Raw genomic sequence first — 56,365 nt, 5'->3', positions numbered from 1 at the left:
GTCGCCGTGCCGCCCGCGCTGGCGGATGAGATCACCTACCAGCCCGGTCCGGTCGCACGGCGTACCACTGGAAGAACGGCGCCGGGACGCGCGGTGAAGGTGCATCTGATCTACCCGGAGCCGCTGTGGCGCGAGCAGGGACTGTCGGGCTGGTCGGTCAACGCGGCCGGGCCGTTGCTGTCGACGGTGGACGACTCGCCGGTCGGCGGTGGCGCGGGTGTCTTGACCGGTTTCGTCACGGGCCGTGCGGCGACCCGCTACGCCGCGCTGACACCGGAGGAGCAACGCCGCGAAGCGATCGCGCAGGCCTCGGCGATCTTCCCGGGTCTGCCCGCGCCGACCGGCTTCCACGTGACGAACTGGGTCCGCGAGACCTACAGCCGCGGCTGTTACGCGGCCCTGTTCGGGCCCGGCGACTGGCGCGTCCTCGGACCTCGTCTATCTACTCCGGACGGTCGCATCCACTGGGCCGGCGCCGAGACCAGCACCGAGTTCTTCGGCCTCATGGAGGGCGCGATCCGGTCCGGGCACCGGGCCGCCGCCCGCATCCTCGCCCACACCGAGCCGTCCCGAAACCAACAACCACCCCTGTCCTCCTGAGAGGAGACGGCAGTGCACGCCACCACCCCGATCGCGCCCCTGGCGATCCGCGAGCAGTTCATGACCGAGCCGCGGCTCGGCGCCGGAAACTTCCTCGAGTACGCCGTCACGATGAACCCCCATCGCGACGTCCCGTACGCCTACACCCACCACACCGACCACCGCGGCGAGGTCGTGCTCCGCGGCTTCAGCCTGCGTGAACTGGCCATCCTGCGCGACCGGTACGCGAAGTGGTACCACGCCAACGGGGTGCGCCCGGGTGAGCCGGTGGGCATCGTCGTCGCCGACGGCTTGGAGCCGCTGCTGCACTTCATGGCGCTCAACGCGCTCGGCGCGATCCCGGCGCTGATCAACGACGCGATGCGGCCGGACGTCATGGTGCGCTACCTGAACCACGTGGGCGTCGTGGGCGTCATCGCCGACGACACCACCCGGCTGCTGAGCGCGTACCGGGAAGACCCGCAGCGGCGGCCGCGGTTCATCGCGCTCGCCTCGGAGATCCCGGCCTTCGACGATGCCGGCGCGGCGCTGCCGGAGGTGTATCCGTACCAGCACCGCGACGACGACATCGTCGCCCTCATCCACTCGTCGGGCACCACCGGCATCCCGAAGTCGACGATGCTCGGGCACAAGTCGTTCTGGGACGGCAAGCAGCCGCGCATGGTGCGGTTCCCGGCCGAGTCCTACGACAAGCTCATGTCGCTGATGCCGCACACCCACGCCGGCGGGCTGAGCTACTTCCTCACCGCCACGCTGCTCGGCCTGCCGACCGTCATCATGGGCGACTGGCGGCGCGTCACGGTGGAGCCGGTCATGGAGGCGTTCCAGCCGACCATGCTCGCGTCGTTCCCGCGTACGTACGTCGAACTCGCCACCGGCGAGCTGCCGGTCCAGGGTGCGGCCAAGGTGCACTCCTGGTTCAACACCGCCGACGCCGCCCACTACGGGCACATCCGCCGGCTCATCACGCTCGGCGAGCGCCCGGCCGGGCTGATCAAGCCGTGGCTGCTGCCCTCCGAGGCGGCCGACGAGGAGCCGTTGCCGGGATCGCGCTACATCGACGGGCTCGGCTCGTCGGAGATGGGCATGGCGTTGTTCGGCGGGCTGTACACACCGGAGACGCCGCGCAACGACCGGTGCGTCGGCAAGCCGTCCGAGGTATGCACCGCGACCGTGCTCGACGACGACGGCAACGAAGTACCGGTCGGCACGCCCGGCTTGCTCGCCGTACGCACTCCGTCGCGTACGCCGGGCTACTGGAAGGCCGACCGGCTGACCGAGAGCTTCGAGCTCAACGGCTGGTGGCTCACCGGCGACGTGGCCCGCAAGGACGCCGACGGCAACTTCTACCACCTCGACCGGACCGTCGACGTCGTCGACACCGTCGCCGGGCCGGTCTACAGCCTGGAGCTGGAGGAGATCCTGCTCGCCGACTGCGGTGACATCGTCCGCGACGGCGTGGTCGTCGGCGTACCGGCGCGGGACGGGATCGCGCAGGAGCCGATCGCCGTCGTGCAGCTGCAGGCGGAGGCGCACGAGTGGACGGCCGAGGCGATCCTCGACCGGGCCAACAAGGAACTGGCCGACAAGGGCCTGCACTCGCTGGCCGCGGTGACCATCGCCGCGACCGCCGAGGACTATCCGCTCGGACCGACCGGGAAGGTGCTCAAGCGTCAGCTGCGCACCAAGTTCGCCGGTCTGCTGCGCGGCTGACCAGCTCCACTCCCGAAATTCCGACCGTCCGAGGAGGACCACCATGTCCAGATACGACTGGGGCGACACCCACCCCGGGATCGAGAAGCTCAAGGCCGACATCACGCCCGCGCGCGAACGCGTCGTCGGTCACCCGCTCTACGGCGCGCTGAGCAACCACGCGGCGATCGTCACGTTCATGGAGCACCATGTGTACGCCGTCTGGGACTTCATGTCGCTGTTGAAGTCGCTACAGCGCCAGCTGACCTGTGTGACGCTGCCGTGGGTGCCGACGGGCCCGACCAGCAGCCGGCGGCTCATCAACGACATCACGCTCGTCGAGGAGAGCGACGAGCTGGGTGGCGGCTTCATCAGCCACTTCGAGCTCTACCTCAACGGGATGAGCCAGGCCGGCGCGGACCGGACGGTCGTGGACTCGTTCATCGACCTCATCCGGAACGGCACCGGCGTGGACGAGGCGCTGGACGAGGCCGGCGTGCCGGCGGCGTCGGCGGCCTTTGTTACGACCACCTGGGACTTCATCCAGACCGCGCCGGTGCACTGTCAGGCCGCCGCGTTCGCCTTCGGCCGGGAGGACCTGATCCCGGACATGTTCGAACAGGTCGTGAAGGTCAACGACCAGGGTGGGCGGCTGGAGACCTTCGTGGACTACCTCGCCCGGCACATCGAGGTCGACGGCGAGCAGCACACCCCGATGGCGATGCAGATGCTGGCCGACCTCTGCGGCGACGACACCGAGAAGTGGCGTGACTGCGCCGAGACCGTCACGGCGGCACTGGACGCCCGCGTCCGGCTGTGGGACGGGATCCTCGCCGCCATCGGCTGACCATCACCCGGGCCGGTGCGGTCTGCCGCACCGGCCAGGTACTCCTCCACTCAAGGCAGGCTCACATGACCGAAACGCTGCGCAGGATGTGCTGGGTCTTCCCCGACCGGGAGTCGACCAAGGCGCTCGCGATGTGGCACCCCTTCTTCTGGGACATCTACGAGGAAGTGGCCGCCGAACTCGGCCTGATCTGGTGCCGGCACGCGCCGGACGCCGTCACCGTCGACGGCCTGGAGACCGGCAAGCCCCAGGTCTTCCACGAGGGCGAGCCGGTCACGCCCGAAGACACGCTGTTCATAACCGCGCTCTATTCGCTGCCGTATCAGGCGATGGACATCTTCAACCAGTACGCCCTCTACGCGGTGCTCGAGCAGCTCGGCTTCTATCTGCCGTTCCCGCCCGGGCTGTCGCCGATCGCCAACGACAAGCTCGCCACCCTGCTGTATTTCGCCGACGCGCCGATCCCGGCCATTCCGACGGTACGCATCGGAACCGGCCGGGATACCGGCAAGTACGGCTACGAAGTGGCCCTGGCGAACCTCACCTACCCGGCGATCGTGAAGCCGTCGGGGTGGTGCGGCGGCGGCGGAGTCAACCTGGCGCGCAGCTCCGAGGACATCCGCGGGCTGGCGACGCTGGCCCAGGGCGGGGACACCGCTTTGGTGATCCAGCCGTACCTGGGCGACGGCACGGTCGACTATCGGGTCTACGTGATCGACGGCCGGCCCTACCCGCACGTTCTTCGGCGTACGCCGGAAGCCGGTTCCCCGGTCTCCAACGCGAGCCGCGGCGGGGTGATGGACTTCCCGCCCACCCCACCGGAGCTCGTCGAAGCCGCCGAGTACTACGCCCGGAAGCTGCCGATCCCGTTCTTCTGCATCGACTTCCTCCACGACGGCGAGCGGTTCTGGTTCTCCGAACTCGAACCCGACGGCGTCATCGCCCCGGAGTTCGACGATCCGGCTCGGGCGCTGCAACGCGACATGATCCGGGCGCGCTTCTCCGCGTACCGCAAGGGACATCAGCGCTGGCTGGCCTCCGGCGGCGCACTGTCCTTCAATCCCGCCAACCTGGGACCGGTGAACCCATGACCTCCTTCTCGTTGACAGCCGCAGCGGCCGAACCGCGGCTGACCGTCGCCCAGCGCTCGCTCCAGCGGCTCAAGACGGTGCCCGGCCTGGCGCCCCGGTACGCCGATCACGACAAGCTGCTGACCCTCGACGACATCTCAGGGGTGCCGCCGCTGGTGAAGGACGACCTCAACGTCGCCCTGGCCCACCTGGAGCCGAAGGCGGCCGACAGCGCAACCTGGCTGTTCCAGAGCGGTGGCAGCACCGGGGCGCCCAAGGTCGGCTACGCGCCGACCGGGTTCTACATGCAAGGCGTGTGGGACCACTGGAAGGCGCTCGATCGTGACGACGTGTTCGTCAACGCCTGGGGAGCCGGGCGCATGTGGGGCGCGCACTTCCTCGCCGCCGCGTACGCCGACCTCGCCGGGTGCCAGGTGATCGCGCTCGGGTCGGTGACCAAGGACGAGTACGCCGACTGGCTGTCGTTCTTCGTGACCCGCCGGGTCACCGCGATCGGCGGTACGCCCAGCGTGCTGCGGTTGTGGTTCGCCAACGCCCGGGCGGCCGGCCTCACGCTGCCCGATCTACGCAAGGTGCTCTGGCTCGGCGAAGCCTGGCATGCGGCGCTCGACGAGGACATCGCCGCCGTCGCACCGAACGCCCAACGCTGGGGCATGTTCGGCAGCACCGAGACCTGGGTGGTCGGCACGAACTCGCCGCAGTGCCCGGCCGACTGCTTCCACACGCTGCCCGAGCAGCTCGTGCACGTCGGCGACGGTGATCTGCTCGACTTCACGACGCTCAACCCGGAGATGCTCAACCCGGTGCTGCGCTATCAGACCGGCGACGCGGGCGAACTCGTCGAGTGCCCGTGCGGAAACGGGCCGGTGATGCGCGTGCTGGGCCGCCGCGACAACGTCGTCCAGGTACGCGGTCTCGGCCTGCACGTCGACGACGTCCTCGCCCAGGTCGAAGGCGAACCGGGGGTCTCCCGGGCGCAGGTCGTCATCACCGAGCAACGTGGCCGGGCGTCCAGTGTGGAGGTTCTGCTGCTGACGACGGCCGGCTTCGACGCCGATGCGCCCCAGCGACTGCGGCAGGAGTTGCTGTCGTCCACGTTCACGCTCAGCACGGCGTTCCTGCACGATCCCCAGTCGTTCCAAGTGACCGCCACGTCGGCGTTGATCGCCAATGAGCGTACGGGGAAGACGGCCGGGTTCGTCGTACGGGAGCAGCCGTGACCAAGATGGTGTCCCTCGGCCGGCAGTTCAACCTGTACTGGTCCGGGCAGGCGGTCAGCAACATCGGCGACCGCATCACGATCTTCGTGGTGCCGACGGTGATGATCTTCGCGCTGCACTCCTCGGCTCTCGAAGTCGGCATCGTGGCGATGGCTCAGTACCTCGGCATACCGCTGATCGGGCCGATCGCGGGCGTACTCGTCGACCGCCTCGACAAGCGCCTGACGATGCTCGCGTGCGATCTGATCCGGCTCGTCGCCGTGCTCGTCGTCCCGGTCGCGTACTGGCTCGACGCGCTGTCCACTCCCCTGCTGTTCGCCTGTGTCGCCGTCATCAGCGGCGCGACGATCTTCTTCAACGTCGGCGCGCTGGTCGCCGTGCCCGCCGCCATGGAGTCCGACAAGCTGGTCCGCGCGTACGCCCGGCTGGAAGGCACCCGGTCGGTGTCGGAGGTGGCCGGGCCGTCGATCGCCGCCGGGCTCTACAGCGCGCTCGGGGTCGCCGCTCTGCTCGTCGACGCCGCCAGCTACCTGGTCTCGGCGGTCTGCTTCCGGACCATGCGGCCCTGGGGCGTCAAGACGATCCAGGAGGGCTCGGTCTGGTCGCGGCTGACGCTCGGATTCCGGCTCAACTGGGCCGATCCGGTGCTGCGCCGGGTCTGCGTCGCCGCGATCACCCTCAACTCCGGCGGGCCGATCTTCGTCACCGTGCTGCCGATTCTCGCGTACCGGGGTCTGGGGTTGTCGGTCGGCGTCTACGGCGCGGCGATGTCGGTCGCCGCCGTCGGCGCGGTCCTCGGCGCGATCGTCGCCCCGAAGATCGCCGAACGGCTCGGCACCGGCCGGACCATGGCCTGGGCGCTGCTGCTGCATTGCCTGGTCGGCCTCGGCGTGCTGGCCGCGCCCACGTTGCCCGCCGGACCGGTGATCGCCGCGACCATGGGCTGCTACGGCTTCTTCATGTCGTGCATCAACGTCTGCAGCGCGCCCACTCGCCAGTCTCGGATGAGCGCCGAGAACCAGGGCGTCATGCACGCCGCGTTCCGCACACTGACCTGGGGCGTCATCCCGCTCGCGGCGGTGGTCGGCGGCATCGCGGTGGACCTGCTCACCGAGCCGCTCGGCGTGCTGAACGCGGCCCGCTGGACCATGGCGGGCGGCACCATCCTCGCGGCGTTCTCATTCGTCTCGGCGATCCGCGTCCAGCCCCTGCTCGACGACGCCCGGCGCGCCACGACCACCCAGGCTCCGGTCCAGCTCGCGGAGAGTGCGACGTGAAAACCGTCCTGATCACCGGCACGTCGTCGGGCATCGGCCTCGCGACGGCGATCACCGCCGCGCAAGCCGGCTATTCGGTCGTCGCCACGCTGCGCGATCCCAGCCGCGCGCAGGACTTGCTGTCCGCGGCTGATGCGGCCGGCGTGACTTTAGATGTACGCCGAATGGACGTGACCGACGCCGGTTCAGTGGCCGACTGTGTGACCGCCGTGGCCGAGCACTACGGGCGGCTGGACGCGGTGGTCAACAACGCGGGCATCTCCAACTTCGACCCGACCATGGAGATGTCCACGATGGACAATCTGCGGGCCAACCTGGAGGTGAACTTCTTCGGCGTCATCGAGGTCAGCCGCCTCGCGATGCCGTTGCTCCGGGCCGCCGGTGGCCGTTTGGTGACGATCGGCAGCGTCCACGGCGTCGTCGGGCAGCCGTTCAACGAGGCCTACTGCGCGGCAAAGTTCGCCGTCGAAGGCTTCATGGAAAGCCTCGCCCCGGTGGCGCGCGCCCACGGCGTCGCGGTGTCCGTCGTCGTCCCCGGGTTCGTTCCCGGCACCCGGTTCGGCCATTTCCCCGACATCAACCGCAAGACCATCCAGGCCATCTCCGGCGACTACGCGCCCACCTTCGCCGCGTACTTCGACTGGGTGGTCAGTCAGGGCTGGGAGGGGGCCGGGCAGAAGACGCAGGAGGTGGCCGACGTCGTCGTGCATACGCTGACCGCCGACGACCCGCCGTTCCGCGTCGCGACCAGCGACTGGGTCGAGGACTACCTCGCCGAGAAGCTGACCGACCGCGACGGCCGCCGAGTCCAGACCTTGGCCGCTACCTGGATCGGCTCATCTCCTGAGGTCGCCGGATGAACGTCGTCGAGGATCCCGCGTGCCTCGCGCTCGGCATTGAGCTGGAAGAGGTGGCCGCCGGCCGGGCCCGCGTACGCATGCGGACCACCCCGGCGATGGCCAACCTGCACGGCATCGTGCACGGCGGTTATCTCTTCCTGCTCGCCGACGCCGCCTTCGCGTACGCGAGCAACAGCCACGGCCGGCCCGCCGTCGCGCAGAACGCGCAAGTGACGTTCCTGCGACCAGCGGCGGTCGACGACCACCTCGTCGCCCAGGCGATCGAAGTCGAGCGCTACGGCCGCAGCGGCGTCTACGACGTCACCATCACCCGCCACGACACCCTCGGCTCACTCTCCGAGATCGTCGCCGTGTTCCGCGGCACCAGCATGACCGTCGCCGCCATCCGTTGATTCACCGATTCTGGGAGTGGACATGCCCGCCAAGTCGCTCGCCGACCTCGTCGACTTCGCCCGCCGCAACTCGCCGTTCTACGCCGACCTCTACCGCGACGTGCCGCCCGTCGTCACCCACGTCACACAGCTGCCCATCGTGGACCAGAACGCCTTCTGGGCGGCCAACCGCTGGCCGGACAACCAGCTGCTGACCGGCCCGCTGACCGACGCCGGGGTCTACAAGTCCGGTGGCACGACCGGTGCGCCCAAGTTCTCGCCGTGGACGCGTACCGAGCACGCCGATTCGCTGACCGCCTTCGGCGCCGGGATGGTGCAGGCCGGGCTGCGTCCCGGGCAGAAGGTGGCCAACCTGTTCCGGGCGGGCGAACTCTACGGCGGCTTCCTCTACATCGAGGGCGCACTGCACCACGCACCGGTCGACAACGTACGCCTGCCGGTCGGCGGCGCGTCCGACGAGTACATCGTGCACCTGATCGACGACTTCGGCGTCGACGTCGTCGCGGGCGAACCCATGAAGCTCGCGTCGCTGGCGGAGCACATCGTGCGTACCGGGTATTCGGCGACGTGCATCGACCTCGTGCTCTTCGCCGGGGACATCCTCTTCAACGACCTGCGGCCGTTGCTGAGCCGCGCCTTCCCGAAGGCCGCCATCGCCTCCCTCGGCTACGCCTCGGTCGACGCCGGCCTCGTCGGCGCGCCCGTGCCCGGCGACGACGTACGCGTCCACGAAGCATTCCCCAACCGCACCCTCATCGAGATCGTCGACGACGTCACCGGCGAGCCGATCACCGAGACCGGCGTCGTCGGCCGGGTCATCGTCACGAACCTGTTCCGCACGCTGATGCCGATCATCCGGTACCCCGCCGGGGACCGCGCCGAATGGGTCGACCCCGAACTCCAGCGGTTCCGGCTGATGGGCCGATCCGGCGAAGGCGCCCGGCTCGGCGCGGTGTCGATGCCGACGGAGGACATCCGCGCGGTCCTCATCGAAGCCGACACCGACCGGGTCATCACCGGTATGCAGCTGGTGACCCGTCGCTGGGACGGCAAGAACGGCCTCATCCTGCGCCTGGCCAGCCTGGACGAACCACCGGCCGGGTTGAGCGAGCGCCTGATCGAAGCCGTGTACGCCGCCCGACCGATGTATCCGGAAGAAGTCGCGGTCGGCGCGATCCACCCGCTCGGGGTCGAATGGGTGGCACGCGACGGCCTGGTGACCAATCCGCGTACGGGCAAACTCGTGCAGGTCGTCGACGAGCGCCCGATCTCCGACTGACTTCCCTATTCGGTAGCATTTGCCACCGAATAGGGTTCTCACCCCACCCGCACAGAAGGGCGCTGCCGGAGGTACGCATGGAAGACGACAAGCAGCCGTCCGCGGTCCAACAGATGTTCGGCGACTTCGCACCCGCGTTCGTCGGCTTCACCGACGACTTGTTCGACAAGGTGTGGGGCCGCGCCGAACTGGCTCCGCGCGACCGCAGCCTCATCACCGTCGCAGCACTGGTGACCGGCGGCAACACCGAGCAGCTGCCCTTCCACCTGAAGTTCGCCGTGCAGAACGGGCTGACCGAGGCCGAACTCGTCGAGGCGATCACCCACCTCGCGTTCTACGCCGGCTGGCCGAAGGCGGTGTCCGCGATGAACGTCGCCAAGCAGGTCTTCGCCGCCCCCGACTGAGCTCGGCGGCTCGGTATTGCGCCGCCGGAGCTCGGTCTACCGCCGCGGCAGCGGGGTCGGCGGCTGGGTGCCGACGGTTCGCCGCGGAAAGCCGCTCCGGTTGTAGAACGTTCTACTCACCGCCCCAAGGAACTGGCCGGCAGGGGCAACCCTGGCGCGGACGTAGGTGGGGTCGGGGAGTGTCAGATCCTCCCAGAAGCTGTACGACCCGTACAGCACCTTAGTCAAGGCTGTCGACCAGGTCGTCGCTCCACCCACCTTGGTCTCGATCTGGAGGGTCACGGAAGCCGGCGAGGTCCCGTCCGGGCAATCCACCCGCCCCTGCATCTGCCAGAGATCGCCACCGTGATGCCAGAGATATGTGTCCTTCTCCGCGAACGCCAAGTGGTAGTACGCCTTCGCGAACTCCGCACTCGCGCTCGCTGGTTCGATGAGATAGTCGCCATCGAGATACGGTGCGAAAGACGCCTTGTAGGTTCCGTTGCCAGCGGGGACGACGAAATCGAACTTCCCGTCGTCGTCCGTCGTGGCCCTTCGGAATGACCCATAGTCGCCGAGCAGAATCGTCTGACCCGCATACGGTACCCAAGCCCCGGTGACGAGCATCTCCAGCTTTCCTACCAGGTGGATCGGGTCGCCATATTCGACCTCCGACTCAGGTGCCGCTAGCGACAGCCTGCTTTGCCTGATCGAGCTGCCGACGCTGGCGCTGCCGCTCACAAAGTTGTAGGGCCATTCGTAATAGAAGTTCAGGTCGATCCGGGCTTCGGTCGGAAACGGCTCCCGGAACTCGAAACGGCCAGCTTCGTCGGTCGTCGCCGTCGCCCGCAGAACAGGCAGATTGGTTTGGTCGCGGAACACGACGTCCATGGACACAGTGCGGCCGGGCAGCGGTGTGTGCACTCGGGTCGCCGGATCTTCCCACGCCAGGGTGGCGGCGATCAGCACTTCGCGATGGTCGAAGTCGATGATCGGAGGGGTGATCGAGAGATCGTCGAAGAAGGTGTCGGCATAGTAACCGAGCGACCTCGGACACTGGCCGACAAAGGGATCGCCACCGGTGGCGGCCACGATCTCAACGGTGACGTCGTATACGTCGAGTCTCGGCAGCGAGGCGTGATCAGCACTCTGCCACCAACTGTCGGTCGGCGTACCGGACTTCAGCCTGAAGTCCGTCAGCGTCGCCAGCACCGAGCCGTCATTGTCACGGATGTCGGCTTTGATCGAGCCGACCGGCTCCGACCCCATGACATGGAGGGACATGCGCGTCCGGTCGCCGACCACGGTGCTAACAGTCACTGTGTAGGCGGGCGCGGCCGTCGCCGACTGCTCCGAGCCCAACGCAGTCGCCACCACCACCGCACCGCCGACCGCGATCACTCGTCGCCTGTTCATCCTCATCTGCTCCCCCGTTGATCATCAAGTCTGCGGCGGAAGTATAGGGCGGCCGGACAAGCGGCGCAGTCCCGAAGACGGAAGATGCGACGATCGACGCGTGGACGTCACCATGATCAAGGTCTGGCTCAACGGCGGTCGTACGCCGTCCGAGCATTCCTGGCGTACCGGTGAGCCCAGCTCAGCTGGCCGCTGCGGCGTACGCAGCCGTGGCAGCCGGAACCGAAGCGATCTAGTCCTCGCCCGTACTCACACTATTTCTCCCGGCGGAACCGCCGGATCTTGAATCCGATTCGCACGGCGGACAGGACTGCGCCCGCCACTGCCGCGGATAGCGCGACAGGACCTTGCGGGTGCAGAACGAAGCGCACCGCGACAATGGTGAAGCCCACCAACCCGACCGTCTGGCCGAGAAGCACGTGTACCAGATACAGCTTCGTCCTTCGCGAAGGTTTCTTCCGCGACGGCGACTCCGGGACTGGTGGCGTCTGCGTCACGTCGCCTCGACCTCACTCGGTGCTCGCTCGTCGATTAGATGGTTACTGGAGCAGCGTCCTCTTCTCGAATGTCGGCTCCCGAGGGAGGCTCGGGTAGGTGACGCATCGGGCGAATCATCACCAGGGCGGCCACGATGAACAGGATTCCCGCGCAGGCGAACATCGTGTCGTAGGTACCGAACGTCACACCGAACACGTTGTGACGCATGGATCTCAACCAGCCGCTGGCCAGTACGCCCGCCATCGCCATGCCCATCAGGTTGGCCAGTTGAAGGAGCGGACTGAAGACGGCGCTGACGCGGCCTAGCATCGCCGATGGTGTGACGCGCAGGGTAATGGGTTGATCGCTGGCGTTGATCGCGCCGATCGCGATGCCTAGCACCAAACCTGCGGCCAAGGCTGGGGCAATCGCAGTGCACCGGGATAGAGCGATCACCGACGCGCCACCGACGAACAGGCCCAGCCATGGGATCCGGCGCAGACCGACCAGGCCCGCCAGCAGGCCTGTGGTGATCGAGCCGCCGATGGCGCCCACGCCGATGACCGCCGAAAAGACGCCGACCCAGCCGACAGAGACATGCAAGTTGTCGTGGATGAAGAAAACGATCATCGAATTGACCGCACCGACTCCCACCATCAGGATGACCGAACCTACCGCGATACCGACCAGAACCTTGTTGCCGGCGAAGAACCGGATGCCGGCGCGGAACTCCTCAATGACGGTCGAGCGCGCCGGCGCCTCGATCGTCGGCACCTCGACGGCGCGAACATATAGCCACGAGATGGCGAAACTCAAGGCATTGGCGACTAGTGCCCACTGCACGCCAAAGGTCACCAACAGCGGCGCGGCCAACGGCGGACCAAGCACTTGGGCCAGCGCCACCATTGCCTGCATTTGTCCCGAGGCACGGGTTTGGTCGACCTCGTCGACGACCGCGCCGACGAGGGCCAACCGAGACGGGTTGAAGAATTGGGCGAAGCAACTCGTCGCGACCAGCACCGAATAGACCATCGCCAGCTGCGCGGCGGTGGAAATCGTGTGCCGCAGCAGGGGGATCAGCAGCAGACTGGCGATGAGCAAAACGCGCGCGCCGTCGGCAACCAGCATGGTCCGTCGCCGATTCCAGCGGTCCACCCAGACGCCGGCGACGGGACCCACAACCAAGGCCGGGATGGCCGTGGCGATCAGGGCACCGCTTGCCGCGGCGGGCGCCCAAGGTCTATCGGCGGCGATTTCTGTGGCGATCCAGAGCATGATCGTCACGATGAAGATCATGTCGCCGAAGACGGAGATGGCCTCGCCTCGCCAAAGGCGTTGCCAGTTCCGATTCTGGGACAGCCCGGAGGTGGTCATCGCAGCGCACCTTTCGCTTGGGAGGTGCTGATCAATCTCTCGGTTCGATACCGGAGCTGACGAAGATTCGGGCAGCACGCGATCCTGTAGGCCGACTTGCGACGTCTGCAGTCCGATCCGCATACCGCCGCAGGATTTCCAGAAGCTCGGCCTTGACCTCGGCTAATTCCTCGACCGTGACGAAGACGGAGACGGAGCCGAGCGCGTTGGTCGCTCGCCATTGCTCCGGTTCGTCTTCGAGACGCCGAATTCGTTCCTTAGCCCGAGCCGCCTCGTGGTCGATGAATGCGCTGGCAGCCGCCAACCCCGCAGCCTGCGTCTCGGCGTCATCCGTGCGGCCGGAGAGATCCTTGCTTAGCGCGGCCGCGGCGCGCCACGGCTTCTCTCGGCCCGACGTGCCGGGGACGGCTTCGAGATAGCCATATTTGCTCAGGATTCCTAGGTGATACCAACAGCTGGCAACGCTTTCACCCAGCACCTCGGCGCACCTGGTCGCCGTGGCCGAACCTTCCCTGGCTACCACGTCGATCAGCTTCCAGCGCAACGGATGAGCTAGCGCCCGCAGGCGCATGGACTCGTAGCGGGGGTCAGCCGGCCGATCTGTCGCAGTCACTTACTCAACATATCTTGATTCAGGATCCTAAATCAAGATGTCTTGATACACGGCTCCCGAACCCCGGTCGTCATGAAGAAGTGGTAACTCGTGATCGACCGTACGGTGACCGGCGAGCGACCGGTCGAGGCCGAGGTCGCGGGACTTCTGATCTCTCGTTAGGGTGCGATAGCGCTACGAGCGTGAAGATCGTCAAGGAAAGGCGCGCAATGAAGAATCCCTCTTCCGGCCCGTCCCGGCGTCAGGTTCTCGCTGCCGCGGCAGCGGTCGCGGCGGTCCCCGTCGTCGGCGCCGCCCCGGCGTACGCCGGATCGTCGAAGACCAAGAGCTGGGACCTCACCCTGCTCGGCACGTCGGACATCCACGGCAATGTCTACAACTGGGACTACTACAAGGATAAGGAATACGACGACAGCGCGCACAACGACGTCGGCGTAGCGAAGCTGGCCACGCTGGTCAACCAGATCCGGGCCGAGCGTGGCGACAAGGCGACACTGGTGCTGGACGCCGGCGACACGATCCAGGGCACCCCGCTGGCGACGTACTACGCCAAACAGGAGCCGATCACGTCGACCGGTGAGACGCACCCGATGGCCCGGTCGATGAACGTGATCGACTACGACGCCGTCACACTCGGCAACCACGAGTTCAACTACGGTCTCCCGCTGCTGGACCTGTGGATCCGCCAGCTCGGCTTCCCGGCGCTGGCGGCCAACGCCGTCGACGCCGCTACCGGGCAGCCCGCGTACCAGCCGTATGTGATCAAGAAGGTCTCGCTCGGCGAAGACGCACCGACCCTGCGGGTCGGGATCCTCGGCCTGACCAACCCGGGTGTCGCGATCTGGGACAGGGGCAATGTCGAGGGCAAGCTGGAATTCCGCGACATGGTCGCCACGGCTCTGAAGTGGGTTCCCATCATGCGTGCGCGGGGCGCGGACATCGTGCTGGTGTCCGCCCACGGCGGTGACAGCGGGAAGTCCAGCTACGGCCCGGAGCTGCCGAACGAGAACCCGGCCGCGCTGATCGCGCAGCAGGTACCGGACATCGACGCGATCCTGTTCGGCCACGCGCACAACGAGGTCGTCCAGCGTTTCGTCACCAACGACATCACCGGCGAGGAGGTCCTGCTTTCCGAGCCGTCGAAGTGGGGCCAGCGCCTGACCCGGATGGACTTCACGCTCACCCGCGAGCGCGGCGTCTGGCGCGTCACGAGTAAGCGCTCCACCATGCTCAACACGAACACGGTCGTCGAGGACCCCGCAGTATTGGACGCGGTCCGCGCGCAGCACAACAAGACCGTGGCGTACGTCAATCAGGTCGTCGCCCAGTCGGTAGTGGAGCTGTCCGCGGCCGAGTCCCGCTACAAGGACACGCCCATTCTGGACTACATCAACAAGGTCCAGACCGACACCGTCGTGGCCGCGCTTTCCTCCACGCAGTACGCCATCCTGCCGGTCCTGTCGATCGCGGCCCCGTTCAGCCGCACCGCGGTCTTCCCGGCGGGCGACGTTAAGATCAAGGACGTCGCCGGTCTCTACATCTACGACAACACCCTTGAGGCCGTGCTGATCAGCGGAGCCGAGGTTCGTGCGTACCTCGAGTACTCGGCGAAGTACTTCCGCACCCTGGCCGCCGGCGCGCCGGTCGACCCGGAGACGATCAACGACCCAGCGGTGCCGGACTACAACTACGACACACTGTCCGGCGTCGACTACGACATCGACATCAGCAAGCCGATCGGCCAGCGCATCACCAAGCTGACCCACGCGGGCAGCGACACCCCGGTGGCCGACGGCGACCAGTTCGTCATCGCGGTGAACAACTACCGCCGCAGCGGTGGCGGCAACTTCCCCGGCATCGTGAAGACCCAGGTCTACAACGAGCAGAAGGAGATCCGCCAGCTGCTCATCGACTGGGCGCAGGCCAAGGGTTCCATCAACCCGGCCGAGTTCTTCCAGCCGAACTGGCGGCTGGTACGCGAAGGCGTACCGGTCTTCTGACCCGCTCATGGAGTGACAACGGGGCCGGGCGGTCGATGATCGCCCGGCCCTCCCCGTGCACGCACTGTTTACGAGTCATCACTGGCTCGACGCTCGCTGAGTCGGATCACGGATGCCTCGATGCGGAGGAGCAGCCCGAACAGCACGAAGGCCAGACCGACGAATCCATCCCGATATTCAGTCGTGTCGAGCGTACTGACGAAGGTCAACAAGCCGCCGACAACACTTACGGTGCCGATCAGCTTGAGCACAAACGTGTAGGCGGACATGTCATTCATGCGCCCGATCGTACGGCCGTCGCGCTCGATGGACGTCCCGCGAGGACGCCGCCGCACTAGTATGCGAGCAACGTCCGTCCTCAATGGAAGGAGATCGCATGCGCTTGTCCCGCCTGATCGCCTCAGCTTCCGTGGTCCTCGCCCTAGCCGTGAGCACGCTGGCCACCACGGGAACGCCGGCCGCGGCCGTGCCGACCGGTCTGCCCTACGGATACGACACCGCGCAGACCTTCGGCCTCGGTCCCGACGCCAGTTGCAAGCTGCACCTCAAAGGCGACTGGCACAGTTTCGTCCAGTACAAGGATCCGTTCTTCTGGGTACGCTCGATCCTCATCAGCGACGCGGTGTTCGCCGAGGGCGACTACTGCCAGATCGGCCCGTACACGCTGGAGCAGAGCGACGGTGATCTCAGGTTGCTCCGGCCGGACGGCGTCGCGCTGTGGTGCCTGTGCTACCTGCCCGGCACCTCGACCTCGAAGCCGTTCTACGCGTACTTCCAGGGCTTCGACGGCAATCTGGTCAGCTACACCTGGGCCGGCGGAGAGGCCGTACGCGCGACGAACACCTGCTGCGCGACGCGGCGGCACCTGGCGCTGCAGACGGACGGCAATCTGGTGATCTACCAGTACAACGCCGTCTACAACACCTACACCGCCGTGTGGGCGAGCAACACCGCCCAGGGTTGACCTGGGAGTATCCTCTCCGACCATGAGCACCGATGACGACGTCGCGCTCGCCCACCAGCTCTACGGGGTCGTCGCCGACCTGCTCACCTGGCTGGAGGACTACCCGGCCGAGGAGGTGGACCCGAACGCCGTGACGTCGATCCAGCGGAGCGTCGAGTGGGTGCTTGCGGGTCTGCGCACCGAACAGCGAAGCCGGCTCGCGTCCGGCGACCCTGACCCGGCGGATGTGACAACCGCCGCCGGCCTCTTCGCCGACGTGTTGTGGTGGCTGGACACCTGTGACGAGGCCGAAGTCGACCTCCATGTCGCGGTGAAACTCGAGGAAAGCTGTGTCGGCTACCTGGACGAACTGTCGGAGCCGCAGCGTCGGCGGCTGATCGAGATACTCGGCGAGATGGCCGCGGTGGAATCGCACGACGGCCGCCGGTACGAGCTGCGCGTCCTGCCGTACGCAGTCGGCCTCGTCGATGAGGAGCCCGACGCCGAGCGGCCGTCCCCGCGTACATGGGTGCCCCCCGAGGCTCGGGTCACCGGCGCGTGAACGCACCTTCGGCTGCTCCTGCGAGGACGGCGCACTGACCCCCGCAGGGCTGCTCGGGCCGACCATTCGAGGTCGGCCCGAGCAGTGCGTCGAGGCTTAGTACACAGTGCCGTCGGCGCGCTGGCCAGGTGAGCGGGGCAGCGAGCTGATGGTGTTGTGCTTGACCCAGACCCCGGTCGCGGCGCCGTCGGGGCTTCGGTTGATGGACACCCCGTCGGTGTCCGCCTGGCTCGAGGTGTAGCTCATCGACTGGACCGTCGCTCCGGCCGAATCCTGCAGGATCACCTGGTCGCCGCTGTTGGACAGGCTGAGGCCGCCGGTGCTTGCGGGCACGGCCACGATGCCACCGGGGATCCCGGCGCTCGCGCCGAACACGGTGATCGCCTTGCCTGGCTGCAGCGTCGTGCCGGCCGCGAACGTGTGTCGCACTGCGGACCCGTCGCGGAGGGTCCAACCGGCGATGCTGATCGACGTGCCGCCGATGTTCACGATCTCGATCGCCTCCCCCGCGGTGCTGCTGCCCGGTTCGTTGGCCAGTACTTCGTTGATGATCACGTTGGCGGCTCCACCGCCGCCACCACCACCGATGACGAAGTTGTAGCGAGCGAACACCGGGTAATGGTCGCTGGTCGTCGTCGCGTAGTTCGGGATGTAGGCCTGCGGCTGGAAGGCGGTTGCCGAACCGGCTACGTACTTCGCCTGCACCTCGTTGGTGATGAGCTGGTGGTCGATGAAGTCCGGGTAGCCGGCCGTCGACGGGACGCCCGCGAGCGACAAGGCCCGCGTCGGGAACGTGTAGCGCGCCGGGTCGTTCACGAAGTTGATGTAGGGCGAAGCGTTCCCGGAGGTGATGGAGGTGTCGACGTCGTCGTTCCAGTCGCCGATGACGAAGACGTTCTGGGTGGGGTAGGTCGTGTCGAGGTACGACTTGAGGGCCTGCGATGCCGGGTTACGCAGGTTCCACGCATCCTGGGTGGAGCCGGACTTCGCGTGCAGGACGATGAAGACGAGGTCACGCGTGACACCGTCGAACGTCCCGCGCAACGTGAACTCGACCGGCGGGCGGCCGGCGAAGTTGCTGTTCTGGCTGGTCAGGATGACCTTCGCGCTCACCAGGCTCGCCACGCTGGAACGCCAGACGAGGGCGACCTTCTGCTCGGTGTTGCCGAAGTCCGAGTAGTACTGCGCACCGTTCGTTACGATCGGGTCGTTGGCCACGACACCGGTGTATCCGGGCATGCCGGCGACGAGTGTGTTGAACGCCGAGGTGCTGACAACCTCGGACAGACCCCACACGTCCATGTCGGCGCCTGCCATGACGGTGCGGACGTTCTGCTGCTGAAGCGCCTCGTCCGTCGGGCCGAAGTCCGGCGAGCCGAACCACTCGACGTTCCAGTTTCCGACGTCGAGCTGCGTCGGCGACCCCTGCGAAGGAACCGCGGCGGCGGCAGGTGCCGCCGGGGTTGTGACGACCGCTGCCAGCATCATGGCGGCGGCCACGGCCACCCTTGTGAGCACGCGGAACTTGGGTTTCATCGACAAGACACCCCTCCGAGTCGGTGTGACGGATTGACCCGCACCAATTGTGTCGGCGGGCTGAGGGAAGTGTCCAGGCACGACGGTCGGCGTACATCGTGCATGCTGCGAACGCGCAGTCACGTCTGGGTGAACATTCGGTTCGTCGCCCGGGAATCTGACCGTCGGCCGCCTCCGCGATAATGCCTGCAGATCAGGGTTACGCAGCCCAAAAGCGCCCCGGGAAGCATGCATAACCCTGATCTGCAGGGAAAACTAGGCCAGCCGTTGACCTGGTCGCCGCGCGGCATGAGCCCCGAGCCGTCAGGCGGCCCGGGGCTCATGCTGGGAAATCAGGGACTGGTGCAGGTCAGCGACGGGTTCGACGGGCTGCCGTTGGCGAGGAAGCCGAAGGTCGTCGACGCGTTGGTCGCCAGCGAGCCGTTGTAGTCGACGTTCCGCATCGTCACGGCCGAGCCGGAGGAGGTAAGCGTCGCGCTCCAGACTTGGGTGATGGTCTGGCCGCTGGCCAGCGTCCACTGGACGGTCCAGCCCCTGATCGGCGCGTTGCCCGCAGTGACGGTCACTTCACCCTGGAAGCCGCCCGGCCACGAGTTGATCGTCCGATAGGTGGCGCTGCAGGCCCCGGCCGGATTCGGGCTGCTGGAGCTGCTCGGCGATGCGCTGGCTGATGCCGACGGGCTGGTCGATGCCGACGGGCTGCTCGACGGCGACGAGGTGGACGACGGCGAGCTGCTCGGTGACGGGCTGGCGGGGAACTGGGCGAGGAAGGTGTTCACCTCGGCCGACGTCCACGTACGCGTACCGCTAGTTGAAGTGCTGCCGTCCACGGGGCTGGGCGTGTGATCGCCGTCGAACGCCGCCCACTGGACCGGATAGCCGGACCGGCATCCACTGTAGGCGGTGGTGATGTGCGTGAGACTGCCCTGGGCGGGCTCGCGGGGACTCTGCGCCGTACAACCGTTGTTTCGCACGAAGGTGTCGCGTAGCGATCGTCCGTTGGAGATGTTGAGCACGCTGTCGTGAGTGCCGTGGATGCCGAAGTACGCGACCGGCTGCGTTCCGCCGCTACATCCGCTGAGGTTCGCGCCGGAGTAGACCACGACTGCACGGAAGACGGTGGGCCGGGCGCAGGCCAGGGCGTAGCTCATCGAACCGCCGTAGCTCCAGCCCATGGCGAAGACCTGGCTGGTGTCGACACACAAGTCGCCTTCGACGAGTCGGATGATGTCGTCGACGAGGGTGATGTCGCGGCCGTTCGTGTTGGCCCAGCCGTTGTCGATGCCTTGCGGGGCGACGAAGATCGTGCTGCCGTTCGACAGCTGCTTCTGACCGTAGAACGCCCAGGTCGCTCCGTCGGACCCACCGGTGGCGACGTCGTTGGCGGTCCCGTTGAGCCAGTGCAGCCCGAAGATGAGCCGGTACGCGTGGGTGTTGTTGTAGCCGCTGGGGATGCTCAGGATGTAGCTGCGGTTCTGACCGCCGCTCTGGATCGAACGGGTTCCGCTGGTGAGCGTCGGCGCCTTGCCGCAGCCGGCCGTCGGACCGGCCTGCGCCAGCCGCGGCACGAGCAGAACCACTCCGGCCAGTGCCAAGGTCAGCAGGCTGGCCAGGATCCATCGATGCCGGGCTGGTGTGCTCATTCGTCTCATGACACTTCCTCGATCGCAACAGTCTGCGGGTCGGCCCGGCCCCGACTGGATTTCCCGAGATCCGGCCCTCCCGCGTACGCGGTCGGCCTCCACTCAGGATTTATGTCAGGCAGTGTGCCTGCCGGACGCCGAACTGTCAATCGATGCTGCCGGATGCGGAGGTCGGCACCTATCATGGGCACGGCCCAAGTCGTGGGCCGATCCGTCGCAGCGCCGGAGTCGCCGTGGTCAGTCCATTCCAGATCGAGGAGATCTTTCCCGATGCGGCGACTGGGTCGCGGCTGCCCCGGCGGCAGGAGGGCAGCTCGGCGCAGGCGCTCACGGCAACTCTTGTCGCCGACTACACGCTGCCCGAACGCATCTGGCTACCGTCGGCCGCCATCGTGGCGCTGCTCGTCGAGTCGGGCGTCAGCGGCGGCGCTGCGCGCACCGCGCTCAGCCGCCTGACGCGCCGCGGCGTACTGGAGAGCACCCGCGACGGCCGGCACAGCTCTCACCGGCTGACGTCAGCGGCCGCGAGTGAGCTGATGGCCGGGGGTTCCTGGATCGCCCGCTTCGGTGATCACGACCGCGTCTGGGACGGGTCCTGGACGCTGGTGGCCTTCTCGCTGCCGGAGGAGCAGGGGGCACAGCGCCGATCATTGCGCGCAGAGCTGCGATGGCTGGGCTTCGCGCCGCTCTATGACGGTCTGTGGGTGTCGCCCGACGAGATCAACCCGACGGTCGAACGACGTCTCGGCGCTGTCGCGTTCGGTGCGCTGACCGTCTTTCGAGCCAGGCAGGCGGAGCTGGCCGTCGGCGCGAACCGCAGTCCAGTCGACGCATGGGACCTGCCCGCCATCGCCGAGCACTACGAGCACTTCGACCGCCGGTGGCGACCACTGCTGCCCCAAGTACGCCGAGGCGAGATAACGGGTGCCGGGGCAGTCCAAGCGCGTACGCAGATCATGGACGCGTACCGGCGCATTCCGTTGCTGGATCCGCAGTTGCCGACCGAGCTCCTGCCGTCCGGCTGGCCTCGGTCACGGGCGCGCGAACTCTTCGTGTCCATCTACGACGGGCTGGCCGGTCAGGCCGAGAAGCACGTTCGAGCAGTCGTGAGCCGGTCCCCCGGGACGCCCCGGACTGTCGCGATCCACGCCCAGAGCATCGCGGACATGGCCCGCAATCTTTCCGAGACGAGTCCGCAAGTTCCGGAATCTCCCCAGCGGATCACCTGACCGGGTGAGACCGGATCGGCTCCGGATCGATCGCCGGCCCAAGATGGACCGAACTGCCGACTATCCCTTTGGCCTGGCGATCCGCCGAGCAGATCGGCCTCCGAACACATGAGTCCCTTGTGGATCGAGGAACATAAGGGTCGAGAGTCTTCCGGAAACATTTCGGAAACTCCCCATTGCGGAGGTGCCTCAGTGCGTGGCAGCATGCCTCGGTATCGACGCCCGCCCATGCCGCGCCGGTCGCTTCGTCCAGCGCCGACGCCGCAACCGAAAGGAGTCCATGATGTCAGCACGTCCTCCTGCGCATCGTGGCGAAGACCAAGGCAGACCGACAGCACTACGCCGGGCATTGATCATCGGTGCGACCAGCGCGCTAGCCGTCCTGACCGGAATGATGGTGATCCCCGATGCCAACGCGGCAGCGAGCACCCTGGGTGCTGCGGCTGCGCAGTCGGGCCGGTATTTCGGGACGGCGATCGCGGGTGGCCGGCTCGGTGATTCGGCGTACACGACGATCGCGGCTCGTGAGTTCAACATGGTGACGGCCGAGAACGAGATGAAGATCGACGCGACGGAGCCGCAGCGTGGGCAGTTCACGTTCAGCGCCGGTGACAACATCTACAACTGGGCCACCCAACGCGGAATCAAAATGCGTGGCCACACCCTGGCCTGGCACTCCCAACAGCCCGGCTGGATGCAAAGCCTGTCCGGCTCCACCCTCCGTCAGGCGATGATCGATCACATCAACGGTGTGATGGCGCATTACAAGGGCAAGCTGGCCGCGTGGGACGTGGTGAACGAGGCGTTCAACGAGGACGGCAGCCGCCGTCAGTCGAATCTGCAGGGCACCGGCAACGACTGGATCGAGGTGGCGTTCCGCACGGCTCGTAACGCCGATCCGTCGGTGAAGTTGTGTTACAACGACTACAACATCGAGAACTGGTCGTACGCCAAGACGCAGGGCGTGTATCGGATGATCCAGGACTTCAAGTCCCGGGGCGTGCCGATCGACTGCGTCGGTCTGCAGACGCACTTCACCGGCGGCAGCTCGCTGCCGAGCAACTTCCAGACGACCCTGTCGAGCTTCGCCGCGCTCGGCGTGGACGTGGCGTTGACCGAGGTCGACGTCACCAACGCGTCCACGTCGCAGTACGCCGGGTTGACCCAGGCGTGCATGAACGTCGCACGGTGCATCGGGATCACGGTCTGGGGCGTACGCGACAGCGACTCGTGGCGTTCCAGCGAGAGCCCGCTGCTGTTCGACGGCGGCGGCAACAAGAAGGCCGCGTACACGTCGGTATTGAACGTCCTCAACAGCGCGAACCCGAATCCGTCGACCACGACGTCCTCACCCGCGCCTTCGACCTCGCCGACTACCTCCCCGCCGCCGTCCGGCGGCCCCAGCAAGATCGTCGGTTCGCAATCCGGCCGCTGCATCGACGTCCCGAACTCCTCGCACAACAACGGCACGAGAGTGCAGCTCTACGACTGCCACGGGCTGACCAACCAGCAGTGGACCTACACCGCCAGCAAGCAGCTGACCGTGTACGGCAACATGTGCCTGGACGCGGCCGGCTCCGGCAACTCCGCGGCCGTCCAGATCTACAGCTGCAACGGTCAGACCAACCAGCAGTGGAACGTCAACTCCAACGGCACGATCACCGGCGTGCAGTCCGGCCGGTGCATCGACGTCTGGGGCACCGGCAACGGCCAGCAGGTGCAGATCTACGACTGCAACGGCCAGGCGAACCAGCAGTTCCGGCTGGTCGCGCTGTAGGTTTCAGCGGAGGGGTCGTCGCCACGGCGGCCCCTCCACCACGCCCCGCGCCGTCGATAAGTACGGCGTACCGTGTGGCGATGCCGACCGAGCCCGAGATCACCTTTGCCCTGTACACGGCCGATCTGAGCACGGCCGCCGGCTTTGCAGGGGCCGGTAGCTGCGCGGTCTGCGCCCAGCAAGCGGCCAAGTGCTTCCGGCTCGAGGTCGGCACGGCCGTCATCCATACGTGCAACGGTTGCGGCAGTCCGACCGCCATCTCATCAGACGCACACAGCCTCGCGGAGGCTTCCTGTCCGCGATGCAGCCGCACGCTCGCGGCCCATCCCCTTTCCGAAGATCAACTGGTATGCACCAGCTGCCTGAGCGCGGGCCGGGCGGCGTTCACAAAAGACACCGAGTTCGGCATGGTGCGCTGGGAGGACGCCGTGGCCGGGCGTACGCACGGCGTGCCGGGGCTGAGTAGTGCAGGTGGTCTGGCCACTGTGCCGGCCGAGGACGGCTGGACGAGCGTACTCGTCGATCCAGAAGTTCTGCTGGAGCTTGTACGCACCCCGACGTACATCACGTGGCAAGGCGAGCAATGGTTGTTCTGCTGCCAGCGTCCGATGACGTTCATCGGCGAATGGTCCCAGCAGGAACTCGCTCAGCACTCCGATGGAGACCTCGCCTCGACATTCCTAGTTGTGTTCGATGACGCCCAGCCTTGGGTGTTGGAATACATGCCCGCGAGCCCCACTGTGAATACGGACTGGGGCTTCTACGCGTTTCGCTGTCGACACTGCGATCGCGTCCGCGGACACTTCGACATGTCGTAGTCGCTACGCTGACGCGACGCTCCCTTGCTGCAACGATTCCGCTACCAAGGTGTCGATGTGATCGGCTGGTAGCTCAAGGGCCTGCCGAGAGCGGTAGCGTGCCCGAGCCAGCAGCCCAAGGGCAACGTCCTCACTCAGGTCATCCAGAGTGAGGTCGGTGAGGTTGCCGAGCACTGCCACCAGCCCTGCGGTCGCCCACCGCACAGCCTGCTGGTGATAGCCGTGGGCCGCAAGGGATTCCGCGATCAGGTTGAAGACCATCGGTCCGTCGGGATGAAGCCGACGCGCATCGGCGATCATGGCCAAGGCTTCCTCGTGACGATCCAGATCGAGGAGAAACGACGCGTACGCCGCGTGCACGGTGCCCGGTTCTGCCTCTTCGACGTCGAGCGCTTCGCGGAACATCTGCTCAGCGAGTTCGGTCTCGCCCAGCATCGTGTAGTACTCCCCAGCCTCGCACAGGCTTTCGGCGCGCTCAGCACAGTGGTGTCCCTCGTGGGCCCGCGACAAGGCGTCGGCGTGTGCACGCCGCTCGGCGGCCGTTCGCGGGAGGAAGTCCTCGTCTCCAACCTGCGGATTGAGGTGTTTACGCGCCATGCAGATAACCCTAGCCAACTACTCCGTAGAAACTCCTCGCAGCCACCGGCCGACGGGCCGATCGGGAACGACACCGACGTCCACCTCCGAGGAGACGACTAACTCGGCATGCGTCGTCTGCCCGAAGAGCCGACTCGCCTCACTTCAGCGTCGATGAGTCAATAGGACGGTGACCGGACCCGCGCTCGATGCCGCCAAGCCAGCGATTGCTCAACGCCTTGCAAGTCCGTTGAGCCGTCGGTCGGTCAGGGTGCTCGCGGCGGCTCGGGCCGGCTGGGCGGCGGAGTGCGAACACCTGGAGGACGTCCCTGAGCTCGGGACAGCCGAGCGGGCCGCGATTCTGGCAGCGACGCGCCGATGGTGGGTACGCCGGGCGTTGATGCGGGAGTCGCCGTGGAATCGAATCGCCGTCGCGTTCTCCCTCGCGGCGATGGCGGTATGCCTGCTGCTCCCACCGGCGTTGGTCGCAGTCGTGTCGCCGCAGCTTCGCGCAGCGGGCCTGCTGCATCAATTGTCGGCGCTGGTCACGTACCTGACTATCTTCTCGGCGATCAGCGCGTTCTACTTCTGGAAGATCATGAAGTTTCGCGTACTCAGCCGGCTGGGCCTCGCGGCAACTGTTCTCGGCGTTCCGGTCGTCATCGCAGCGGCGATCGCAGTGCCACAGCCGATGGCGTGGCTTGCCATGGGACTTGCCGCTGCCGCCGTCGCCGGCGTAGTCATCGCGCTCGGCTCTTCGATGACGTCGGCAACGTGGTCCAACGTCTGGGGGCCATTGTGGCGGCAGCCGCTCACCACCATCGCGCCCGCCACGGCGGCGCTGGTGCTGTTGTGGCACCTGCTGGATCAGGTCGTGCAAGCGCCCCGTGCATGGAACCGGACCGCCTCACGTGACCAACTGTTGTCCGTCGTATTCGAGACTCGAATGTGGTTCGAGTTCCGCCTTCCGCGAGCGCTGTGGTTCGCCGGGCATCGTGGGCCCGAATTCCAGCCGCTCTACGAGCAGTACGGGCGCGCACGGGAGGCGGTTACCGATGTCGGATGGCGACTGGTCGCGGCTCGGACAGCCGCAGATCAGCTCGATGTCCGGCGGCGTCTCGCGAAAGCGATCAAGGCCGTCAGCGCAGGCGACTGGCAGGAACTTCCGGAGGCGGTGCCGACGCCTCAGCGTTCGATGCTGGTGATTGTCGGACGTCGGATCGTCGCTCCGTTGGTGCTGACCGCGGCTGCGCTCGGGCTGCCTCATGTGACCGGCATCGGGCTTGCCGGAGCGGCGTTGACGAGCATTCAGGCAACGCTGCTCGCCGCCGCCGTGCTGAGCCTCATTCCGTCCGAGACCGCGACGCGTGACCGCGTGGCAGACGCGCTGCGCGACCGCGGTTGAACAAGGGGCCCGATCAGGACCGCTCGGTGAGGCGGCGTACGCCTGCGACGAGTGCTTCGCGTTGGACGGCCAGTTCGTCGCTCGCGATCTGCGTCTCGGCCCCGCCGTGGATGAGGGCGAGCAGTAATCCGAGGAGTTGATCGGCCGGTAGCGCGTCGCTGATCTTGCCGGCCTTCTGCGCTGCGACCAACGCTTCGAGTTTGCGCTTGTTCGACTCGACCGCCTGCGGCAGCCGGTTAAGTACGCCGGGTCGCTCCAATTGATGCCAGCGCACCAGCCGGGCCAGTTCCGGGTGGGCGACCGCGAAGTCGAACAAGGCTCCCGCGTACGCGGGAAGGTCGTCGGCGGTGAAGGGAATCACGTCGAGCAGGTGGACGAGACCGGCTTCGAGGACGCTGTCGAACAGGCCTTCCTTGCTGCCGAAGTACGCATACAGCAACTGCTTGTTGGCGCCGGCCCGAGTGGCGATGCGGTCGACCCGCGCGCCGGCGAGCCCGAACTCGGCGAACTCGGACATCGCCGCTTCGAGGATGCGCTGCTTGGTGGCGGCGGAGTCGCGGGGTGCCATGACCACGATCATACAACTAACCAACTGGTTGTTTGACAGCTGGCGAGTGACGGCCTACGGTTGTAACTAACTAGTTGGATGGGAGTGAGTGCCATGAAGACCGCCATCGTCACCGGCGCCTCGTCGGGCATCGGCGAAGCGACCGCTCGCCGCCTGCGGCAACTCGGCTTCACGGTGTACGCGGCCGCCCGCCGGATCGACCGGATGGCGGCGCTGGAGCGCGACGGCATACGGGTCGCCTCGGTCGACGTGACCGACGACAGGTCCATGGAAGATCTGGTCGAACGGGTCATCAAGGAGACCGGCCGCGTCGACGTGCTCGTCAACAACGCCGGTTACGGCTCCTACGGCGCGGTCGAGGATGTTCCGCTCGACGAGGCGCGCCGCCAGTTCGACGTCAACGTCTTCGGCCTGGCCCGGCTGACTCAGCTCGTCCTGCCGCACATGCGTGCCCGGCGAAGCGGTCGCATCGTCAACGTCTCGTCCATCGGCGGCAAGATCTACGAACCGCTGGGCGGTTGGTACCACGCCACCAAGTTCGCGGTCGAAGGTCTCAGCGACTCGATGCGCGTCGAACTGGCCCCGTTCGGCATCGACGTCGTGGTTATCGAGCCGGGCGGAATCAGGACCGAGTGGGGCGGCATCGCCGCGGGCAGCGCGCTCGCCCGCTCCGGGCACACGGCGTACGGCGAACAGGCCAAGATGGTCGCCGGACTGCTGAACGCCGCCGAGGCCAACCCCCGGCTCATCTCGCCGCCGACGGTGGTCGCCGACGCCATCGCCAAGGCCGTCACCGTACGACGACCGAAGACGCGGTACGCCGTCGGCGGTGGCGCGAAGCCGATCCTGTTCACCCGGCGAGTGCTGCCCGACCGCGGCTTCGATCGTCTGCTCGTCGCGATGTTGCGGTTCGCCGGCGGCCGTTCGGCAAAAGCCGAGCGCACCAGCGAGCCGATGCCAGGTGTACGCAACGCGGCCTGACCAGTGCACTGCATTCGGCGTACCCGTGCATCGCCGTCCGGATGCTCTCGAAGAGCGACCGGACGGCGAGGCCCGAGCTACAGCGGTGGATTCTCCTCGGCATCTCGCAAGGCTTGGCCGGAGGCGGTCTTCAGCTTGGCTACCCACGCGTCGAGTCGTTGCCTGAGCGTCAGGCTGGCGTTGTTGTAAGAATTGTCCAGCTGATCCGGGTCCGCGGACAGGTCGTAGAGCTCGTGTTCGCCGGTGTCGTACGCGACGTAGTTGAGCGCTCCATGCGCACCGAGGGTGTTGGGTTTTGCGCGGAGGCCGACGTAAACCGGCGCGCCGCCGGAGGCCAACGCCTGCGCGTCACCGGGGTCTTGCGGTTCCAGCAGGTTGTTTTGCGTATTCGTGTTGAGCGTGCTGGGCCCGGCGTGCTCGTTCAGGAAGGCCAGCCGCCACGGCGAGGGTGTGGCGCCCTTGAGGAACGGCACGAGGGACCGGCCGTCGACGAAGCTCGGCGGGGTCACTCCGGCGAGTTCGGCGAAGGTCGGCGCGAGATCGACGTTGAGGGTGAAGGCGTTGACGACCGCTCCGGCGGGCACGCCCGGTCCGCGGATCACCAGCGGCACGTTGAGATCTTCCTCGTACGCCGTGTTCTTGCCGGAGTTCAGCCGATGCTGTCCCTGGTGGAATCCGTTGTCGGAGGTGAACACGATGTAGGTGTTGTCGAGCACGCCCTGTGCCCGCAGGGTGTCGATCGCGGCTTGGACGAGGTCGGTCACCGCGCGGAGGGACTCCCTGCGCTTTTCGTAAAGAGTGTCGATGTTGTCGACCTGAGCCTGGGTGAGCTTGGCCTTGCTACGAATCCAGGCAGGCTTGTCGCTGACGTCGTCTTCGTTGAACGACGGGGTGCGCGGAGCCTTGGCACCGGCGTAGACGCCTTGGTACCGGGCCGGCGGCGTCGCCGGACCGTGCGGGATGTACGGCGCGACGTAGGTGAAGAACGGCTTGTTCGGGTAGCTGGTCGTGGTGTTGGTGATGAACGTGCTCAGCTTGCGGGAGATCACGTCGACGCCGTAGTCCGACGCTGTGCTGCCGTAGTGGACGGTCGTGCCGTTGTCGTTGACGTCGTAGTTGTACTCCGAGTACGGGCTGCCGCCGTTGGGGCTGAACCAGCGGGTCCAGCCGGGCGGGATGTAGGTGCTGCTCGGCGCCCCGTTCGGGTAGCCGTTGAGGTACTTGCCGAAGAACCCGGTCCGGTATCCGGCGCCCTGGAGCCAGGTCGCGACGGTCGAGCTCTCCAGCCCGCTGTTGTAAACGCCTTGGAATCCGCCGCCACTGGCGGCGTCGTTGGTGAAGATCCCCGTGTTGTGGGCGAACTGGCCGCGCAGGGTCGACGTTCGGGACGGGCAGCAGAGGGAGAGTTCGACGAACTGCTTGTTGAACTTGGTTCCCTGACTGGTGAGCAGCGTCTGGAGACCGGCGTCTTTCGCGAAGACGTCTTCGTCGAGGTCGTCGGTGAGAACGAAGACGATGTTGGGGTGGGTCGCCGCGGCCGACGCCGGCGAGCCTGCGAATCTCAGTCCCGCGTAGACGGTGCCGCTGACCAGGAGGAGCAAGGTCACCACGAGCGTCCAGCTACGGCGGTGTGCTGAGTCTGGTTTCATGCTGCGCCCTTTCGTTCGTACCCGATGGCTCCGTTGCCGTATTGCGCCCCGAATGCGGGCGGCACGGAGCCGCGCACGGCGAAACGCCGCGCGCAGCGATGGATTGAGTTCAGCCAGGGCATGGTTCAGCGGCGGTCACGCCCACCACGGGAACCGCCCGGCTGGTGCAGAGAAGATGGAGAGGTCAGCCGACGGCGCGACAGAGGGCGCTGCTGACCAGCGCCAAGTCGATGTGACGCCGCAGGATCGGGTGGAATTCGAGTCCACCGCGGGGATCGAGCGTCATGGCTCCATCGAACCGCACGCAATCCCTATGCGTCAAGTAGGAATTCGCCGTCAGCTGATCAGCGCGTTGCTTCGGCGCCTGACGAGTCGCTGGCCGAGGCCGCGCCGCTCTCGTAGCGCCTGTTCAATTCCAGCGCCTCGGCGAGTTGGTCTTCCAGAATCACGATGCGGCACGCCGCTTCCACTCCGGTGCCCTGGTCGGCGATGTCGCGTACGCGGGCGGCGAGTCGTAGCTGGTAACGGCTGTAGCGGCGGTGGCCGCCGTCGGATCGAGCGGGTGCGAACAGCTTCGCCGCCTCGACCGAGCGCAAGAACGCAGCAGTTGCGCCGATCATCTCAGCCGCGCGGCCCATGGTGTAGGCCGGGTAATTCTCGTCGTCGAATCGGTCTGGCGACGTAGTGCCGTCAACTGTCATACACGTCCTGTCTGTGATACGAGATAGGGGTCCCGGTGCCATATGGCGGCACCGGGACCCAGGGAGTTGCGGGTACTAACCATCACCGGCCGTTAAGTTGCACCGGTTTTCGTCTGTCCCGCCGGCATGCCACGAGCGGCAGCGCGGGACTCTGGCGTGGATGTCGACCGAGGACCACCTTCCGTTCCTGGGGTCTACGGCTCCCACCGGCGCAGAGCGCGACCAGGTGGGCGATCCGATGGTGTCGCTCCCCTCCCTTCCTTCGTGTCGTTCGGTGCGCCAGTTCGGCTGTCGCACTCAATCAACCTTCGCAACACCCAGTACTTTACCGACGCTCATGCCGAATGTCTACCACCGCGCCTAGAGATTTTCTCCCGGTGCGGATCGAGGCAGTCGCCCGGTTCGGAATTCCTAGTTGACATGTAGGAGATGTGGGATATCGTCGTGGGCGGATACGCCGCCTGCATACATCCACAAAGGAGCCGCCGTGAAGCGCACGATCGTGGCCCGCCGCACGTTTCTGACCGCCACCTTGGGTGCCGTCGCACTGGGGCTGACCGCATGCGGTGCCGACGACGTCGCGGACGCGCAAGCCGCCGACGCTCCCCTGCTCGACTCCGTCCCGAAGGACACCAAGCTCGTCGTCGGCGACAAGGAACACCAGAAGGCGATCGAGTTCTCGGGCGAGGCCAAGAACCTCACCTTCGACGTCGAATGGACCAGCCTCAGCGGCGGCCCGCAGACCTTGGAGGCGTTCCGGGCCCACGCGCTGGACATCGGGGCGGTCGCCGACATTCCGCCGATCCACTCGCACTGGACCGGCATACCCACGAGGATCGTCGCGTCGCGGTTCCGGCAGGACCCGCTCAACCACCCCGTCTACCGGCTCGGCATCGCACCCGGGGTGACCGTCGCGACGCTCGCCGACATCCGCGGCAAGAAGGTCGCCTACAGTCCGGGACAGGCGCAGGGAGCGCTGGTGCTGCGCGTACTGCACAAGGCCGGGCTGACCAAGGAGGACGTCAAGCTCGTCGAACTGCCGAGCACCGGCGACGTCTACGCCAACGCGCTCGCTGCCCGCCAGGTCGACGTCGCGCCGATCGGTGGCGTGCAGATCAAGCGGTACGAGACGAAGTACGGCAAGGACGGCGCGACGACGATCGCCCACGGACTGCGAGACGACCCCGGTCACCTGTACGCGCCGATCACCGTCCTCGCCGACCCCGGGAAGGCTGCGGCGATCCGTCAATACGTGCAGGTGTGGGCGCGCGCCTGGCGCTGGCGGGAAGCCAATCCGCAGGAGTGGATCGACCGGTACTACGTCAAGGACCAGGGGTTGAGCCGCGAAGACGGCCAATGGCTGGTCGACAACGCGGGGAAGTCCGACATCCCGGCGAGCTGGGCCGACGCCATCGCCCGGCATCAGGAGACGATCGACCTGCTGGCCAAGGAGACCGGCAACAAGCCGCTCAAGGCCGAGGAGCTGTACGACCGGCGCTACGAGACGATCGCCGCAGACGCCTTCACGGGAGGCGCCCAATGACCGCCTCGGTTCTGGTCCGGCCCCGGACGAAGGCCGACGCTGCTCCGGCGCGGAAGGCCCGCCGCCGGCTCGGTCCCGGTCGCCCGCTGCGATTCGGTGCGGCCGTCGGCCCGCTGGTACTGCTGGCACTGTGGTCGATCGGCTCGGCGGCGGGCTGGCTCGACTCGCGTACCCTCTCGGCGCCCTGGACTGTCGTCACCACGGCCCGGAACCTGATCGCCGAAGGCCGTCTGCAGGACAACCTGATCGTGTCGGCGCAGCGCGCCGGTCTCGGCCTCCTCCTCGGCGTGCTCGTCGGCACGATGGTCGCGCTGGTCTCCGGGCTGAGCCGGTGGGGCGAGGCGATCCTCGACGGGCCGATCCAGATCAAGCGGGCGGTGCCGTCGGTGGCGCTGATCCCGCTGCTGATCCTGTGGCTCGGCATCGGCGAGGAGATGAAGGTGATCACCATCGCCCTCGGTGTGTTCGTGCCGGTCTACATCCACACGCACAACGGGCTGCGCACGATCGACAGCCGATACGTCGAGCTGGGCGAAGCGCTGCGGTTGCGGCCGGCCGTGTTCCTGCGCCGCATCGTGCTCCCCGGTGCGCTGCCGGGCTTCCTGCTCGGTCTGCGATTCGCGGTCGTGGCCGCCTGGCTCTCGCTCGTGGTCGTCGAGCAGATCAACTCGACCAGCGGCATCGGCTACATGATGGAGCTCGCCCGGCAGTACGGCCAGACCGACGTCATCATCGTCGGGCTCGTCCTCTACGGCCTGCTCGGTCTGCTGTCCGACGGCGCCGTCCGGTTCGTGCAGAGGAGGGCGTTGTCGTGGCGGCGCACGCTGGCGGACTGACCGCCACTCGGGCGGTACGCGTACAGGGGCTGGCGCGGGCGTTCGGCACGCGTACCGTCCTGAATGGACTGGATCTGGAGATCCGCGCAGGCGAGTTCGTGGCGTTGCTGGGCCGCAGCGGCTCGGGCAAGAGCACCCTGCTGCGAGCCTTGGCAGGCCTGGACCGTGGCGTCAGCGGCGCGGGCCTGGTCGACGTGCCGGAGAACTCCTCGGTCGTCTTCCAGGACGCGCGGCTGTTGCCGTGGCAGCGGGTGCTGGACAACGTCGTGCTCGGGATGAGCGGATCGGACGCCGACGCCCGAGGCCGGGCGGCGCTGGCCGAGGTCGGCCTGGCCGGCCGGGAACGGGCCTGGCCCTCCGAGCTGTCCGGCGGTGAACAGCAGCGCGTCGCCTTGGCGCGGGCGCTGGTGTCCGAACCGCACCTGCTGCTGGCCGACGAACCGTTCGGCGCGCTGGACGCGCTGACCCGGCTGCGTATGCACGAGCTGCTGCGGGAGCTCTGCGACCGCCACCATCCCGCGGTCCTGCTCGTCACCCACGACGTCGACGAAGCCGTCACCCTGGCCGACCGCGTGGTGCTGCTCGACGACGGCCGGGTCGCGGTCGACCTCGCCATCGACCTCCCCAACCCGCGATCGCACCGGCAACCGCAGTTCCTGGCGTACCGGGAGTCGCTGCTGCGATCGCTGGGCGTCACTCCGACGGAAGGCTGACCATGCTGCATCTCAACGCGTTCCTCATGGGTGTGGGCCATCACGAAGCCGCCTGGCGGCTACCGGAAAGCGACCCGTTCGCCCAGACCGACGCCGAGCACTTCAAACACCTCGCGCGGGTCGCCGAACGCGGCAAGCTCGACTCGCTCTTCCTCGCCGACAGCCCGGTGCTGTGGAGCAGCATCGGCCGCCGCCCGGCCGGCACGCTCGAACCCACCGTGCTGCTCACCGCGCTGGCCGGCGCCACCGAGCGCATCGGGCTGATCGCGACGGCGTCGACCACCTACAACGAGCCGTTCAATCTGGCCCGGCGCTTCGCCTCGCTGGATCACCTCAGTGGTGGGCGGGCGGGCTGGAACATCGTCACCACGGCCGGGGTGGAGGCGGCCCGCAACTTCAACCTCGACGAGCTGCCGGCGCACCGCGAGCGTTACGAGCGGGCCGCCGAGTTCGTCGAGCTGTCCCGGAAACTCTGGGACAGCTGGGACGACGCCGCTCCGTTGGGCGACAAGGAAGCCGGCCGCTGGGGCGACGACGAACTGCTGTACCCGCCGCACCACATCGGACGTCATTTCCGGGTCGCCGGTCCGCTCAACGTTCCCCGTTCGCCGCAGGGTTATCCGCTGCTGGTGCAGGCCGGCTCCTCCGAGGACGGCAAGGAGCTCGCCGCCCGGTACGCCGAAGCGGTGTTCACCGCGCAGCAGACCCTTGAGGAGGCTCAGGCGTTCTATCGGGACCTCAAACGGCGTACGGCTGAAGCCGGGCGCGATCCGGACTCGATCAAGATCCTGCCGGGGATCGTTCCCGCAATCGGCTCGACCGAAGCCGAGGCGCTGGCTCTGGAGGCCGAACTCGATCACCTCATCAGACCCGAGTACGCGCGGCAGCAGTTGGCCACCACCTTGCGAGTCGCCCCCGAAGACCTCCACCTGGACGAAGAGCTGCCCGCCGAGCTGCCCGGCGAGGACGAGATCGAAGGGGCCAAGAGCCGCTACACCCTCATCGTCACATTGGCCCGCCGCGAGCGGCTGACGGTGCGGCAGCTCATCGGCCGGCTCGGCGGCGGCCGTGGGCACCGCACCTTCGCCGGTACGCCCGAACAGGTCGCCGACGCCATCGAGGACTGGTATCGCAGTGGCGCGGCCGACGGCTTCAACATCATGCCGCCCGTCCTGCCGTCAGGGCTGGAGACGTTCGTCGACCACGTCGTTCCGATCCTCCAGCGCCGGGGACTGTTCCGCACCGAGTACACCGGGACGACCCTGCGCGACCACTACGGGCTGCCTCGCCCGGCCAACCAGTTCACCCGGCAACCCGCCACCGTCTAGAAAGGACTCTCATGGTCGAGCTACGGTCGTTCGGGCGTACCGGGGTGCAGATCAGCCCGCTGACGCTGGGCGCGATGAACTTCGGCGCCCGGGGCAACCCGGACCACGCCGACGCCGTCCGGGTCATCCACCGGGCCCTCGACGAGGGCATCACCGCCATCGACACCGCCGACGTCTACTCCGCCGGCGAATCCGAGGAGATCGTCGGCAAGGCACTGGCCGGTCGCCGCGATGACGTCTTCCTCGCCACGAAGTTCCACGGCCAGGTCGGCGACAACCCCCGCCATCGCGGCAACTCCCGCCGCTGGATCTTCCAGGCGGTCGAGCACAGCCTGCGGCGGCTGGGCACCGACTGGATCGACCTGTACCAGGTGCACCGGCCCGAGCCGGACACCGACTTCGACGAGACGCTCGGCGCGCTCACCGACCTCGTACGCCACGGCAAGATCCGCTACGTCGGCACGTCGACCTTCGAACCGTCGGCCATCGTGGAAGGTCAGTGGATCGCCGAGCGACGCGGCCGCGAACGGGTCGTCAGCGAGCAACCGCCGTACTCCATCCTGGCCCGCGGCGTCGAACGCGAGGTGCTGCCGACCGCGCAGCGATACGGGCTCGCAGTGATCCCCTGGAGTCCGCTGGCCGGCGGCTGGCTGGCCGGGAACTATCACCCGGGGCTGAGCACTCCGATCTCTCGCCGGGCCGAACGATTCCCGGCCCGGTTCGACCCCGCATTGCCCGCCAACGCCGCCAAGCTCGCCGCCGTCGACGAATTGACCAAGCTCGCCGACGAAGCCGGGCTGTCGCTGATCCACCTCGCGATCGCGTTCGTCCTGCAACACCCGGCCGTCACCTCGGCGATCATCGGTCCCCGCACCCTGGCCCAGCTGGAGTCGCAGCTCGGCGCGGCCAAGGTGTCCCTCACCGCCGACGTGCTCGATCGCATCGACGCCATCGTCCCGCCCGGCACGACGTTGAACGCCGCCGACGCCGGGTACCAGCCGCCGTCGCTGGCAGATCCCGCCCTGCGCCGGCGTCCGGCCGGAGGCAGCTGATGGGTCTCGAATTCCTCTGGTACATCCCCAATCAGGCCGAGCCCGGCCACCGCGGCGACGACGTCGTCGACCGGCACAACAGCCTGCACACGCTGACGGCGCAGGCCAAAGCGCTCGAAGAGCACGGCTGGGGCGGCGCGCTCATCGGCACCGGCTGGGGACGCCCCGACACCTTCACCGTCGCCACCGCGCTCGCCGCGCAGACCACCACCTTCCAGCCCCTCATCGCCGTCCGCCCCGGCTACTGGCGGCCCGCGAACTTCGCCTCCACCGCCGCGACGCTCGATCACCTCACCAACGGCCGCGTACTGATCAACATCGTCTCGGGCAAGGACAACCTCGCGGCCTACGGCGACAGCGAGGCCGATCAGGCCCATCGCTACGCGCGCACCAAGGAATTCCTTCAACTTGTACGCAGACTGTGGACCGAGGATAACGTCACCTACAACGGGGAGCACTTCACGGTCACCGACGCGACCGTCGTTCCGCGTACGGTGGTCCGCGGCGAGCGGAGACATCCCCGGCTCTACTTCGGCGGTGCTTCCGACGCGGCCGAGAAGGTCGCCGCGACCGAGGCCGACGTCCAGCTCTTCTGGGGCGAACCGCTCGACGGCGTACGCGAGCGGATCGAACGGCTCCGGCACCTGAGCGACAAGTTGGAGCGACAGCACGCCCCGCTGGAGTTCGGATTGCGGATCACCACCCTCGTACGCGACACCACCGAGCAGGCGTGGGCGGACGCCGAGGCCAAGGTCGAAAAGATGGCCCGAGCCGACTCCGGCCTGCCCCGGAACCTGAACTGGCAGGCGGCCGTCGGCCAACGGCGGCTGCTCGACCTGGCCGCCCGCGGCGAGGTGCTCGACGACAACCTCTACACCGCGCCGGGCAAGTACGGCGGTGGCGGAGCCGGCACGACGTGGCTTGTCGGCTCGGCCGAAGACGTCGCGAACTCGCTGCGCAAGTACCAGAAGCTGGGCATCACGCACTTCGTGCTGTCGGACACCCCTTATCTCCCGGAGATCCGTCGTCAGGGCGATCAGCTGCTGCCGCTGCTGCGATCGTGACCACCTCGCGCTGAGCTTCCTTGACGAGATTTACTCAAGCGAGTAACGTCTTACTCATGCGAGTAAACGTGTCCGCAGCGGCCGGTGAGCCGTCGGCGACCGGAGGCCAGACCGCCGCCAACACCGCCCGCCGCGCGCAGATCATCGAGGCCGCGATCGAGTGCATCGCCGAGAACGGCTACGCGCGGGCTTCTTTCGCCCAGATCGCCCGACGGGCCGGCATCAGCAGCACCCGCCTGATCTCGTATCACTTCGAAGGCAAGGAAGACCTGATCCGCGCAGTCGTTCAGGAGGCGCTGCGGGCCGCCGGTGCGTACATGCGCCCGCTGCTGCAAGCACAGACGAGCTCGTCGGCGATGCTGGCCACCTACATCACGTCCAACATGGCCTTCATCCGTACGCATCCCGCTCACATCCGGGCCCTTCTGGAGATAGCCGCCAATACGCGCCCGGATTCGGCAGTGCCGGCCGTCGAGCCGGACTCCGCATCTCCGGTCGCGCTGCTGGAGCAGCTGTTCCGGCAAGGACAGGACGCTGGGGAGTTCCGGCCGTTCGATCCACGTGTGATGGCGCTGAGCCTGCGTGCCGCCATCGACGCCGCCGTCAGCGAGCTGACCGCCCGGCCGGACCTCGACCTGGACGCCTATGCCCGCGAGTTGGTCGCCTTGTTCGACCGGGCCACCCGGAAGGAGCCGAAATGAACGGCACGGGGACGACCATGCAGGCGGCGAAGCCGGGCAGCGCAGCGACCAGCCGCCGGGCGATCATCAGTTCCCTGCTCACGGACTTGGTCGCACCATTGGCCGTCTACTATGGAGCCCGTCTCCTCGGCGTGAGCCAATGGGGTGCGCTACTCGTTTCAGCGGTGATCCCGATAGGCGTCGTAGTCCAGCGATTCGTTCGGCGTCGTCAGGTCGAGTACTTCGCGCTGTTCGTCATCACCGTCTTCGCGCTCGGAGCGGTGCTGTCGGCGCTCACCGGCGACCCGCGCACCATGCTCGTACGCGAGGCGTGGATCGGCATGGTCGGCGGCCTCGCCGGCGCCTGGCTGCTCGGTTCGCTCCTCCGAGGCCGGCCCGCGCTGATGGTCGTATTCCGGTCCTTCGTGCTGGCCAAGTCGGGCCCGGACGGGCTGCGTACCTGGGCCGCGCGGTGGGATCACGAGCCGGGATTCCGGCATGGCCTGCGAGTGCTCACCGCCGTGTGGGGCATCGCCCTTCTGCTGACCGCCGTCCTGCAGGTGCTGTTCGCCTACGCCCTGCCACTCGACGTCGCACCGGCTGCCATGAACTTCACCTGGCCCGTCATCGCCGTGCCGCTGTTCGTCTTCCACCTGGCCTACACCAAGCGGCACAACTTGAGGGCCTGATGACCACCGAAGGAGCCATTCCCATGTCCGGCACCGCCGACCGGCCGAGTCCCACCTTCGTCTTCGTCCACGGAGCCAACGGAAGCGGCGGGGTGTGGAACCCCGTCATTCTGGAACTGGCGGCGCACGGTCACCGCGCGGTCGCCGTGGACCTGCCGGGCCACGGTCTACAGGCGGGTTACCCCGTGTCCTACCAGGCGCCGCAGGACCCTGCCGCGTTCGCCGACGAACCGTCGCTCATGGCCGGGATCACCCTCGACGCCACGGTGGACTTCCTGACCGACGTCGTCCGGCGCGTCGCAGTTCACGGGCCGGTGATCCTGGTCGGGCAGAGCCTGGCCGGAATCAGCATCACCGGCGTGGCCAACCGCGTACCGGAGCTGATCGGGCAGCTCGTCTACATCTCGGCGTTCTGCTGCGTCAACCTGCCGACCGTGTACGACTACTACCTGACTCCGGAGGGCCGGACGAGCACCGTGCTCACCTTGCCCAAGGTCGGCGACCCGGCCCGGACCGGCGCGCTGCGCACCAACTGGCGCTCGGCCGATCCGGCGTTCCTGGCCGCGGCGCAGCGCGCCTTCCTGGCCGATGGAACCGCAGCGCAGCTACGCGCGCTCCTCGCCGGCTGCCAGCCCGACGAGTCCGTCCTGCTGTCCTTCACCGATGCACGTATTCAACCCAGCCGGTGGGGCGGCGTACCGCACACTTTCGTCCGGCTCACCGACGACGAATCGATCCCGCTCGCCCTGCAGGACAGGATGATCGCCGAAGCGGACGCAGCCGTGCCGCACAACCCGTTCCGGGTGCACACCCTGAGCTCCAGCCACCTCGGCTACCTCCTGCGGCCGGCCGAGATCGCGGCGCTCCTAGCCCGGTCAGCCCGGCACGAGCCAAGTCTGTCGGCCTGATCAGCCGGACTAGCCGCCCACCGTTCGGCCGCTCGAGGCCGCCGGTTGTGGTCCGAGGTGTCCGATGGGCCGCAGGCGGTCGTCCATCATCGCAAGATCCTCCACGGTTTGAAACACGCCTTAGGGCACCTCCCGGTGGTCATCCCCGGCTGTAGCGTGCCCACACGGGGTACGACTGCATCACCCGTCACAAAGCATGCGCCTCAACTTCGGCGATCCTCGTCCGGTGCCGGCGGGGACCGCCATTTGCATTAGGAGTGTGGATGGTCAAGAAGGTACTTGCGGTCATCGCGACCGCGCTCGTAGCGGTCGTGTCGTCCGCACAGCCCGCGCAGGCGATCACCGACGGCGAGCTGGACGGTGACCGCCATCCGTATGTCGGCCTCATGGTGGCGCAGGACGCCGAGGGCAATCCACTATGGCGGTGCACCGGCACTCTATTGTCCGCCACGCTGTTCCTGACCGCTGGTCATTGCACACAAGCCCCAGCGGCACACGTCGAGATCTGGTTCGCGGCGGACGTCGAATCGCAGATTCCCGCCAACGGCTATCCGAGTACGGGCGATGCCGGGGGTACGCCGTACACCCACCCCGACTTCGACCCGGCCGCCTTCAACCTCCACGACCTGGGAGCCGTCGTGCTCAGTGAGCCGGTCCAGATGGCGGAGTACGGCAAGCTGCCGGCGCTGAACGTGCTGGACGGCATCGCGACGATGCGTGGGCATCAGGACGTCACCTTCACCGCCGTCGGATACGGAGCGCAAAAGTCGTTCCCGGAAGCCGCATCCTGGAAGGAACAGGCTCAGCGGGTACGGATGCTGGCCACGCCGCGTCTCCTCCAGATCAACACCGGCGTCACCGGCGACGGATCGCTACTGCTGTCGAACAACGCCGACACCGGGGGTACCTGCTTCGGCGATTCCGGCGGCCCCAACTTCATCGGCTCCACGAATGTCGTCGGAGGAGTCACGTCGTTCGGGCTCAACGACACCTGTGCGGGAACGGGAGGCGTCTACCGCGTCGACCGGTCCGACGACCTGGGCTGGCTCAACTCAGCATTCGGCGGCCGCCTCTAGGCTGTATCGGCCCTCGCCGCGCCGGCTCGGCACCCGCCGAGCCGGCGTTGTGCCGTCCAGCCTCTTTTGTGCGTCCCATGCCATGGTCGACGCTGATTGTCAACGCGCCCTCCCCGCCCTGAGGCGTATTGCCGCCCGCCGATGCCGATCTCCAGTATGCATGCAGGACAACCCCGGGACCCGTCCTGTTTCCGCGTCCAATTTGGAGGTTGGTTTGCTACACCGCATCAAGCGGGGCATCTCGCTGGCGTTGCTGGCCACAGGTCTGCTCAGCGCCGGCATGCCCGCACCGGCCAACGCCCGCCCCATCAAGCCCCTCGATTCCGTGTGTGACCCCGACTGGGTCTGCATGTTCGAGGACAACAACTACTACGGCGACCGGTACGACCGCTCCGGCGTATACGAGAACTTCTACGACCTCGGCTGGTGGAACGGCGACAACGAGATCAGCTCGGTCAAGAACCGTACGCAGTTCTACCTCTGCATGTACGCCGGCGACTCGCCAAGCGGTGATTATGTGCGCATCCCGCCGGGTCAATACGTCCCCAACCTCGGCAGTGCATACGCGTTCGACAACGACGCCGAAAGCATCAAGATCACCAGCGGCGCATGCTGAGAGGAGCGGCCATGAATCGAACGGCACGCAGAGCACTCGCCGTTGCCGCGGCTTCGGCAGCGATCGCCGTGGGCACCGCTACGCCGGCTTTCGCCGGCCAGGGCGACGTCGAGTCCACTTGTCCGAGCAGCGACGTCTGCATGTGGGAAGACAACAGCTTCGGTGGCAACAAGTGGGTAGAGCAGTCGACGTACGACGGCAAGGTCTATGACATCGACTGGTGGAACGGCGACAACGAGATCAGCTCCATCCGCAACAACAGCGGATTCTGGATCTGCGTCTACCCCGGCGACTACACCTGGGGCGGCGGCTACATCAAGGTCGGCCCGCACACCGAATACAGCAACCTCGCACAGAGCTTCGGATTCGACAACGAGGCCGAATCATTCAAAGTGGTCTCTTCCACCAGTAACTGCAACTAGCCCGGAGGACATCGATGAAATCTGTTTTCCGTCGCTTCCTCGGTTCGGCGATCGCCGCCGGCGCGCTGGTCGTGGCGAGCCCGCTGCCGGCTCACGCCGCTGCCAGCGACTGTCCCAGCAACTACGTCTGCATGTGGGAAGACAGCGGTTACAGCGGCGACATGTGGGTCCGCTACGAACGCGGAACGATCTACCACGACAAGTTCGAGATCGACGGTTGGGACGGGGACAACGAGATCAGTTCGATCGTCAACAACACCAATCTCTACCTCGTGGTCTTCGTCGATGACAACTGGAACGGCACGACGAAGTGCATCAATCCATGGGCCCAGCTGAGCTCGCTCAGCAGCTTCTGGAACGACAACATCGAGAGCTTCGTGCTCGACGACGACTGCATCGTCTAGTTCCATGATCAGCGCCGGGGCCACGGCCCACCGCCGACGCCCCGGCGCCACTATTCTGCAACTCTTATCGATTTGGACAATCGGCATGAAGGAGAAAGATGAGTCCACTGGTCTCCGCCGCGACGGTATCCCGCACCCTGGGAAGCACGCTCGCCCTCGACGACGTCGAGATCTCTTTGGACGCCGGCGAGGTGATCGCGGTCGTGGGTCCGTCAGGATGCGGCAAGTCCACGCTGCTTCAGGTTCTGGCGGGGCTACTGGAGCCGGACAAGGGAACCGTCACCTTTCGCGAAATTGACCTCTTTCAGCTGAACGACCGTGCACGCAGCGAGATCCGGCTACGTCATTTCGGGTTCGCCTTTCAGTTCGGCGAGCTCGTTCCCGAGTTGACCTTGCAGGAGAACGTCGAACTACCTCTGCGCTTGTCGGGCGTATCCGCCCGCGACGCCCGCGCACGCAGCGCAGCGATCCTGTCCGAGCTGGAGATCAGCGCGCTGGGCGTCCGGCGGGCCACCGAGGTCTCCGGAGGTCAGGCTCAACGCGCTGCGATCGCCCGGGCGATGGTTCACGAGCCCGCCGTCCTGTTCGCGGACGAGCCGACCGGTGCCCTCGACAGCAAATCGGGAAAGAGTGTTCTCGGCGCGATGCTGAGTTTGGCGCGCGATCGCGGCACAGCCGTCCTGATCGTCACGCATGACAGCTACGTCGCCGGCCAGGCCGATCGGATCGTCGAGATGCGCGACGGAACCGTTCTCAGCGGGAGCAACCGATGATCGCGCGCTTCCGGCTCCGCGTCTGGCCTTGGATCTGGCTCGGGTTGCGGATGTGCGCCGGCTCGGGCAAGGCGATGCTGCTTCGCACGATCCTGCTGGGAGCGGCCTGCGCGGCCGGAGTCTTCCTCGTACTCGCGGCGATGGCGGTGCCGGTTGTAGCCGATGCTCAGCATGAGCGAAGCTATGCGCGTACCCCGGTAGTGGCCGAAGACGGCACCGACGGCCTCAAGATGGTCATGATCTACGACGCGGTCGACAGCCGACCACTGCTCCGCGTCGCGGTTGCCAACGCGGGACCCGGCAACCCGCTGCCACCGGGCATCGATGCGTTCCCGGCGCCGGGTCAGATCGTGGTCTCTCCCGCCCTTCGGGAACTCATCATTTCCGACGAGTCGGTGCACTACCGGTTTCCTCAGCCCATCGCCGGCGTCATCGGTGCGAGCGGGCTGGTCGCGCCCGACGAGCTCTACGCGTATGTGGGTGTCGACTCAGACGAGCTGTCAGAACCCACCGGCGTGGTCACCGGTTACATGGACTCAAGCAATGAGCAATGGAAGGCGTCTCTCGGAAGCACGGAACTGGAACGAATGTTGACGCCGCCACGCGTCGTTTCAGCTAGCTTCGCCCTCTTTCTCGTCGTGCCGCTGTCGGTCCTCCTGGGAATCTGCGTACGGTTCGACGCATCCCGGCGTGACCGGCGGCTCGCCGCATTGCGCCTGGTCGGCGCCAGCCGGCGGCAGGCGTACTTGTCGGCGGCCACCGAGATGGCGATAATCGCCGGGACCGGGGTCGCCGCCGGCGTCGCCGTCTTCATGGCCGTGGCTGGATTGAGCGAGGGCTGGCGCGTAGGCCGGTTCCACTGGTACGCCTCGGACATCCAGGTCCCGGCCAGCCGCATAGCCGTCCTCGCAGTGCTGACGGTGGGCCTGGCGATAGCCGTGTCGGCGCTGGGCAGCCGACCGGCGATCACCTCACCGATCCGGATTCGACGCTCCGGCAAGGCATCAGGAGCATCGCGCTGGCGGTTGCTGCCTCTCCTCGTCGGACCTGTCGCTCTTCTCATCGCACCGTCGACTTTGCTGACACCGTTGCAGCGCTTGATCGTGCTCGCCGTCGGCATCCTCTCGGCGGTCGTCGCGTTGGCCACCGTGACGCCGATCATTCTCAATGCCGCCGGTGCCGCGACCACGAGGTTCAGCCGGCTGCCTTTGTGGGCCCAACTCGCTGCGCGCCGAGCCACCCACTCCCCGGCGATCACGCCCAAGCTGGTAACCGGCGTCCTGGTGGCGGTATTCGTCGCCGGATTCGGCATGATGATCGCGACGACGGTGCGTGCGGGCAAGCCGGTTCCCACGGCGGTCGAAGCCGCGGCGGACGAGTCGCCCGTCGTCGAGGCGTTCGGCGTCCCGAGGCAGGTCGCGGAACGCTTGCGCGGTTCACCGGCGATCGCCGGGATGAGCACACTCCAGCGCGATGTCGCCACCGGCTCCGCTGCAGGCCAGCACGCCGTGGTAGTGCACGCGTCGTGCCGTGACGCCGCAGCCTTGTTCGAAAGGATCGGCGAATGCGTCGACGGCACGGCCTACCGCATACGCCACGCCGATGGTGCCCAGCTCACGTCTTCCGAAGTCAAGCCGGGCGACCTGCTAGTCGTCGCCTACGGCGACCGAAAAGGCCAATCGGTCGCTGTTCCGGCCACGTCGCTCGAAGTCTCGGGGATGGATTTCGGGTGCCAGTGCGACATCCTCATCGCCCAGGCCGTCGACACCGGTGATCTCGTCATCCGGCTGGCCGGCCCGAACACGGGATTCTGGCCGGACGTCGCTCGCAAGGCCCCGGCGACCTGGTTCCAAGGCAATCAGGACCGCAGGCGCGGATTCGACGCGGATGCCGTCCTGACCCTGATCTTTGTGGGCCTGACGCTGAGCGTGTCGCTGGGAATGGTGGCGTTCGTCATCGCATCCATCGACCGCAGCATCGAGTCTCGGCACAGAGACGCCCCGCTGCTGGCCATCGGCGTCCCGGTCCGATTTCTGCGGGCCGCCGAAGCAGCACAGCTGCTGCTCGTCATCGTGTCCGGGTTGGTGCTCGGGCTGGGGCTCCTCGCTCTCACCACGCATGCGTGGGCGGGCGTGTTCACGATCAGCTTCTCGACTGTGCTCGGCGCGCTGCTGCCCTTGTTCGGCAGCGTCATCGCCGGAATGATCATTCTCATCATGACGGTCATGGCGCTGACGACGCGCGATCGTGCCCTGGCGCCCGAGGAGCTCCGCCGCGAGTGAGCTCGCGCGAGACGGCCCGCCGGTAGCCCCGGCGGGCCGTCTCTCGTTCACGGGCGCACGAGACGCAGATGCTCCTGCCGCACGAGGCCCTGCGTGATCACCGTGCGGGCGAGCAACTCGCGTCGCCATCCCCGGGCCGGACCGCCTGCACCTGGCAGGCCCAGGCGGTCCGCGAAATAGTCCAGATAGGACCGGACGGTCCGAGGCTCCAGCCGGTGGCCAAGTCGCCCGAGATGCTCAGCGATCTCGCGCTGCGTCAGCAGCGGCGAGTCCAGCCCACGTCGCAGGCGCACGGAACACATGATCACGGTCGCCAGAAAGTAGACCTTCGTCTCGAGCTCCGCCGACCGGCCACGAGATCCCTCAATGCAGCAGTCGTCCTCGCTAACGACCGGTTCGGGCGCAGAGACGATGAGCGCCGAGTGTCCGGAGATGCGAAGCCGGGCCATCTCGAATGGGATGACGACATCCCGGCGATGAGGCTGGCAGATCACCCGCTGTAAGGGATCCTCAAGATCTTCTATGGTCACGTCGGCGCGGCGAGACTGATTCGTCACCGCCCACATCGTGTTGCCGACCGACAGCCTGACATGGAACCGGGCGTGCCAGGAAAGGCGAACGTCGAGCGGACAGGTGACGCAGCTGCCGATCGAGAGCAGCTTGCCCGGCACGACCTCGGCAATTTTCGATGCTGAATGGCCGGCTCTGGCGTCCTGCACCCAGATGCCTGCCGCGCGCAAACCCCCGTTGGTGAACATCGTTCGTCTACACCGCCGCGGAGACGATCGTGAAGGCATTGTTCGCGACCATGATGAGCTTGTGCGCTGTGGCGATCTTTGGTCTCATGGAACCTCCATAGGGAACGACGCATCGACATTGTTGCCATCGCTTCCGAGAGAAGGTACGGGCCGAACGCGATGACGGCAAGGCAGTTCGACCTTGGCCGAAACACACAGCGGATGCGGCGTCGCGTACAAGTGCACCGTCACCCGGAAGCTCGCGGGGAGCGACCGGATGACGGTGCAGGAGTGCCTAGTTCTGGTGCTGGACGATGAACTCGACCCGGCGGTTGATCGCGCGGTTGTGGTCCGAGGTGTTGGGGACCCGGGGCCGCGACTCGCCGAACCCGTTGGAGGACAAGCGTTTCTTCGCCACGCCGAGCGAAATGAGGGTGTTCAGCACGGTCGCAGCGCGCGCCTTGCTCAGCTCTAGGTTGTGCGCGGCCGTGCCGGTGTCGTCGGTGTGGCCTTCGATCCGCACGATCACCGCCGGATTCGCCTGGAGGATCGTCGCCGCCGACGCGACCGCCGCCCGGCCTGCGGCGGTGAGGACGGCGCTGTTGTCCTCGAAGGTGATCGGCGGCAGGCTGATCAGCGCCTGCTGGACCTCCGTCGGCGGTGCGACGGTCAGCTGATCGCTCACGTTCGCGCCGCCCACCGCCTGACCCGCCGCCGCGACGACGGCGTCGCGCACGGCCGTCGACCCGACCTGACCGCTGACCGTGATCCGGCCGTCGGACAGCGCGATCGTGACGCCCTTCGCCGTCGCGCCGAGCGCATCGACGATGGCGTACAGTCCGGCGACTCCGTCCTCGGTCACGTTCGGGTCGACGGTCAGGCCCGACTGCGTACCGGCCTTGGACTCCAGGGCCGCCTTCGCCGTCTGGCTTACCGCTCCGGTGATCGCGAGCTGCGTACCGTCGACCGTTGCGGTCACCGACGGCTTCTTCGTGGGAGCCGCCGGGCCGGTCACGTCGACGACGCGTACGCCGTCCAGCCCGGCGACGACCTGCCGCGCCTTGTCCACATCGGACGCGTTAACCACCGTCACCGCGCCGTCGCGACCGGTGAAGCTGACCTGCGTACCGGTGATCCCGGCGGACTGCAACGCCTGGTTCGAGCGACCGGTGAGATCGTCCTCCATGGCGTGCCGGTTCCCGGTGTTCTGGAACAACCCGATCGCCAGCAGCCCGACGACCGCGACCGAGAGCCCGACCCAGACCGGCAGCCGCCGTGCGTCGGCGCTCATTCGCGGCCCTCGTCTCGGCCCGCGACCAGCCGCCGGGTGAGGTCGGCGTGGCCGTCATGGTCACCGTCGGCCAGCATCCGGGCCTGCCGAGCCCACGTCACGATGCTCGGGGCGAACCTCAGCCCAGCCGCCTTGATCGCCGCCCGCAGCTGGGTCTCGTCGGCGTCGGCCACCTGCGCCCACGTCCGGAGGCCGGCCGTGTGCAGCGCCGCCTCCATCTTCGGGCCGATTCCCTCGATGCGCTGCAGGTTGTCGTCCTCGACGGCTTCCGCCTCCGGGGCAGTGGCCTGGACGGGGATCTCGACCGCTGCCGGCTCCGGCTCTGCCGTTGCCTCGGCGGCCGATTCCGGCTCTACGACAGCGACGAGTTCGGGCTCCGGCTCGGCGTTGCTGGCCGGTTCGGGCTCCGCCACTACCTCGGGCTCCTGGGCCTTGTTCCCGACCGCGACGGGCTCCGGCTCTGCGTCGGTAGCACGTTCGGGTTCCGACACCGCCTCGCTAGCCGTCTGCGGTTCGGCCTCGGCCGGTTCCGCTTCCTTCTCTTCAATGGCCTGCTCGGCTGCGGGCACTGCCGCAGGTGCCGCCGCCTTTTCGCCTCGCAGCAGACGGCCCCAAAGGAGCCAGCCGACGAGCACTCCCAACAGGAACGCCACTGCGATGATCACTATGGACTGACCGATGAACCAAGTCACCTGGAACCTCCGCGCGCGAGACCCCGCCTGGATCTCCGGTGCGGAAGCATTCCACATCCGTCACTCAAGCCGATCACCTGGTGAGCCTTTCCGGCCTACCGACCGGACAGTTCCGGCCTACCGTTCATCGGCGTACGCGGCGACCAGCGGTCATCCCCGAAACCTGCCGAGACGTCAAGGTCGGCCGTACGCTGTCGCGGTGGAAGCCGCAGACGACGACGTGATACGGCTGGCCCGAGTCTGCGGCGCTTTCGAGCTGGGCGAGCTGCTTACGGCGCGATTCCTGCCGATCGGCGTGATCAATCGCAACTGGCGAGTGGACACCACCAGCGGCACCTATGCGGTGAAGGAGCTCCACGACTCGCACGCGACCGGCGTACGCCGACAGCATCGAACCATGAATGCTCTCATCGGCCTGGGAGTTCCAATTCCAAAGCCACTCGAACGTTCCGACGGCGATCCCGTGTACGCCGTCGACGGTGTCGAGTTCACGGCGACCGCTTGGGCGTACGGGCAGCATCTCGACGGCTTGGCGATGAGTCTCGACCAGGCCGCGATCCTCGGCGAGTTGCTTGGCACGATCCACCTTGCGCTGGCCGAAGCGCTAGGGCCGGCGGGTGATTGGTCGGAGATCGCGATCGCCGAGCCTGTCCAGACGCTGACGTACCTGGACTTCCTCCTGGATCACATTCGTCGCAAGCCCACTCAGGACGACATCGACGAGGTGGCGCTGGCCAACCTGAGCTGGCGTCGGACGATCCTTACCGCCCCGGAATTGTCGGCACCGACCGGACCGGAGATGGGTCCGCACGGCCACCTCCATGGCGACTTTCACTACAACAACGTCCTGTGGCAGGAGGGCACCATCAGCGCGGTCCTGGACTGGGACCGCGTACGCACCCAGTCCCAGCCGTCCGAAGTGATCCGCACCTGTCTGCTGACTTTCGGCGGCCATGGAGCCATCGACCTTCCGCGCACCGAGGCGTTCGTACGCGGCTACCGGCGACAGCGTCCGGTGACTGACGACGAACTTGCCGACGCCGAACGCCGCATGTGGTGGACCTGGCTCAACGGGTTCTGGCCACTCGATCAGCACTATGAGCACGGCAACACGAGGTTCGACCACCAATTTGTGAGTAACGCGTCCACCTTTCGATGGTGGACCGACAACCGCCGCGACGCCGTCGCCGCCATCACTGGCAGAAGCGCGACCCGTCACATTTAGCCGAGGCGCACCGGGACATGAGATCGCTTCGGTGTGTCGGGCTGACGAAGGTGGGGCCCTCAGGCATGGCTTTGATTGTCTACGCCGATCCCCCCGAAGGCCCCACAGTCTCTTTCCACCTGGTCTGCGGCCTGGCCGATCCCAAACCCCGGCACTACAGGTCCGCCACCTGCCCACCGGGCACATCGTCGCGGATCACTATGCCCTGGTGGGCGGCCCGCACGGGCCGACCCACCAGGTGTGTCCGTCAGTTGAAGACGATGATCTTGTCGCTTTCGGAGTGGTCGGTTCTCGTTGTGCCGGTGGAGTTCCAGATCTCCACCAGGGTCCGCACCTGCTTCGAGGAGTCGGGCAGCGTGTCGGTGTTGATGTGCCAGTAAGGGTTCGTGTAGCGGCCGGTGTGGTCGAGCTTCAGCAGCGTCGACCCCGACACCCACTGGACCGGGTTGGTATTGATCTGCATGCCCACGCGGTACTTGGCGTAGGTGATCGACGGAGCGGTGTTGAGGTAGAAGTCGGCGTTCACCCACGCGCCGCCTTGGTAGTCCACACACGCGCCCACGTACGGGTGGCTCTGGTCGCAGTTGCCGGCGGCGGCGAGTGCCGGTCCCTGCGCGGCGAGCACTGTGCCGCCGATGAGAGCCACAGCCGTCATCGTGGACAGGAGCAATTTCCTCATGCCTAATCCCTTCCGCCGCCGACCCCCGTCGGCGGCTGTCCCGGACATTTCCCGGGACGCCGCTGGCACCGTGCGCGCGACAGGTGACCCCACCCCCGTTGCAGCCGTGTACCGGCCGATGGTGAGCCCCGTCCGCCACCGGTGCGGTGGCGGCGTTTCCCCGTGCCAGAAGCCTGGCACCGGCTGCTTATACATCCGCTATACGCGCGTTGCCGAAGGTCAGGGCCGAGCTGAGCGTGGACAGCCACGACACGGGCGAGGGTGCTGGTCTGCGGCCGCACTCGACGTAGAGCAGCCGTGCCCGTGGCGGCGAGGACGTCGGTGGCCTGCGCGGCGAGCAGCCGGTAGGACCCGTCCCGTGCAGCGCCACTGACGCGCCCTGCCAGCAGCCGTGTCATCGCCGGTGCGCAGCAGGATTGTGGCCAGGGTGATCCGGCACTTAGAGCGTCGCTTCGCCCAAGTCCCCGAACGTCTCCCCCGCCGCGACGACGGCGGGCGGGATCTCCTCGGTCAATTCAGCGTCTCTGGGGCCGGCAAGATTTGGCGCGGCGGGTTCGGCGCGCTGCCTCGTAGTCGCCACTCGCGCGGGTAGCCGACGGAGACCTCCTCGAAACGGACCCCGTCGTGCCAGGTCGTGCGTGGAATGTGCAGGTGCCCGTAGACCACGGCCTCGGTCCGGTGACGCCGATGCCAGTCGGCCGTGTGCACGGTGCCGCACCACTGCGCGAACTCGGGATAGATCAACACTCGCGTCGGTTCCCGGACCAGCGGGTAATGGTTGACGAACACGATGGGCGTACCGGGGTCGAGGGTGGCCAGGCGCCGCTCGGTTGCCGCGAGCCGCGCGGCGCACCAGGCGTCCTTGCTCGGGTACGGGTCGGGGTGCAGCAGGACCTCGTCAGTGCACACGACTCCTCGCTCGTACGCGAGTGCCAGCGAGTCCTCCTTGGACCACGTGCCGTCCACCCGGAACGTGTAGTCGTAGAGGATGAACAGCGGCACCACGACCACCTGCCCGCCCGCGCCGTCCCAAATCGCGTACGGGTCCTCCGGTGTCAACACTCCCAGCCGCCGGCACAAGGCGACAAGGTACTCGTATCGCTCCTGCCCACGAAGCTGCACCGGATCCTTGCGTGGGGTCCACAGCTCGTGGTTGCCCGGCGCCCAGATGACCTGGGCGAACCGTTCGCGTAGGACGCCGAGCGCCCATTCGATCTCGGTGCTCACCTCGCCGACGTCCCCGGCGACCAGCAGCCAATCCCCGGGATCGACCGGCCGCAACCGGGTGACGAACTCGCGATTGTCGGCATGTTCGACGTGCAGGTCGCTGATGGCGAGCAGCCGGCTCACGGCAGCGAACCCCCACCGCGGGTCGCCGGCACCGGGCTGAGCCGGTGCCGGTCGACCCGGCACACCACCGTCACGCGGTACGCCGGTATTGGTTCAGCGACGCCCGCGCCAGCACGATGGCACCCACGGCGAGGGCGATCAGCAGGCCCAGGTAGGTCAGCACCGGCCCCGGCGACAGCGTGCCGGCGAACGCGGACCGGCTCAGTTCGACCGCCCAGTTGACCGGGTTGGCCTTGACCGCCGCCGCCACCCAGTCCGGGACGAGTCCTCGGGGCATGAAGGCGGTCGACAGGAACGTCATCGGCATGACGATGAAGTTCACGACCGCGATCAGCGACTCCTCGCGGCGTACCAGTAGGGCCACCGCGTTGGACAGCGCGGCGAGTGCCGCGGCGATCGCCGCCAGGGCGAGGACCAGCACCAGCGCCCCCAGTGGCCCGCCGTGAAAGCGGACGCCGAGCAGGTAGCCGATGACCAGCAGGATCGCGGTGGGAATGACCCCGCTGACGATCTGCTGGAGCAGCGGCCCGATGATCAGCGCGGCCGGCTTGGCCGGGGACGCGAGCATGCGATCGAGCGTGCCGCGCTCCATGTCGCCCAGCAGCGTCAGGCCGCTCCATCCGGCGGCCAGCAGAATCGTCATGACGATCAGGCCGGGCAGGAAGAACTGGGCGTAGTTGCTCTCGCCGAAACCGGGGATGTCGGCGATCCGGTTGAACGTGGCGCTGAACAGCAGCAGCCAGAGGAACGGCTGGACCAGGTTGATCGCGATGAGCCACGGCTGCCGGAACGCGTGCAGGATGTGGCGCTTGGCCAAGTGCGCCGACTGGCCCACGAGCTCGGTCAAGACTGGCTCCCTTCGAGTTCGAGTTCTTCGCGCCGCTGCGCCACCAGCCGGTGCCCGGTGTGCTGGAGATAGACGTCGTCGAGCGTCGGCTGGGCGACCGTGACCGAGGTGACCTGCAATCCGGCCCGGCTGAGCCGGTCCAGCACCACCGGCACCGCGGCCCCGCCGACCTCGGCGCGAGCGTGCAGCGTCCGGCCGGCCACCGTCAGGTCGCTGAGCTGCCCCAGGTCGGCCAGCGCGGTCGCGGCCTGCCCGGCGGCGGAATCGGTGTCCAGCTCCACCACCAGCGTGTCGCCGCGCAGCTCCTGCTTGAGGGTGGCCGGGCTGCCCGACGTGACGACCCGGCCCGCATCCATGATGGCCACCTCGTCGGCGAGCATGTCGGCCTCTTCGAGGTAGTGCGTCGTCAGCAGGATCGTCAGCCCGTCAGCGCGAACCAGCTTGGCGAGGTCCTCCCACAGCTGCAGGCGAATGTCCGGGTCCAGACCGGTCGTCGGCTCGTCGAGGAACAGCACCTTGGGACGGTGCACGATGCCCATCGCGATGTCGACGCGGCGCTTCATGCCGCCTGAGCAGAACCCGATCGGCTTGCCCGCGGCCTCGGACAGCCCGATCCGGGCGATCGCCTCGTCGGTGCGGGCGGCCAGCTCGCGGCCCTTGAGCCCGTACATCCGGCCCTGCAGCAGGACATTCTCGCGTACCGTCGCGGTCGGCACCGCACTGAGCTTCTGCCCGACCAGCCCGATCTCGCGCCGTACGGCGTCCGGCTGCCGGGTGACGTCGAACCCGGCCACGACGGCCGTCCCGGAGTCCTGACGCGACAGGGTGCTCAGGATGCGTACGGCGGTCGACTTTCCGGCCCCGTTCGGTCCGAGCAGGCCGAACACCGTGCCTTCGCGGACCGAGAAGCTCAGCCCGTCCAGGGCGCGCACGTCTCTCGGGTAGGTCTTCACCAGGTCGCTCACCTGAATCGAGGCGCTGGCCATATGTGTTCTCCTCGTTCCGGTGCCGCGGGCGGAGAACGCCGGTACGCGGCACTGCCTTGGTTCCCGGTGGCCGGTCGGGTGCGCCTGTGCTCGGCCGTCAGTGTGCGGTACGGGCGCGGGTCAGCCGGGTTGGCCGTCCATCTGCAGGCGCAGGCTGCGCGGGCGCATGTCCGTCCACACTTCGGCGATGTAGTCGAGACATTCCTGCTTGCGGCCGGTCTTGCCGACCGTCGACCAGCCCGACGGCGCCGGACGGTCGTCCGGCCAGATCGAATACTGCTCTTCGTCGTTGACGACGACGCAGAACACCCGATCCTCATCGTCAAACACTTGCGTTACCTCCTTCATAGCGGCGACTGTCCACACAGGTCACCCGGAACTCGCTGGTGTACCGGCGGCCGTCGGCGTCGCGAAGCCACAACTGATCCGGCCCGGGAAGCATTTCGGAGACGGTCACGGAGCCGTCTGGCCGCCGCTGCCGGCCTCGGCGTAGTTTGGCCCACAGCGCGTCGGCGAGGGTGTCGTCGGCGAGGTCGGCATAGATCGGTTTCGCCTCCCCCGCCACGACCCAGAACGCCGCCTCGGGCAGTCCGTGCTCGGCCGCCACGCCCCGCAGATGGACCACGACCTGGTCCCGCCTCGCCTCGGGAAGGTCGGCGAACACGGTCAGCGGCAGTTGCCAGCGCTCGCGGGAGACCACGAGGCGGTCGATCTGCACCCGGGGGCGATGCGCCGCCGGCTCGAACAAGCCGAATCTGTTGTACGCGGCGAACGCCAGGTAGTCGTCGAGGACTTCGGTGAGGCCGGCCTGGAAGTCCCCTGCCAAGGACCGGACCACGAGCCGCCCACCCTCCTCGTGTACGCGCAGGCCACCGGCCGCGACGACCGCGGCTCGGCGTGGTGCGTACGACGGTTCGGTGGCTACGCCGAGGTAGGTGTAATGCGCAGCGTGGTACGCCTCGGGCGGCCCCGTCCGGGAGTTGACCAGGTCGCCGGTCATCGGATACAGCGGGACGATCCGATGCGGCATGTCGCTGTCGATCCACCGCCGCAGCGCGCGCTGATCCGGGTGGGTCGACGCGAAGCACAGCTGATCGACACAGTTGACCGTCGGATGCAGTTCGCCGAGAACCGCGAGGAAACGTCCGTCGCGCAGGTCGTCGGCGCTGTCGGCCGCGAACATCAGGTCCGGGCCATGCCATCGAGCCGACGGCCAGCCCGGTTCGGCGGCGGCGAACACCTCGGTCACCTTTTCGCGCAGGTCGGCCGAGCGGTGGGCCACCGGGCCGGTTCCCTCGCCGGGGGCGAGCAGCTCGGTCCACATGCGACGAAGCTGCGACGCCGCCTGCCCGGCCGGGCTGGCGGCGTCGCCGCCGATGGTGTCTGCGACGGCCGCCAACAGCTTCGGCAACGGATACCCGCCGGGATGAGGGTCGCGGACCAGCAGGTCCCGGCAGAAGGCAAGATACCGGGACGCGACCTGCGCCGAGTACCAGCGGGCGCTGAGCAGCATCAGCTCCAGCGCCGGTGCGATGTCGGCGAGCAGGTCGGCTCCGAGCTCCGGGGCGAACTCCGACCGGCAGTCCTCGTAGGCGACGGACCGGCCCGCGTAGAACTCGCCGTCGCGGCGATGCCACGACGCAGCCGCCAGGTCGGTGAATCGAGCGTGCAACGACTCCAGCGCCGCCGCGACCGCGGCCGGGTCACCGAGCGCGGCTCGCACGTCGTCGAGGGCGGAGATCAGCGTCCCGAGATCGCGCTCTGCCGCCGCCCGCCGCGCCGGGTCGGCCACGCGCGCGAGTTGCATCGCCAGTTGACGTTCCGGGTGCCGGTTCTGCGAGATGAAGAACCCTTTGGTGAGTACGCCCATCGCCCGGAGCACCTTGATCTCGGCGACGATCTTCGCCGGGTCGCCATGGTCGGCGCACTCCGCTGCGATGTCGGCGACGGTGCGGAATCCGTCGGCGGCCGCCACGATCTGATCGCGTACCTCCGACAGGGCGAGGTGGGAGCCGTCGGCCAGGTGCACGGCGCCCGGCACGGTGGCCACCGACGCACACCGATGCGGGACGGTCCACTCGTCCAGGGCGTACCGGTCGATGAGGGCCTCACCCAGCGCCTGAATCGCCCACATCTCGAAGAACAGCTCGCCGCGTACGGGCGGGATCAGCTCGCCGATCTTGGTGGTGCCGTCGTGCCACACGCCCCAGGCGACCGGGCCGAAGAAGCCGATGGTGTCGTTCTTCGCGCAGTATCGGGAGCGGTAGCTCGCCAGCGTGCGGGCGAGGTCACGGGGCAAACTGGCCCGGTCACGGCGCGCTTTCCGGCCGATCCGCGGATGTTGCCAGGCCAGCGCCTCAAGAAACGGCGCGCGGCGAATCGTCTCCGGATCACTGATCCAGTCGAAGGGCAGCCCGGCGGTGCGTACGCACACCGAACGCCACAGCGAGAATTCGCCGGTGCCCAGCGGGATCAGATGCTCGGAGGTCATCCCTCGCCTGCGATCTCAGATACCCTTGTCAGCGTCTTGAGGCAGAGGTCGAGCGAGGTCTTGGCCGTCCCGGCCGGCGCGACCCCGACCTCGTCTACGCCGCACCGGCGCAACTCCACGAGCCGTCGGGTCACCTCGTCCTCGGTGAAGGCTCCCAGTGCCCGGACCATCGCGTCGTCCGGCCGGGTCGAGGCGACCGAGTCGGCGAAGCCGCTTCGATTGAACAGCCCGCGATACGTCGCGACCCGGAGGTACGCACCCAGGGTCCGGCCGAAGATCTGCCGGTCGCGTTCCGGGTCTCCGGACAGGCCCGCGTGCATCATGGCAACGACCTTGAACCCGTCCGGCCGCCCGCCCCGCCTGGCCCACCCCCGGCGCAGCGCCGGCAGCACGTGCGCGGTCACATACTCGGTGGTGCACATCCACAGGATCACGCCGTCGGCCAGCTCCCCGGCCAGCTCGATCATCTTCGGCCCGAACGATCCGAGGTAGACGGGGAAGTCCTCCCGCCGCTCGCCGATGTACGCGGCATGGCCGCTGTACCAGGTGCCGTCGAAGTTGACCTCGCCGTCACGCACCATGGAGGTCACGACGGTCAGGTACTCACGAGTGGCGGGCAGGGCGGGGGCCGGCTTGCCGCCGACCATCCAGTCCCCGACTGCCCGATGCCCCAGCCCGAGGCCGAGCGCGACGCGTCCGCCGGAGATCGCGTCCGCGGTCAGCGCCGACTGCGCCATCACCACCGGCGGCCGCGAGTACATCGGCAGCACGGCGGAAGCGAGCCGGACCCGCTTGGTGTGCGCGGCCAAGGCCGCCAGGACGGTCGCGACGTCCAGCTGGTTCGGCATCTGCGGCAGCCAGACGGCGTCCATGCCGATGCCCTCGGCGTGATCGACGATTTCGAGCAGCGCCGACGTGGGGATCCCGCCACCGTCGACGACGGCCCCGACGCGCAGCCGATCAGCCGACATTGGCGGCCGTCCCCAGCGCTTCGAGGGCCTGCCGCGCCTCGTCTTCGGACAGGGCAGAAATCTTCTCGACGAGCGCGGTCTCGATCGCCGTGGCGAGCGTACGCACGGTGCGAGAGTCGAACAGCAACGCCGCCGACACGTCGAGGGAGAACCGATGACTGATCCGGGCCACGAGCTGGACCGCGAACAGCGAGTTGCCACCCAGATCGAAGAAGTCGTCGTCGACGCCGATGCGTTCCACACCCACGGTCTCTGACCACAGCCCCACGAGAATCCGCTCGACGTCGCTCTCCGGCGCCACGTACGGCGTCGTCAGCGTCCGTGGGGCGCCGACCATGCCGGACTGCGCAGTCAGCTGCTCGGTCACCGCCTCCCGGTTCACCCGCGACGTACGCCGAAGCCGGACGTCGAGCCCCTCCGGGCACCAGATCACCTGAGGTCCCGCTCCGGAGCCGAGGATCAGCCGCAACGCCTCCTCGCCCTGCTGCGGAAGGACCTCGTCCTCGAGCGGGCCCGCCGTGGGCACCCCGGCGTTCATGCTCGCGGCCAGCTGCTCCGGCATCCGGAAGAGCATGAACCGCTCCACCGACACCAGCTCGTTTCCTTCGTCGTCGACCACGGTGACGTTGGTGCTGCTGACCTCGCCACGCGTGTCGTCGAGATGCGCGATGATCGAATGCACCCGGCCGGCCAGCGGCCCGCGTACGGACAGCCGGCCGTAACTGAACGGCAGGTACTGGCCGGTGCCGCGGATGATCTGCCCCAAGCCGATCGCGCAGTCGAGAACCGCCGGATGCAGGT

General features: G+C 67.5%; 55 protein-coding genes (2 of these 55 only partly in view). 34 read left to right on the top strand and 21 right to left on the bottom strand.

Annotation, left to right across the window (positions count from 1 at the left end; all coding sequences use genetic code 11):
- From HOV77_RS17285 to HOV77_RS17240, 10 genes are all read left to right on the top strand, one after another.
- A protein-coding gene (locus HOV77_RS17285; protein WP_290863421.1) for an NAD(P)/FAD-dependent oxidoreductase crosses the window boundary here: on the top strand, positions 1-600 show its 3' end. 753 nt of this gene lie to the left of the window's left edge; 600 of the gene's 1,353 nt are visible here — the last part of the coding sequence; the start codon falls outside the window, past its left edge; its stop codon occupies positions 598-600.
- A gap of 12 nt (positions 601-612) precedes the next feature.
- Positions 613-2,313, top strand: coding sequence for a class I adenylate-forming enzyme family protein (locus HOV77_RS17280; protein WP_290863420.1), 1,701 nt, complete (start codon positions 613-615; stop codon positions 2,311-2,313).
- A gap of 43 nt (positions 2,314-2,356) precedes the next feature.
- Complete coding sequence (locus HOV77_RS17275; protein WP_290863419.1) at positions 2,357-3,139, top strand: DUF3050 domain-containing protein; 783 nt, start codon at positions 2,357-2,359, stop codon at positions 3,137-3,139.
- Positions 3,140-3,204: 65 nt separating this feature from the next.
- The gene (locus HOV77_RS17270; protein ID WP_290863418.1) at positions 3,205-4,230 is read left to right on the top strand and encodes a hypothetical protein; all 1,026 of its coding nucleotides are present in this window, start codon (positions 3,205-3,207) and stop codon (positions 4,228-4,230) included.
- Complete coding sequence (locus tag HOV77_RS17265; RefSeq protein ID WP_290863417.1) at positions 4,227-5,450, top strand: AMP-binding protein; 1,224 nt, start codon at positions 4,227-4,229, stop codon at positions 5,448-5,450. Before HOV77_RS17270 ends, HOV77_RS17265 begins: the two co-directional genes overlap by 4 nt.
- 5 nt (positions 5,451-5,455) lie before the next feature.
- Positions 5,456-6,727, top strand: coding sequence for an MFS transporter (locus tag HOV77_RS17260; protein ID WP_290863478.1), 1,272 nt, complete (start codon positions 5,456-5,458; stop codon positions 6,725-6,727).
- Positions 6,724-7,587: an SDR family NAD(P)-dependent oxidoreductase gene (locus HOV77_RS17255; protein ID WP_290863416.1), complete on the top strand. Its 864-nt coding sequence runs from the start codon at positions 6,724-6,726 to the stop codon at positions 7,585-7,587. Before HOV77_RS17260 ends, HOV77_RS17255 begins: the two co-directional genes overlap by 4 nt.
- Positions 7,584-7,979: a hydroxyphenylacetyl-CoA thioesterase PaaI gene (paaI, locus tag HOV77_RS17250; RefSeq protein WP_290863415.1), complete on the top strand. Its 396-nt coding sequence runs from the start codon at positions 7,584-7,586 to the stop codon at positions 7,977-7,979. Before HOV77_RS17255 ends, paaI begins: the two co-directional genes overlap by 4 nt.
- A 22-nt stretch (positions 7,980-8,001) precedes the next feature.
- Complete coding sequence (locus tag HOV77_RS17245; RefSeq protein WP_290863414.1) at positions 8,002-9,258, top strand: hypothetical protein; 1,257 nt, start codon at positions 8,002-8,004, stop codon at positions 9,256-9,258.
- 77 nt (positions 9,259-9,335) lie between these two features.
- Positions 9,336-9,662, top strand: a complete 327-nt coding sequence (locus HOV77_RS17240; RefSeq protein WP_290863413.1) for a carboxymuconolactone decarboxylase family protein — start codon at positions 9,336-9,338, stop codon at positions 9,660-9,662.
- Positions 9,663-9,698: 36 nt separating this feature from the next.
- Here the strand turns inward: HOV77_RS17240 and HOV77_RS17235 are convergent, their stop codons facing one another.
- From HOV77_RS17235 to HOV77_RS17225, 3 genes are all read right to left on the bottom strand, one after another.
- The gene (locus HOV77_RS17235) at positions 9,699-11,057 is read right to left on the bottom strand and encodes a hypothetical protein (protein ID WP_290863412.1); all 1,359 of its coding nucleotides are present in this window, start codon (positions 11,055-11,057) and stop codon (positions 9,699-9,701) included.
- Positions 11,058-11,588: 531 nt separating this feature from the next.
- A complete protein-coding gene (locus HOV77_RS17230; RefSeq protein ID WP_290863411.1) occupies positions 11,589-12,908 on the bottom strand; it encodes an MFS transporter in 1,320 nt (439 codons plus the stop codon).
- A gap of 31 nt (positions 12,909-12,939) precedes the next feature.
- The gene (locus HOV77_RS17225; protein WP_290863410.1) at positions 12,940-13,521 is read right to left on the bottom strand and encodes a helix-turn-helix domain-containing protein; all 582 of its coding nucleotides are present in this window, start codon (positions 13,519-13,521) and stop codon (positions 12,940-12,942) included.
- Positions 13,522-13,730: 209 nt separating this feature from the next.
- On the opposite strand from HOV77_RS17225, the gene HOV77_RS17220 reads away from it, so the two are divergent.
- Positions 13,731-15,521 (top strand): 5'-nucleotidase C-terminal domain-containing protein, encoded by a 1,791-nt coding sequence (locus HOV77_RS17220; protein ID WP_290863409.1) that lies wholly within the window; start codon positions 13,731-13,733, stop codon positions 15,519-15,521.
- A 68-nt stretch (positions 15,522-15,589) separates the two neighbouring features.
- Here HOV77_RS17220 and HOV77_RS17215 read toward each other — a convergent pair whose 3' ends face one another.
- Positions 15,590-15,799: a hypothetical protein gene (locus HOV77_RS17215; RefSeq protein ID WP_290863408.1), complete on the bottom strand. Its 210-nt coding sequence runs from the start codon at positions 15,797-15,799 to the stop codon at positions 15,590-15,592.
- Positions 15,800-15,897: 98 nt separating this feature from the next.
- Between HOV77_RS17215 and HOV77_RS17210 the strand changes: the two genes are divergently transcribed.
- Together HOV77_RS17210 and HOV77_RS17205 are read left to right on the top strand one after the other, a co-directional pair.
- Positions 15,898-16,485, top strand: coding sequence for a hypothetical protein (locus HOV77_RS17210; RefSeq protein ID WP_290863407.1), 588 nt, complete (start codon positions 15,898-15,900; stop codon positions 16,483-16,485).
- A gap of 22 nt (positions 16,486-16,507) precedes the next feature.
- Positions 16,508-17,026: a hypothetical protein gene (locus HOV77_RS17205; protein WP_290863406.1), complete on the top strand. Its 519-nt coding sequence runs from the start codon at positions 16,508-16,510 to the stop codon at positions 17,024-17,026.
- Between the two features lie 96 nt (positions 17,027-17,122).
- On the opposite strand, the gene HOV77_RS17200 is transcribed toward HOV77_RS17205, so the two are convergent.
- The gene (locus HOV77_RS17200; RefSeq protein ID WP_290863405.1) at positions 17,123-18,562 is read right to left on the bottom strand and encodes a lamin tail domain-containing protein; all 1,440 of its coding nucleotides are present in this window, start codon (positions 18,560-18,562) and stop codon (positions 17,123-17,125) included.
- A 332-nt stretch (positions 18,563-18,894) separates the two neighbouring features.
- Complete coding sequence (locus HOV77_RS17195; protein WP_290863404.1) at positions 18,895-20,205, bottom strand: cellulose binding domain-containing protein; 1,311 nt, start codon at positions 20,203-20,205, stop codon at positions 18,895-18,897.
- A 233-nt stretch (positions 20,206-20,438) separates the two neighbouring features.
- Between HOV77_RS17195 and HOV77_RS17190 the strand changes: the two genes are divergently transcribed.
- The 3 genes from HOV77_RS17190 (at position 20,439) to HOV77_RS17180 (ending at position 24,029) form a co-directional block, all read left to right on the top strand.
- Entirely contained in the window at positions 20,439-21,434 is a 996-nt protein-coding gene (locus HOV77_RS17190) for a PaaX family transcriptional regulator C-terminal domain-containing protein (protein ID WP_290863403.1), read from the top strand.
- Between the two features lie 283 nt (positions 21,435-21,717).
- The gene (locus HOV77_RS17185) at positions 21,718-23,211 is read left to right on the top strand and encodes an endo-1,4-beta-xylanase (protein ID WP_290863402.1); all 1,494 of its coding nucleotides are present in this window, start codon (positions 21,718-21,720) and stop codon (positions 23,209-23,211) included.
- 80 nt (positions 23,212-23,291) lie between these two features.
- Entirely contained in the window at positions 23,292-24,029 is a 738-nt protein-coding gene (locus tag HOV77_RS17180; RefSeq protein WP_290863401.1) for a CbrC family protein, read from the top strand.
- Between the two features lie 3 nt (positions 24,030-24,032).
- On the opposite strand, the gene HOV77_RS17175 is transcribed toward HOV77_RS17180, so the two are convergent.
- The gene (locus HOV77_RS17175) at positions 24,033-24,626 is read right to left on the bottom strand and encodes a hypothetical protein (protein WP_290863400.1); all 594 of its coding nucleotides are present in this window, start codon (positions 24,624-24,626) and stop codon (positions 24,033-24,035) included.
- Between the two features lie 229 nt (positions 24,627-24,855).
- Here HOV77_RS17175 and HOV77_RS17170 point away from each other — a divergent pair, with 229 nt between their 5' ends.
- Positions 24,856-26,010 carry a hypothetical protein gene (locus tag HOV77_RS17170; RefSeq protein WP_290863399.1) on the top strand — a complete coding sequence of 385 codons (1,155 nt, stop codon included), beginning with the start codon at positions 24,856-24,858 and terminating at the stop codon, positions 26,008-26,010.
- A gap of 13 nt (positions 26,011-26,023) precedes the next feature.
- Here HOV77_RS17170 and HOV77_RS17165 read toward each other — a convergent pair whose 3' ends face one another.
- A complete protein-coding gene (locus HOV77_RS17165) occupies positions 26,024-26,578 on the bottom strand; it encodes a TetR family transcriptional regulator (RefSeq protein ID WP_290863398.1) in 555 nt (184 codons plus the stop codon).
- Between the two features lie 93 nt (positions 26,579-26,671).
- Between HOV77_RS17165 and HOV77_RS17160 the strand changes: the two genes are divergently transcribed.
- Entirely contained in the window at positions 26,672-27,559 is an 888-nt protein-coding gene (locus tag HOV77_RS17160) for an oxidoreductase (protein ID WP_290863397.1), read from the top strand.
- Between the two features lie 77 nt (positions 27,560-27,636).
- Here the strand turns inward: HOV77_RS17160 and HOV77_RS17155 are convergent, their stop codons facing one another.
- Complete coding sequence (locus HOV77_RS17155) at positions 27,637-29,208, bottom strand: sulfatase (RefSeq protein ID WP_290863396.1); 1,572 nt, start codon at positions 29,206-29,208, stop codon at positions 27,637-27,639.
- Between the two features lie 344 nt (positions 29,209-29,552).
- Positions 29,553-29,909 carry a MerR family transcriptional regulator gene (locus HOV77_RS17150; protein ID WP_290863395.1) on the bottom strand — a complete coding sequence of 119 codons (357 nt, stop codon included), beginning with the start codon at positions 29,907-29,909 and terminating at the stop codon, positions 29,553-29,555.
- 487 nt (positions 29,910-30,396) lie between these two features.
- Here HOV77_RS17150 and HOV77_RS17145 point away from each other — a divergent pair, with 487 nt between their 5' ends.
- The 15 genes from HOV77_RS17145 (at position 30,397) to HOV77_RS17075 (ending at position 44,295) form a co-directional block, all read left to right on the top strand.
- Complete coding sequence (locus tag HOV77_RS17145) at positions 30,397-31,452, top strand: ABC transporter substrate-binding protein (protein ID WP_290863394.1); 1,056 nt, start codon at positions 30,397-30,399, stop codon at positions 31,450-31,452.
- Positions 31,449-32,288 carry an ABC transporter permease gene (locus tag HOV77_RS17140; protein WP_290863393.1) on the top strand — a complete coding sequence of 280 codons (840 nt, stop codon included), beginning with the start codon at positions 31,449-31,451 and terminating at the stop codon, positions 32,286-32,288. Before HOV77_RS17145 ends, HOV77_RS17140 begins: the two co-directional genes overlap by 4 nt.
- Positions 32,264-33,001 carry an ABC transporter ATP-binding protein gene (locus HOV77_RS17135; RefSeq protein WP_290863392.1) on the top strand — a complete coding sequence of 246 codons (738 nt, stop codon included), beginning with the start codon at positions 32,264-32,266 and terminating at the stop codon, positions 32,999-33,001. The genes HOV77_RS17140 and HOV77_RS17135 overlap by 25 nt, the downstream gene beginning before the upstream one ends.
- A 2-nt stretch (positions 33,002-33,003) precedes the next feature.
- Positions 33,004-34,329 carry an LLM class flavin-dependent oxidoreductase gene (locus HOV77_RS17130; RefSeq protein ID WP_290863391.1) on the top strand — a complete coding sequence of 442 codons (1,326 nt, stop codon included), beginning with the start codon at positions 33,004-33,006 and terminating at the stop codon, positions 34,327-34,329.
- A gap of 11 nt (positions 34,330-34,340) precedes the next feature.
- Positions 34,341-35,381 (top strand): aldo/keto reductase, encoded by a 1,041-nt coding sequence (locus HOV77_RS17125; protein ID WP_290863390.1) that lies wholly within the window; start codon positions 34,341-34,343, stop codon positions 35,379-35,381.
- On the top strand, positions 35,381-36,445 hold the full coding sequence (locus HOV77_RS17120; protein WP_290863389.1) for an LLM class flavin-dependent oxidoreductase: 1,065 nt from the start codon (positions 35,381-35,383) through the stop codon (positions 36,443-36,445). Before HOV77_RS17125 ends, HOV77_RS17120 begins: the two co-directional genes overlap by 1 nt.
- Positions 36,446-36,501: 56 nt before the next feature.
- The gene (locus HOV77_RS17115; protein ID WP_290863388.1) at positions 36,502-37,146 is read left to right on the top strand and encodes a TetR/AcrR family transcriptional regulator; all 645 of its coding nucleotides are present in this window, start codon (positions 36,502-36,504) and stop codon (positions 37,144-37,146) included.
- The gene (locus tag HOV77_RS17110; RefSeq protein ID WP_290863387.1) at positions 37,143-37,814 is read left to right on the top strand and encodes a VC0807 family protein; all 672 of its coding nucleotides are present in this window, start codon (positions 37,143-37,145) and stop codon (positions 37,812-37,814) included. The genes HOV77_RS17115 and HOV77_RS17110 overlap by 4 nt, the downstream gene beginning before the upstream one ends.
- Positions 37,814-38,722 (top strand): alpha/beta hydrolase, encoded by a 909-nt coding sequence (locus HOV77_RS17105; RefSeq protein WP_290863386.1) that lies wholly within the window; start codon positions 37,814-37,816, stop codon positions 38,720-38,722. The genes HOV77_RS17110 and HOV77_RS17105 overlap by 1 nt, the downstream gene beginning before the upstream one ends.
- Positions 38,723-38,985: 263 nt before the next feature.
- On the top strand, positions 38,986-39,798 hold the full coding sequence (locus tag HOV77_RS17100; RefSeq protein WP_290863385.1) for a trypsin-like serine protease: 813 nt from the start codon (positions 38,986-38,988) through the stop codon (positions 39,796-39,798).
- 214 nt (positions 39,799-40,012) lie between these two features.
- Entirely contained in the window at positions 40,013-40,414 is a 402-nt protein-coding gene (locus HOV77_RS17095; protein ID WP_290863384.1) for a peptidase inhibitor family I36 protein, read from the top strand.
- Positions 40,415-40,425: 11 nt separating this feature from the next.
- Positions 40,426-40,836 (top strand): peptidase inhibitor family I36 protein, encoded by a 411-nt coding sequence (locus tag HOV77_RS17090; RefSeq protein WP_290863383.1) that lies wholly within the window; start codon positions 40,426-40,428, stop codon positions 40,834-40,836.
- A gap of 14 nt (positions 40,837-40,850) precedes the next feature.
- Positions 40,851-41,240: a peptidase inhibitor family I36 protein gene (locus HOV77_RS17085; protein ID WP_290863382.1), complete on the top strand. Its 390-nt coding sequence runs from the start codon at positions 40,851-40,853 to the stop codon at positions 41,238-41,240.
- 98 nt (positions 41,241-41,338) lie between these two features.
- Entirely contained in the window at positions 41,339-42,013 is a 675-nt protein-coding gene (locus HOV77_RS17080) for an ATP-binding cassette domain-containing protein (protein WP_290863381.1), read from the top strand.
- Positions 42,010-44,295 carry an FtsX-like permease family protein gene (locus HOV77_RS17075; RefSeq protein WP_290863380.1) on the top strand — a complete coding sequence of 762 codons (2,286 nt, stop codon included), beginning with the start codon at positions 42,010-42,012 and terminating at the stop codon, positions 44,293-44,295. The genes HOV77_RS17080 and HOV77_RS17075 overlap by 4 nt, the downstream gene beginning before the upstream one ends.
- A gap of 47 nt (positions 44,296-44,342) precedes the next feature.
- Here HOV77_RS17075 and HOV77_RS17070 read toward each other — a convergent pair whose 3' ends face one another.
- The 3 genes from HOV77_RS17070 to HOV77_RS17060 all read right to left on the bottom strand — a co-directional run bounded on the left by HOV77_RS17070 (position 44,343) and on the right by HOV77_RS17060 (position 47,015).
- Positions 44,343-45,053, bottom strand: coding sequence for a hypothetical protein (locus tag HOV77_RS17070; protein WP_290863379.1), 711 nt, complete (start codon positions 45,051-45,053; stop codon positions 44,343-44,345).
- A gap of 274 nt (positions 45,054-45,327) precedes the next feature.
- Positions 45,328-46,323: an OmpA family protein gene (locus HOV77_RS17065; RefSeq protein ID WP_290863378.1), complete on the bottom strand. Its 996-nt coding sequence runs from the start codon at positions 46,321-46,323 to the stop codon at positions 45,328-45,330.
- Positions 46,320-47,015 (bottom strand): helix-hairpin-helix domain-containing protein, encoded by a 696-nt coding sequence (locus HOV77_RS17060; protein ID WP_290863377.1) that lies wholly within the window; start codon positions 47,013-47,015, stop codon positions 46,320-46,322. Before HOV77_RS17060 ends, HOV77_RS17065 begins: the two co-directional genes overlap by 4 nt.
- A gap of 199 nt (positions 47,016-47,214) precedes the next feature.
- Here HOV77_RS17060 and HOV77_RS17055 point away from each other — a divergent pair, with 199 nt between their 5' ends.
- Positions 47,215-48,240, top strand: coding sequence for a phosphotransferase (locus HOV77_RS17055; protein ID WP_290863376.1), 1,026 nt, complete (start codon positions 47,215-47,217; stop codon positions 48,238-48,240).
- A 247-nt stretch (positions 48,241-48,487) separates the two neighbouring features.
- On the opposite strand, the gene HOV77_RS17050 is transcribed toward HOV77_RS17055, so the two are convergent.
- The 8 genes from HOV77_RS17050 to HOV77_RS17015 all read right to left on the bottom strand — a co-directional run.
- Positions 48,488-48,919 (bottom strand): hypothetical protein, encoded by a 432-nt coding sequence (locus HOV77_RS17050; RefSeq protein ID WP_290863375.1) that lies wholly within the window; start codon positions 48,917-48,919, stop codon positions 48,488-48,490.
- Positions 48,920-49,429: 510 nt separating this feature from the next.
- A complete protein-coding gene (locus HOV77_RS17045) occupies positions 49,430-50,269 on the bottom strand; it encodes a metallophosphoesterase (RefSeq protein WP_290863374.1) in 840 nt (279 codons plus the stop codon).
- 70 nt (positions 50,270-50,339) lie between these two features.
- On the bottom strand, positions 50,340-51,116 hold the full coding sequence (locus HOV77_RS17040) for an ABC transporter permease (RefSeq protein WP_290863373.1): 777 nt from the start codon (positions 51,114-51,116) through the stop codon (positions 50,340-50,342).
- The gene (locus HOV77_RS17035; RefSeq protein ID WP_290863372.1) at positions 51,113-52,102 is read right to left on the bottom strand and encodes an ATP-binding cassette domain-containing protein; all 990 of its coding nucleotides are present in this window, start codon (positions 52,100-52,102) and stop codon (positions 51,113-51,115) included. The genes HOV77_RS17040 and HOV77_RS17035 overlap by 4 nt, the downstream gene beginning before the upstream one ends.
- Positions 52,103-52,222: 120 nt before the next feature.
- Complete coding sequence (locus HOV77_RS17030) at positions 52,223-52,450, bottom strand: MbtH family NRPS accessory protein (RefSeq protein ID WP_290863371.1); 228 nt, start codon at positions 52,448-52,450, stop codon at positions 52,223-52,225.
- Complete coding sequence (locus tag HOV77_RS17025; protein ID WP_290863370.1) at positions 52,425-54,593, bottom strand: lantibiotic dehydratase; 2,169 nt, start codon at positions 54,591-54,593, stop codon at positions 52,425-52,427. The genes HOV77_RS17030 and HOV77_RS17025 overlap by 26 nt, the downstream gene beginning before the upstream one ends.
- A complete protein-coding gene (locus tag HOV77_RS17020; RefSeq protein WP_290863368.1) occupies positions 54,590-55,564 on the bottom strand; it encodes an LLM class flavin-dependent oxidoreductase in 975 nt (324 codons plus the stop codon). Before HOV77_RS17020 ends, HOV77_RS17025 begins: the two co-directional genes overlap by 4 nt.
- A protein-coding gene (locus HOV77_RS17015) for a type I polyketide synthase (RefSeq protein ID WP_290863366.1) crosses the window boundary here: on the bottom strand, positions 55,554-56,365 show its final stretch. It continues 4,576 nt past the right edge of the window; the window shows 812 of its 5,388 coding nt (coding positions 4,577-5,388); its start codon lies beyond the right edge, outside the window; it ends in the stop codon at positions 55,554-55,556. Before HOV77_RS17015 ends, HOV77_RS17020 begins: the two co-directional genes overlap by 11 nt.

Source organism: Hamadaea sp. (genome assembly GCF_013362815.1).
Taxonomy (GTDB): Bacteria; Actinomycetota; Actinomycetes; order Mycobacteriales; family Micromonosporaceae; genus Hamadaea.
The sequence above is the reverse complement of the archived record's forward strand: the minus strand, read 5'-3'. Positions and strand labels throughout refer to the sequence as shown.

Coding starts and splice junctions, on each gene's coding strand:
- HOV77_RS17275 (WP_290863419.1), top strand. CDS start 2,357: ATGTCCAGATACGACTGGGGCGACACCCACCCCGGGATCGAGAAGCTC.
- HOV77_RS17270 (WP_290863418.1), top strand. CDS start 3,205: ATGACCGAAACGCTGCGCAGGATGTGCTGGGTCTTCCCCGACCGGGAG.
- HOV77_RS17265 (WP_290863417.1), top strand. CDS start 4,227: ATGACCTCCTTCTCGTTGACAGCCGCAGCGGCCGAACCGCGGCTGACC.
- HOV77_RS17260 (WP_290863478.1), top strand. CDS start 5,456: ATGGTGTCCCTCGGCCGGCAGTTCAACCTGTACTGGTCCGGGCAGGCG.
- paaI (WP_290863415.1), top strand. CDS start 7,584: ATGAACGTCGTCGAGGATCCCGCGTGCCTCGCGCTCGGCATTGAGCTG.
- HOV77_RS17245 (WP_290863414.1), top strand. CDS start 8,002: ATGCCCGCCAAGTCGCTCGCCGACCTCGTCGACTTCGCCCGCCGCAAC.
- HOV77_RS17240 (WP_290863413.1), top strand. CDS start 9,336: ATGGAAGACGACAAGCAGCCGTCCGCGGTCCAACAGATGTTCGGCGAC.
- HOV77_RS17235 (WP_290863412.1), bottom strand. CDS start 11,057: ATGAACAGGCGACGAGTGATCGCGGTCGGCGGTGCGGTGGTGGTGGCG.
- HOV77_RS17230 (WP_290863411.1), bottom strand. CDS start 12,908: ATGACCACCTCCGGGCTGTCCCAGAATCGGAACTGGCAACGCCTTTGG.
- HOV77_RS17220 (WP_290863409.1), top strand. CDS start 13,731: ATGAAGAATCCCTCTTCCGGCCCGTCCCGGCGTCAGGTTCTCGCTGCC.
- HOV77_RS17215 (WP_290863408.1), bottom strand. CDS start 15,799: ATGAATGACATGTCCGCCTACACGTTTGTGCTCAAGCTGATCGGCACC.
- HOV77_RS17210 (WP_290863407.1), top strand. CDS start 15,898: ATGCGCTTGTCCCGCCTGATCGCCTCAGCTTCCGTGGTCCTCGCCCTA.
- HOV77_RS17205 (WP_290863406.1), top strand. CDS start 16,508: ATGAGCACCGATGACGACGTCGCGCTCGCCCACCAGCTCTACGGGGTC.
- HOV77_RS17200 (WP_290863405.1), bottom strand. CDS start 18,562: ATGAAACCCAAGTTCCGCGTGCTCACAAGGGTGGCCGTGGCCGCCGCC.
- HOV77_RS17195 (WP_290863404.1), bottom strand. CDS start 20,205: ATGAGCACACCAGCCCGGCATCGATGGATCCTGGCCAGCCTGCTGACC.
- HOV77_RS17185 (WP_290863402.1), top strand. CDS start 21,718: ATGTCAGCACGTCCTCCTGCGCATCGTGGCGAAGACCAAGGCAGACCG.
- HOV77_RS17180 (WP_290863401.1), top strand. CDS start 23,292: ATGCCGACCGAGCCCGAGATCACCTTTGCCCTGTACACGGCCGATCTG.
- HOV77_RS17175 (WP_290863400.1), bottom strand. CDS start 24,626: ATGGCGCGTAAACACCTCAATCCGCAGGTTGGAGACGAGGACTTCCTC.
- HOV77_RS17165 (WP_290863398.1), bottom strand. CDS start 26,578: ATGGCACCCCGCGACTCCGCCGCCACCAAGCAGCGCATCCTCGAAGCG.
- HOV77_RS17160 (WP_290863397.1), top strand. CDS start 26,672: ATGAAGACCGCCATCGTCACCGGCGCCTCGTCGGGCATCGGCGAAGCG.
- HOV77_RS17155 (WP_290863396.1), bottom strand. CDS start 29,208: ATGAAACCAGACTCAGCACACCGCCGTAGCTGGACGCTCGTGGTGACC.
- HOV77_RS17150 (WP_290863395.1), bottom strand. CDS start 29,909: ATGACAGTTGACGGCACTACGTCGCCAGACCGATTCGACGACGAGAAT.
- HOV77_RS17140 (WP_290863393.1), top strand. CDS start 31,449: ATGACCGCCTCGGTTCTGGTCCGGCCCCGGACGAAGGCCGACGCTGCT.
- HOV77_RS17130 (WP_290863391.1), top strand. CDS start 33,004: ATGCTGCATCTCAACGCGTTCCTCATGGGTGTGGGCCATCACGAAGCC.
- HOV77_RS17125 (WP_290863390.1), top strand. CDS start 34,341: ATGGTCGAGCTACGGTCGTTCGGGCGTACCGGGGTGCAGATCAGCCCG.
- HOV77_RS17120 (WP_290863389.1), top strand. CDS start 35,381: ATGGGTCTCGAATTCCTCTGGTACATCCCCAATCAGGCCGAGCCCGGC.
- HOV77_RS17115 (WP_290863388.1), top strand. CDS start 36,502: ATGCGAGTAAACGTGTCCGCAGCGGCCGGTGAGCCGTCGGCGACCGGA.
- HOV77_RS17110 (WP_290863387.1), top strand. CDS start 37,143: ATGAACGGCACGGGGACGACCATGCAGGCGGCGAAGCCGGGCAGCGCA.
- HOV77_RS17105 (WP_290863386.1), top strand. CDS start 37,814: ATGACCACCGAAGGAGCCATTCCCATGTCCGGCACCGCCGACCGGCCG.
- HOV77_RS17100 (WP_290863385.1), top strand. CDS start 38,986: ATGGTCAAGAAGGTACTTGCGGTCATCGCGACCGCGCTCGTAGCGGTC.
- HOV77_RS17090 (WP_290863383.1), top strand. CDS start 40,426: ATGAATCGAACGGCACGCAGAGCACTCGCCGTTGCCGCGGCTTCGGCA.
- HOV77_RS17085 (WP_290863382.1), top strand. CDS start 40,851: ATGAAATCTGTTTTCCGTCGCTTCCTCGGTTCGGCGATCGCCGCCGGC.
- HOV77_RS17080 (WP_290863381.1), top strand. CDS start 41,339: ATGAGTCCACTGGTCTCCGCCGCGACGGTATCCCGCACCCTGGGAAGC.
- HOV77_RS17075 (WP_290863380.1), top strand. CDS start 42,010: ATGATCGCGCGCTTCCGGCTCCGCGTCTGGCCTTGGATCTGGCTCGGG.
- HOV77_RS17070 (WP_290863379.1), bottom strand. CDS start 45,053: ATGTTCACCAACGGGGGTTTGCGCGCGGCAGGCATCTGGGTGCAGGAC.
- HOV77_RS17065 (WP_290863378.1), bottom strand. CDS start 46,323: ATGAGCGCCGACGCACGGCGGCTGCCGGTCTGGGTCGGGCTCTCGGTC.
- HOV77_RS17050 (WP_290863375.1), bottom strand. CDS start 48,919: ATGAGGAAATTGCTCCTGTCCACGATGACGGCTGTGGCTCTCATCGGC.
- HOV77_RS17035 (WP_290863372.1), bottom strand. CDS start 52,102: ATGGCCAGCGCCTCGATTCAGGTGAGCGACCTGGTGAAGACCTACCCG.
- HOV77_RS17030 (WP_290863371.1), bottom strand. CDS start 52,450: ATGAAGGAGGTAACGCAAGTGTTTGACGATGAGGATCGGGTGTTCTGC.
- HOV77_RS17025 (WP_290863370.1), bottom strand. CDS start 54,593: ATGACCTCCGAGCATCTGATCCCGCTGGGCACCGGCGAATTCTCGCTG.
- HOV77_RS17020 (WP_290863368.1), bottom strand. CDS start 55,564: ATGTCGGCTGATCGGCTGCGCGTCGGGGCCGTCGTCGACGGTGGCGGG.